The organism is Jiangella asiatica (genome assembly GCF_004349065.1).
GTDB classification, from domain to species: domain Bacteria; phylum Actinomycetota; class Actinomycetes; order Jiangellales; family Jiangellaceae; genus Jiangella; species Jiangella asiatica.
This window is the reverse complement of sequence record NZ_SMKZ01000014.1, coordinates 1-57,671: the sequence shown is the minus strand read 5'-3', so window position 1 is coordinate 57,671 and position 57,671 is coordinate 1. Positions and strand designations below refer to the sequence as shown.

General features: G+C 71.1%; 56 protein-coding genes (1 of these 56 running past the window's edge). 37 read left to right on the top strand and 19 right to left on the bottom strand.

Annotated features, from left to right (window positions below; translation table 11 throughout):
• Both E1269_RS11800 and E1269_RS11795 read right to left on the bottom strand, forming a co-directional pair.
• Nucleotides 1-2,110, bottom strand: the 5' portion of a protein-coding gene (locus tag E1269_RS11800; RefSeq protein WP_131894619.1) for a HelD family protein. 50 nt of this gene lie to the left of the window's left edge; the window shows 2,110 of its 2,160 coding nt (coding positions 1-2,110); it begins with the start codon at nt 2,108-2,110; its stop codon lies beyond the left edge, outside the window.
• Nucleotides 2,111-2,257: 147 nt separating this feature from the next.
• Nucleotides 2,258-3,913 (bottom strand): DNA repair helicase XPB, encoded by a 1,656-nt coding sequence (locus tag E1269_RS11795; RefSeq protein ID WP_420810622.1) that lies wholly within the window; start codon nt 3,911-3,913, stop codon nt 2,258-2,260.
• Between the two features lie 19 nt (nt 3,914-3,932).
• On the opposite strand from E1269_RS11795, the gene E1269_RS11790 reads away from it, so the two are divergent.
• Together E1269_RS11790 and E1269_RS11785 are read left to right on the top strand one after the other, a co-directional pair.
• Entirely contained in the window at nt 3,933-4,448 is a 516-nt protein-coding gene (locus E1269_RS11790) for a GNAT family N-acetyltransferase (RefSeq protein WP_203433387.1), read from the top strand.
• Nucleotides 4,449-4,651: 203 nt separating this feature from the next.
• Entirely contained in the window at nt 4,652-6,304 is a 1,653-nt protein-coding gene (locus E1269_RS11785; RefSeq protein WP_162606369.1) for an LCP family glycopolymer transferase, read from the top strand.
• Between the two features lie 171 nt (nt 6,305-6,475).
• Here E1269_RS11785 and E1269_RS11780 read toward each other — a convergent pair whose 3' ends face one another.
• The 4 genes from E1269_RS11780 to E1269_RS11765 form a co-directional block, all read right to left on the bottom strand.
• Nucleotides 6,476-7,330 (bottom strand): DeoR/GlpR family DNA-binding transcription regulator, encoded by an 855-nt coding sequence (locus E1269_RS11780; protein ID WP_239000868.1) that lies wholly within the window; start codon nt 7,328-7,330, stop codon nt 6,476-6,478.
• A 16-nt stretch (nt 7,331-7,346) separates the two neighbouring features.
• Nucleotides 7,347-8,150: a carbohydrate ABC transporter permease gene (locus E1269_RS11775; protein ID WP_131894774.1), complete on the bottom strand. Its 804-nt coding sequence runs from the start codon at nt 8,148-8,150 to the stop codon at nt 7,347-7,349.
• Between the two features lie 161 nt (nt 8,151-8,311).
• Entirely contained in the window at nt 8,312-9,250 is a 939-nt protein-coding gene (locus E1269_RS11770; RefSeq protein ID WP_131894613.1) for a carbohydrate ABC transporter permease, read from the bottom strand.
• Nucleotides 9,247-10,500 (bottom strand): extracellular solute-binding protein, encoded by a 1,254-nt coding sequence (locus tag E1269_RS11765; protein ID WP_203433383.1) that lies wholly within the window; start codon nt 10,498-10,500, stop codon nt 9,247-9,249. The genes E1269_RS11770 and E1269_RS11765 overlap by 4 nt, the downstream gene beginning before the upstream one ends.
• A 262-nt stretch (nt 10,501-10,762) precedes the next feature.
• Here E1269_RS11765 and E1269_RS11760 point away from each other — a divergent pair, with 262 nt between their 5' ends.
• From E1269_RS11760 to E1269_RS33785, 7 genes are all read left to right on the top strand, one after another.
• Nucleotides 10,763-11,656: an SIS domain-containing protein gene (locus tag E1269_RS11760; protein WP_131894611.1), complete on the top strand. Its 894-nt coding sequence runs from the start codon at nt 10,763-10,765 to the stop codon at nt 11,654-11,656.
• Between the two features lies 1 nt (nt 11,657).
• Nucleotides 11,658-12,578, top strand: a complete 921-nt coding sequence (locus E1269_RS11755; protein ID WP_131894609.1) for an ROK family protein — start codon at nt 11,658-11,660, stop codon at nt 12,576-12,578.
• On the top strand, nt 12,575-13,504 hold the full coding sequence (locus E1269_RS11750; RefSeq protein WP_131894607.1) for a 1-phosphofructokinase family hexose kinase: 930 nt from the start codon (nt 12,575-12,577) through the stop codon (nt 13,502-13,504). Before E1269_RS11755 ends, E1269_RS11750 begins: the two co-directional genes overlap by 4 nt.
• The gene (locus E1269_RS11745) at nt 13,501-14,343 is read left to right on the top strand and encodes a class II fructose-bisphosphate aldolase (RefSeq protein WP_131894605.1); all 843 of its coding nucleotides are present in this window, start codon (nt 13,501-13,503) and stop codon (nt 14,341-14,343) included. The genes E1269_RS11750 and E1269_RS11745 overlap by 4 nt, the downstream gene beginning before the upstream one ends.
• Nucleotides 14,344-14,560: 217 nt before the next feature.
• Nucleotides 14,561-16,006, top strand: coding sequence for a Gfo/Idh/MocA family protein (locus E1269_RS11740; protein WP_203433381.1), 1,446 nt, complete (start codon nt 14,561-14,563; stop codon nt 16,004-16,006).
• A 53-nt stretch (nt 16,007-16,059) separates the two neighbouring features.
• Nucleotides 16,060-17,085, top strand: a complete 1,026-nt coding sequence (locus tag E1269_RS11735) for an LLM class F420-dependent oxidoreductase (protein WP_131894770.1) — start codon at nt 16,060-16,062, stop codon at nt 17,083-17,085.
• Nucleotides 17,086-17,226: 141 nt separating this feature from the next.
• Complete coding sequence (locus tag E1269_RS33785; RefSeq protein ID WP_275264385.1) at nt 17,227-17,355, top strand: NPCBM/NEW2 domain-containing protein; 129 nt, start codon at nt 17,227-17,229, stop codon at nt 17,353-17,355.
• Here the strand turns inward: E1269_RS33785 and E1269_RS11730 are convergent.
• Together E1269_RS11730 and E1269_RS34215 are read right to left on the bottom strand one after the other, a co-directional pair.
• A complete protein-coding gene (locus E1269_RS11730) occupies nt 17,342-17,755 on the bottom strand; it encodes a type II toxin-antitoxin system VapC family toxin (protein ID WP_131894601.1) in 414 nt (137 codons plus the stop codon). The genes E1269_RS33785 and E1269_RS11730 overlap by 14 nt on opposite strands.
• A complete protein-coding gene (locus tag E1269_RS34215) occupies nt 17,752-17,850 on the bottom strand; it encodes a hypothetical protein (protein WP_420810626.1) in 99 nt (32 codons plus the stop codon). The genes E1269_RS11730 and E1269_RS34215 overlap by 4 nt, the downstream gene beginning before the upstream one ends.
• A 105-nt stretch (nt 17,851-17,955) precedes the next feature.
• On the opposite strand from E1269_RS34215, the gene E1269_RS34210 reads away from it, so the two are divergent.
• The 4 genes from E1269_RS34210 (at nt 17,956) to E1269_RS32215 (ending at nt 19,568) form a co-directional block, all read left to right on the top strand.
• Nucleotides 17,956-18,360: a cytidine deaminase family protein gene (locus E1269_RS34210; RefSeq protein WP_131894768.1), complete on the top strand. Its 405-nt coding sequence runs from the start codon at nt 17,956-17,958 to the stop codon at nt 18,358-18,360.
• 309 nt (nt 18,361-18,669) lie between these two features.
• Nucleotides 18,670-19,008, top strand: a complete 339-nt coding sequence (locus E1269_RS11720) for a DUF4229 domain-containing protein (RefSeq protein ID WP_131894599.1) — start codon at nt 18,670-18,672, stop codon at nt 19,006-19,008.
• Between the two features lie 48 nt (nt 19,009-19,056).
• The gene (locus E1269_RS11715; RefSeq protein WP_131894597.1) at nt 19,057-19,290 is read left to right on the top strand and encodes a hypothetical protein; all 234 of its coding nucleotides are present in this window, start codon (nt 19,057-19,059) and stop codon (nt 19,288-19,290) included.
• Nucleotides 19,291-19,394: 104 nt separating this feature from the next.
• The gene (locus E1269_RS32215; protein ID WP_162606368.1) at nt 19,395-19,568 is read left to right on the top strand and encodes a hypothetical protein; all 174 of its coding nucleotides are present in this window, start codon (nt 19,395-19,397) and stop codon (nt 19,566-19,568) included.
• Between the two features lie 41 nt (nt 19,569-19,609).
• Here the strand turns inward: E1269_RS32215 and E1269_RS11710 are convergent, their stop codons facing one another.
• From E1269_RS11710 to E1269_RS11670, 9 genes are read right to left on the bottom strand one after another with little or no spacing between them, the layout of a single operon-like run.
• Nucleotides 19,610-20,485, bottom strand: coding sequence for a 1,4-dihydroxy-2-naphthoate polyprenyltransferase (locus tag E1269_RS11710; RefSeq protein ID WP_131894595.1), 876 nt, complete (start codon nt 20,483-20,485; stop codon nt 19,610-19,612).
• Nucleotides 20,485-21,714 carry an o-succinylbenzoate--CoA ligase gene (menE, locus tag E1269_RS11705; RefSeq protein ID WP_131894593.1) on the bottom strand — a complete coding sequence of 410 codons (1,230 nt, stop codon included), beginning with the start codon at nt 21,712-21,714 and terminating at the stop codon, nt 20,485-20,487. Before menE ends, E1269_RS11710 begins: the two co-directional genes overlap by 1 nt.
• A gap of 29 nt (nt 21,715-21,743) precedes the next feature.
• Complete coding sequence (locus tag E1269_RS11700; RefSeq protein WP_131894591.1) at nt 21,744-22,091, bottom strand: type II toxin-antitoxin system PemK/MazF family toxin; 348 nt, start codon at nt 22,089-22,091, stop codon at nt 21,744-21,746.
• 1 nt (nt 22,092) lies between these two features.
• Nucleotides 22,093-22,314 (bottom strand): ribbon-helix-helix domain-containing protein, encoded by a 222-nt coding sequence (locus E1269_RS11695; protein WP_131894589.1) that lies wholly within the window; start codon nt 22,312-22,314, stop codon nt 22,093-22,095.
• A 48-nt stretch (nt 22,315-22,362) separates the two neighbouring features.
• Entirely contained in the window at nt 22,363-23,292 is a 930-nt protein-coding gene (locus E1269_RS11690; protein ID WP_420810621.1) for a 1,4-dihydroxy-2-naphthoyl-CoA synthase, read from the bottom strand.
• Nucleotides 23,293-23,311: 19 nt separating this feature from the next.
• Entirely contained in the window at nt 23,312-24,274 is a 963-nt protein-coding gene (locus E1269_RS11685) for a dihydrodipicolinate synthase family protein (RefSeq protein WP_131894585.1), read from the bottom strand.
• A 6-nt stretch (nt 24,275-24,280) separates the two neighbouring features.
• The gene (locus E1269_RS11680) at nt 24,281-25,039 is read right to left on the bottom strand and encodes a creatininase family protein (RefSeq protein WP_131894583.1); all 759 of its coding nucleotides are present in this window, start codon (nt 25,037-25,039) and stop codon (nt 24,281-24,283) included.
• A 7-nt stretch (nt 25,040-25,046) separates the two neighbouring features.
• On the bottom strand, nt 25,047-26,195 hold the full coding sequence (locus E1269_RS11675; protein WP_131894581.1) for a mandelate racemase/muconate lactonizing enzyme family protein: 1,149 nt from the start codon (nt 26,193-26,195) through the stop codon (nt 25,047-25,049).
• Nucleotides 26,192-27,061, bottom strand: a complete 870-nt coding sequence (locus tag E1269_RS11670; protein WP_162606367.1) for an SDR family NAD(P)-dependent oxidoreductase — start codon at nt 27,059-27,061, stop codon at nt 26,192-26,194. Before E1269_RS11670 ends, E1269_RS11675 begins: the two co-directional genes overlap by 4 nt.
• Before the next feature lie 227 nt (nt 27,062-27,288).
• On the opposite strand from E1269_RS11670, the gene E1269_RS11665 reads away from it, so the two are divergent.
• Genes E1269_RS11665 through E1269_RS11645 form a run of 5 tightly spaced genes read left to right on the top strand, consistent with a single transcriptional unit; the run spans nt 27,289 to nt 32,503 of the window.
• Nucleotides 27,289-28,593, top strand: a complete 1,305-nt coding sequence (locus tag E1269_RS11665) for an ABC transporter substrate-binding protein (protein WP_131894577.1) — start codon at nt 27,289-27,291, stop codon at nt 28,591-28,593.
• Entirely contained in the window at nt 28,593-29,543 is a 951-nt protein-coding gene (locus E1269_RS11660) for a carbohydrate ABC transporter permease (protein ID WP_131894575.1), read from the top strand. Before E1269_RS11665 ends, E1269_RS11660 begins: the two co-directional genes overlap by 1 nt.
• Entirely contained in the window at nt 29,533-30,471 is a 939-nt protein-coding gene (locus E1269_RS11655) for a carbohydrate ABC transporter permease (protein WP_162606366.1), read from the top strand. The genes E1269_RS11660 and E1269_RS11655 overlap by 11 nt, the downstream gene beginning before the upstream one ends.
• Before the next feature lie 46 nt (nt 30,472-30,517).
• Nucleotides 30,518-31,306 (top strand): IclR family transcriptional regulator, encoded by a 789-nt coding sequence (locus tag E1269_RS11650; RefSeq protein ID WP_162606365.1) that lies wholly within the window; start codon nt 30,518-30,520, stop codon nt 31,304-31,306.
• Nucleotides 31,307-31,366: 60 nt separating this feature from the next.
• A complete protein-coding gene (locus tag E1269_RS11645) occupies nt 31,367-32,503 on the top strand; it encodes a hypothetical protein (RefSeq protein ID WP_131894569.1) in 1,137 nt (378 codons plus the stop codon).
• Between the two features lie 213 nt (nt 32,504-32,716).
• Here the strand turns inward: E1269_RS11645 and E1269_RS11640 are convergent, their stop codons facing one another.
• The gene (locus E1269_RS11640; protein WP_162606364.1) at nt 32,717-33,970 is read right to left on the bottom strand and encodes an MFS transporter; all 1,254 of its coding nucleotides are present in this window, start codon (nt 33,968-33,970) and stop codon (nt 32,717-32,719) included.
• A 79-nt stretch (nt 33,971-34,049) separates the two neighbouring features.
• On the opposite strand from E1269_RS11640, the gene E1269_RS11635 reads away from it, so the two are divergent.
• Complete coding sequence (locus E1269_RS11635) at nt 34,050-34,631, top strand: CGNR zinc finger domain-containing protein (protein WP_162606363.1); 582 nt, start codon at nt 34,050-34,052, stop codon at nt 34,629-34,631.
• Nucleotides 34,628-36,295: a 2-succinyl-5-enolpyruvyl-6-hydroxy-3-cyclohexene-1-carboxylic-acid synthase gene (menD, locus tag E1269_RS11630; RefSeq protein WP_131894563.1), complete on the top strand. Its 1,668-nt coding sequence runs from the start codon at nt 34,628-34,630 to the stop codon at nt 36,293-36,295. The genes E1269_RS11635 and menD overlap by 4 nt, the downstream gene beginning before the upstream one ends.
• Nucleotides 36,296-36,450: 155 nt before the next feature.
• Here menD and E1269_RS11625 read toward each other — a convergent pair whose 3' ends face one another.
• A complete protein-coding gene (locus E1269_RS11625; RefSeq protein ID WP_203433377.1) occupies nt 36,451-37,707 on the bottom strand; it encodes an isochorismate synthase in 1,257 nt (418 codons plus the stop codon).
• Between the two features lie 60 nt (nt 37,708-37,767).
• On the opposite strand from E1269_RS11625, the gene E1269_RS11620 reads away from it, so the two are divergent.
• From E1269_RS11620 to E1269_RS11540, 17 genes are all read left to right on the top strand, one after another.
• Entirely contained in the window at nt 37,768-38,460 is a 693-nt protein-coding gene (locus tag E1269_RS11620) for a demethylmenaquinone methyltransferase (RefSeq protein WP_131894561.1), read from the top strand.
• A gap of 268 nt (nt 38,461-38,728) precedes the next feature.
• Entirely contained in the window at nt 38,729-40,060 is a 1,332-nt protein-coding gene (locus E1269_RS11615; RefSeq protein ID WP_239000866.1) for a geranylgeranyl reductase family protein, read from the top strand.
• Nucleotides 40,061-40,160: 100 nt separating this feature from the next.
• The gene (locus E1269_RS11610) at nt 40,161-40,520 is read left to right on the top strand and encodes an NADH-quinone oxidoreductase subunit A (RefSeq protein ID WP_131894559.1); all 360 of its coding nucleotides are present in this window, start codon (nt 40,161-40,163) and stop codon (nt 40,518-40,520) included.
• A 12-nt stretch (nt 40,521-40,532) separates the two neighbouring features.
• Nucleotides 40,533-41,087 carry a NuoB/complex I 20 kDa subunit family protein gene (locus E1269_RS11605; RefSeq protein WP_131894557.1) on the top strand — a complete coding sequence of 185 codons (555 nt, stop codon included), beginning with the start codon at nt 40,533-40,535 and terminating at the stop codon, nt 41,085-41,087.
• A 236-nt stretch (nt 41,088-41,323) separates the two neighbouring features.
• Nucleotides 41,324-42,025, top strand: coding sequence for an NADH-quinone oxidoreductase subunit C (locus tag E1269_RS11600; RefSeq protein ID WP_420810625.1), 702 nt, complete (start codon nt 41,324-41,326; stop codon nt 42,023-42,025).
• A complete protein-coding gene (gene nuoD, locus E1269_RS11595) occupies nt 42,025-43,392 on the top strand; it encodes an NADH dehydrogenase (quinone) subunit D (RefSeq protein ID WP_131894555.1) in 1,368 nt (455 codons plus the stop codon). The genes E1269_RS11600 and nuoD overlap by 1 nt, the downstream gene beginning before the upstream one ends.
• A gap of 89 nt (nt 43,393-43,481) precedes the next feature.
• Nucleotides 43,482-44,168, top strand: coding sequence for an NADH-quinone oxidoreductase subunit NuoE (nuoE, locus tag E1269_RS11590; RefSeq protein WP_203433412.1), 687 nt, complete (start codon nt 43,482-43,484; stop codon nt 44,166-44,168).
• Nucleotides 44,165-45,541 carry an NADH-quinone oxidoreductase subunit NuoF gene (gene nuoF / locus E1269_RS11585; protein ID WP_131894551.1) on the top strand — a complete coding sequence of 459 codons (1,377 nt, stop codon included), beginning with the start codon at nt 44,165-44,167 and terminating at the stop codon, nt 45,539-45,541. The genes nuoE and nuoF overlap by 4 nt, the downstream gene beginning before the upstream one ends.
• 88 nt (nt 45,542-45,629) lie before the next feature.
• Nucleotides 45,630-48,170 (top strand): NADH-quinone oxidoreductase subunit G, encoded by a 2,541-nt coding sequence (locus tag E1269_RS11580; protein WP_131894549.1) that lies wholly within the window; start codon nt 45,630-45,632, stop codon nt 48,168-48,170.
• 36 nt (nt 48,171-48,206) lie between these two features.
• Nucleotides 48,207-49,538 (top strand): NADH-quinone oxidoreductase subunit NuoH, encoded by a 1,332-nt coding sequence (gene nuoH, locus E1269_RS11575; protein ID WP_203433373.1) that lies wholly within the window; start codon nt 48,207-48,209, stop codon nt 49,536-49,538.
• Nucleotides 49,507-50,070, top strand: coding sequence for an NADH-quinone oxidoreductase subunit NuoI (gene nuoI / locus E1269_RS11570; protein WP_131894547.1), 564 nt, complete (start codon nt 49,507-49,509; stop codon nt 50,068-50,070). The genes nuoH and nuoI overlap by 32 nt, the downstream gene beginning before the upstream one ends.
• Nucleotides 50,070-50,942, top strand: coding sequence for an NADH-quinone oxidoreductase subunit J (locus E1269_RS11565; protein ID WP_131894545.1), 873 nt, complete (start codon nt 50,070-50,072; stop codon nt 50,940-50,942). Before nuoI ends, E1269_RS11565 begins: the two co-directional genes overlap by 1 nt.
• Nucleotides 50,939-51,238, top strand: a complete 300-nt coding sequence (gene nuoK, locus E1269_RS11560; protein WP_131894543.1) for an NADH-quinone oxidoreductase subunit NuoK — start codon at nt 50,939-50,941, stop codon at nt 51,236-51,238. Before E1269_RS11565 ends, nuoK begins: the two co-directional genes overlap by 4 nt.
• A 114-nt stretch (nt 51,239-51,352) precedes the next feature.
• Nucleotides 51,353-53,215 carry an NADH-quinone oxidoreductase subunit L gene (nuoL, locus tag E1269_RS11555; protein WP_420810624.1) on the top strand — a complete coding sequence of 621 codons (1,863 nt, stop codon included), beginning with the start codon at nt 51,353-51,355 and terminating at the stop codon, nt 53,213-53,215.
• Between the two features lie 11 nt (nt 53,216-53,226).
• Nucleotides 53,227-54,753: an NADH-quinone oxidoreductase subunit M gene (locus tag E1269_RS11550; protein ID WP_239000862.1), complete on the top strand. Its 1,527-nt coding sequence runs from the start codon at nt 53,227-53,229 to the stop codon at nt 54,751-54,753.
• Entirely contained in the window at nt 54,750-56,276 is a 1,527-nt protein-coding gene (gene nuoN / locus E1269_RS11545) for an NADH-quinone oxidoreductase subunit NuoN (protein ID WP_131894539.1), read from the top strand. Before E1269_RS11550 ends, nuoN begins: the two co-directional genes overlap by 4 nt.
• A 149-nt stretch (nt 56,277-56,425) precedes the next feature.
• Nucleotides 56,426-57,391, top strand: coding sequence for a polyprenyl synthetase family protein (locus tag E1269_RS11540; RefSeq protein ID WP_131894756.1), 966 nt, complete (start codon nt 56,426-56,428; stop codon nt 57,389-57,391).
• The last annotated feature ends 280 nt before the right edge of the window (nt 57,392-57,671 follow it).

Genomic DNA, 57,671 nt, shown 5'->3' with positions numbered 1-57,671 from the left:
AAGCGTCGTCGTGCACCACGGTGAGCGAGGAGGCCGCCCGGGTCAGCACCACGTAGAGGCGGCGCAGCCCGCTCGGCTCGGCCGCGACGATCCGGGCCGGCTCGATGACGATCACGTGGTCGTACTCCAAGCCCTTGGCGAGCGTTGCGGGCACGACGGTGACGCGGGCGTCGTCGGCGAGCCGTCCGTGCTCGACCCCGGCCGCCGTCAGTGCCGCGGCGGCCTGGTCGGCCATGTCGTCGGCCGCTATGACGCCGATCGAGCCGATCCTCGTGGCCACGTCGGCGGCCGCATCGGCCACCGCCGCGAGCAGGTCGCCGTCTGCGGCCACCACGTCCAGCCGCCCCGGGTTGGAGCGCACCGCCTCCGGCGGCTCGATGCCCGGCGCGATGAACGGCAGCAGTCGTGCGGCGAAGTCGACCACCGCGGCGGGTACCCGGTAGCCCTTGCGCAACACTTCCAGGTGGGCGTCTTCGCGGCCGAGATGACGCAGCGCGTCCGGCCACGACGGCGTCGCCCACGGCGTCGTGCCCTGGGCGATGTCGCCGAGGACGGTGAGCGAGCCGGTGCCGGCCCGGCGGGCGACCGCGCGCAGCTCCATCGGCGAGAGGTCCTGCGCCTCGTCGAGTACGACGTGTCCGACGCCCGGCACCCGCTCCAGCGCGGCAGCGGCCTCGTCGACGAGGACGGCATCGGCCGGCGACCAGGGCGCCGACTTCGGGCCGCGAGCCGGCTTGGACCACAGCAGCCGGGCCTGCTCGTCGGCGTCGAGGATCCCGGCTGCGGCGACGGCGAGCAGCTCCGGCTCGCTGAGCAGCCGCAGCACCAGCTTCACCGGGTCCAGCGCCGGCCACAGTTCGTCCACGTACGCCTTCACCGGCCGGGACCGGGCCACCGCGTTCTGGACACGGTCGTCGGTGATCTCGCCGGCGGCCTCCATCCGCAGCAGGATGCGGTGCGCCAGCCGCTGCCCGAGCAGGGACCGCGCCGTCGTGTACCCGTCGCCGCGCCCGCGCAGCACCGCGATCGCCTCGACCACCTCGTGCACCGGGACCCGCCAGCGCCGGGTGCCGCGCGTGACGTACAGCGTCTCGGCCGGCTCGCCGACGTGCGACCACACCGCCCGCCGGATCACCTCGGCCATCCGCTCGTCGCCCTTGAGCGCCGCGACCTGGGGGGTGTCCGTGACCCGCGGTGGCACCCCCGTACCGTCGACCAGCTCGGCGACTGTCACCTGGCGCACGTCCACCTCGCCGAGCGTCGGCAGCACCTGGGCGATGTAGTGCAGGAACGCCTGGTTCGGGCCGATGACCAGCACGCCGGTGCGGGCCAGCCGGTCGCGGTAGGTGTGCAGCAGGTACGCGGCGCGGTGGAGCCCGACCGCTGTCTTTCCGGTGCCCGGTGCGCCCTGCACGCACACGGTCCGCTCCAGGCTCGTGCGCACCACCTCGTCCTGCTCGGGCTGGATCGTGGCGACGATGTCGCGCATCGGCCCGACGCGGGGCCGCTCGATCTCCTCGGTCAGGATGCGGCTGGTGATGTCCGCCTCTCTGGTGTCGAGCAGGTGCTCGTCTTCGTACGAGGTGAGCTCACCCTCGGCGAACCCGTACCGCCGGCGCAGCACCACGCCGTGCGGGTCGTTGCGGGTGGCCCGGTAGAACGCACGGGACACGTCGGCCCGCCAGTCGACCACCATCGGGTCGCCGTTGCCGTCCATGACGTGCCGCCGGCCGATGTGGAACGACTCGTGGGTCTCCTCGCGGCCGTGGCCCGGTTCGACGCGGTCGATGCGGCCGAAGAACAGCGGCAGCGACGGATCGTCCTCCAGCGCCTTCGCGCGGCGGTAGAGCGCGGCCTTCAGGTACTCGGTGGAGACGTGGTCGCCGCCCTGCGCGTTGAGCGACAAGGTGTGCTCGCGCATCGCGCGCAGGTCCGCGCGGGCGCGGAGCAGGTGCTCTCGCTCGGCCAGGAGTGTGGGATCGGTCGCGGACACGGGGGACGGCCTCCTCGGGCTCGGCGGAAGATGGGGCGTTTCCGACGGCCCGGTGACCCGGTCCGGTCGCGAAGGGCACAAGACCTTAGTGCAGATCCCCGCCGCGCGCCACCACATGAGTCTCCTCTGCTGCTTCCGTGGCTGCGCGCGGCCCCGGAATGATCACGTTCAGCACGAGATCTCGTGTCACACCATGCTCGCAATCATGGTGAGGCTCGGGCAGGGCTCGTGATGACGGGGCCGGCCGGCCAGTCTGACGGGGGGTCAGGTGTCGCGCAGGACGTCTTCGGCGTCGGCGATCTCGTACGCGTAGCCCTGCTCGGCGAGGAACCGCTGCCGGTGCTGGGCGAAGTCCTGGTCGACGGTGTCGCGGACGATGACGGAGTAGAACCGGGCCGTGCGACCGTCGGCCTTGGGACGCAGGATGCGACCAAGGCGTTGCGCCTCCTCCTGGCGCGAGCCGAAGGTCCCGGACACCTGGATGGCGACGCTTGCCTCGGGCAGGTCGATGGAGAAGTTGGCGACCTTGCTGACGACCAGCGTGGTGAGCTCGCCGGAGCGGAACGCTTCGAACAGTCGCTGCCGCTCGCGGACCGTGGTCTCGCCCTTGACGACCGGCGCGTCGAGGCGCTCGCCGAGCTCGTCGAGCTGGTCGATGTACTGACCGATGATCAGGGTCGGCTCGCCGGCATGCCGCTTCGCCAGGCCCTCCACGACGCGGGTCTTGGCGTCGGTGCAGGAGGCGAGGCGGTAGCGCTCGTCCGGCTCGGCGGTGGCGTAGGCGAGCCGCTCGCCGTCGGAGAGGGTGACCCGCACCTCGACGCAGTCGGCCGGCGCGATGTAGCCCTGGTTCTCGATCTCCTTCCAGGGCGCGTCATAACGTTTGGGGCCGATGAGGGTGAAGACGTCGTCCTCGCGGCCGTCCTCGCGCACCAGCGTGGCGGTGAGCCCGAGCCGGCGGCGCGCCTGCAGGTTGGCCGTCATCCGGAAGATCGGAGCGGGCAGCAGGTGCACCTCGTCGTAGACGATGAGGCCCCAGTCGCGCGCGTCGAGGAGCTCGAGGTGGGTGTAGACGCCCTTCCGCCGGGTGGTGAGCACTTGGTAGGTGGCGATGGTGACCGGGCGGATCTCCTTCTTGGCGCCGGAGTACTCGCCGATCTCGTCCTCGGTGAGGCTGGTGCGGCGCACCAGCTCGTCGCGCCACTGGCGGGCGGCGACGGTGTTCGTGACCAGGATCAGCGTGGTCGCCTGTGCGCGGGCCATCGCGGCCGCGCCGACGAGGGTCTTGCCCGCGCCGCACGGCAGCACCACCACGCCGGAGCCGCCGTGCCAGAAGCCGTCGGCGGCGTCGCGCTGGTAGGGGCGCAGTGCCCAGGTGGTCTCGTCCAGCGCGATCGAGTGCGCCTCGCCGTTGACGTAGCCGGCCAGGTCCTCGGCCGGCCAGCCGAGCTTGACCAGAGCCTGCTTGAGGTTGCCCCGCTCCGAGGGATGTACGACGACGGTGTCCTCGGAGACGCGGGCGCCAACGAGCGGCGTCACGCGCTTGGAGCGCAGCACCTCCTCGAGCACCGCGCGGTCGCTGGTGACGAGGACCAGCCCGTGCACCGGGTGGGCCTCCAGCCGCAGCCGGCCATACCGCGCCATTGTCTCGGCGACGTCGACCAGCAGCGCGTGCGGTACCGGATAGCGGGAGTAGGTGAGCAGCGTGTCGACCACCTGCTCGGCGTCGTGGCCGGCGGCGCGGGCGTTCCACAGCCCCAGCGGGGTGAGCCGGTAGGTGTGGACGTGCTCGGGCGCGCGTTCGAGCTCGGCGAAGGGCGCGATGGCACGCCGGCAGTCGCCGGACTGAGGGTGCTCGACCTCGAGGAGGAGGGTCTTGTCGCTCTGGACGATCAGCGGGCCGTCGTTCACGTTCACCATTGTCCCGTACGGTCGGGGGGTGAGCGAAACCGTCGAACGAGTCGACCACGTCGACGACGACCTGCGGGCCTGGATGCTGAGCTGTTGGGTCGACGTCACCAATGCCGGCGGGGCGGTGGGGTTCGTCGCACCCGTCGACGCCGACGACGTCAGGCCCACGCTCGACGAGGCGCTGGCGGGCATGGCGGCCGGCACGACGACAACAGCTCTACTGCGCGTCGACGGCGAGCGGGCCGGCTTCGCCTTCATCGTCGGCACCGACAATCAGCTCTTCCGGCACTGGGCGACGGTGCTGCGGCTGCAGGTCCACCCCCGGTTCCAGGGACGAGGCGCCGGGCGGGTGCTCCTGGAGGGCGTGAGCGACCTCGCCCGCGCCGACGGCCTGGAGTTGCTCCACCTCACCTACCGCGACGGGTTGGGGCTCGGCCGGTTCTACGAGGCCGCCGGCTACCAGGAAGTGGGCCGGCTGCCGGGTATGATCCGGGTCGCGCCGGGCGACGACCGCGACTCGGTGCTCATGGTCCGCAAGGTGTAGCGGGCGGCCGGGTCTCGGGCCGGGGCGGCTGAGTTACGTTTGTCCCGGTCGGGCAGAATGACCAGGCGACGATCGGCTCGACGACCACCAGGACGGCCGGCAGCACCACCCGCCGGGCGGCCACGTGACGTAAGGAGGCGCACGCGCGCGAGGGTGACTCCGGCCCCACGACGCGGGTAGCGGCAGTGATGATCGGCGAGGAGATGGACGATCCGGGAGGTCGTCGGCGAGGCGGGCGCGGACGCCCGGCGCCGTCGTCCGCTGGCTCCTACGACCCCGCCCGCCGGGGCTCCGGCGCTCTGCGGCCCGGCGAGTACCGCCGGTTCCTCCGTCAGGTCAGCGTCGGCTCGCTCGTCCCCGGACTGAGTCTCATCTCGGCCGGCCGCAAGGTCCTCGGCTGGTTCGTCCTGATCCTCTTCCTGGCCGCGATCGCCGGCGCCGTCGTGCTCCTGATGCGCACCGACGCGACCAGCGCCGCCCGCATGGGCACCGATCCGGACACGCTGACACTGATGGCGCGCGGGCTGCTGGCCCTGGCCGTCATCTGGCTGGTGATCGCCGTCGTCGGTCTCTACCTGCTCCAGCCGGAAGGGCTGCGGGCACCGCAGCGGCTGCTGTCGGCGGTCCTGGTCATCACTCTCGTCTCGCTGATGGTGGTGCCGATCAGCTTCGGCAGCCGGTACGCGTTCCGCCAGCTGGAGTTCATCGACAACGTCTTCGCCGACGACGACCAGCACAGCCTGACCATCCCGGACGACGCCACCGAGGGCGACCCGTGGGCCGGCCAGGACCGAGTCAACGTCCTCATCCTCGGCTCGGACAGCGGGCCGGGCCGCGACGAGACCCGCACCGACACCGTCATGGTGGCCAGCATCGACACGCGGACCGGTGACACCGCACTGTTCTCGCTGCCGCGCAACCTGCTGAACGTGCCGATGCCCGAGGGCACCCCGCTGCACGAGGCCTACCCCGACGGGTTCAGCGGCCCGGAGGAGGACGCCTACTACTGGCTCTCGGCGATGTACCGGTTCGTCCCACACGAGTTCCCGGAGTTCTTCGAGGGCATCGCCGACCCCGGTGCCGAAACGATGAAGCTGGTGGTCGGCGAGGCGCTGGGGCTGGACATCTCCTACTACGTGATGGTCAACCTGCGCGGCTTCCAGTACCTGGTCGACGCGCTGGGCGGGGTGGAGCTGGACGTGCCGTACCGGATCCCGATCGGCACCAAGGAGGTCAGCGGCGGCTGCACCGAGGCCAGCGGCTGGATCGAGCCCGGGGAGAACCAGCACCTCGACGGCTACCACGCGCTGTGGTTCGCCCGCGCGCGCTGCGGCCCCGGGCCGGTGTCCGACGACTACGAGCGGATGCGCCGGCAGCGCTGCGTCATCGGCGCCATCGCCGCCCAGGCCGACCCGTTCAACCTGCTCACCCGGTACCAAGAGCTGGCGACCGCGGCCGAGGAGACGATGTCGACGGACATCCCGGCCAGCCGACTCTCCGACTTCGCCGAGCTGGCGCTCGAGGTGCAGGAGACCGGCATCCGCAGCCTCCCGTTCACCGACGACATCATCGAGTACCACGAACCAAACTACGATCTCATCCGCGAGTTCGTCCAGGAGTCGCTCGAGCCGCCCCGGGAGACGCCGGCCCCCAGTGAGACGTCGTCGCCGGACCCGACCGACCCGGACGAGCCGAGCGATACGGCCGACCCGACGGAGTCCCCGGCCGATGAGGACCCGACCGAGCCGCCCACGGAGGACCCGACCGAGCCGTCCGACGGCGAGTCCGGGACCCCGGGTGCCGAGGAGACGCCCGACGAGTCCGACGGTGCCCAGTCCATCGCCGAGGTCTGCTGACGGGAACGACATCACCGGGACTTCTCTGGTGCCCCATCAGGGATGCAAGCGTGGTGACGCACCAGCGGTCCTCTGATGTGCCGGATCGTTGATGATCAACGGGTCCGCCGCGGCCGGACGATCTGCGGCGACCGGCTGGCCAGGCGGCGAACCGGCGATCCGCGGCCGGGGTCAGACGACGTGGACGTCGACGCCGGCGGAGCGGAGGGCGGCGAGGTCGTCCTTTGCGGCGCCCGGGTCGGTGACGAGCACGTTCACCTGGTCGACGTCGCAGATGCGGGCGAACGCGCGGCGCCCGATCTTGTCGCCGGTGCCGACGACGACCACCCGGCTGGCGCGCTGCACCATGAGCGCGTTGATGCCGGCCTCGCCCACGTGCCGGCACGACGCGCCGCCGCTGGCCGTGAGCCCGTCGATGCCGAGGATCAGCATGTCCAGCCAGAGCTCGTTGAGCACGAGCGTCGCCAGCGGCCCGGTCATCTCGTACGACTGCGGCCGCGCCACGCCGCCCAGCGAGACCGTGCGGATGTGCGGCCGCAGCACCATCTCGGTGGCGATGTTGAGGGCGTTGGTGACCACGGTGAGCGCTGGGTCGCCCGAGTGCGGCCCGTGCTCGATGCGCGCGGCCAGACGGCGAGCCGTCGCCGACGTCGTCGTGCCGCCGTTGAAGCCGACCACCATGCCGGGCTCGACCATGTCGGCGGCCGCGGCGGCGATGCGCTCCTTGGGGTCGTGCCCGGACGACGCACGGTAACGGGCCGGCAGGTCGTAGGCGACCGACGTGGCGAGGACGCCGCCGTGGGTGCGGGTGACGAGTTGCTGGCGCGCCAGCTCGGTGAAGTCGCGCCGGACGGTGGCCTCGGAGACGGCGAGCGCGGCGGCGGTCTCGGTGACGCTGAGGCGGCCGCGTTCTGCCAGCAGGTCGAGCATCTGGCGCCAGCGGCCGGCGCGGTCCGGCGTCTGCCCGTCGGCGCCCTCGCCCGAAGCACCCTCGTCGCCGGGATCGGTGAGCGGCTGTTCCGTCACGTCGGCCCCCACCTCCTCACTTGACGGCGCCCGCCGTGAGCCCTGCCACCAGGCGCTTCTCGATGAGCGCGAACAGGATCACGACGGGGACGATGCCGACGATCGACACCCCGAACACATACTGCCAGGCCGACTCGTACTGGCCGACGAACTTCGTCAGGGCGACGGACAGCGGCTGGTTCTCCGCGGTCGTCAGGATGACGAGGCTGGCGGCGAACTCGTTCCAGCAGGCGACGAACGTGAAGATGATGGCGGTGACGACGCCCGGCCACACCAGCGGCATGGTCACCCGGCGCAGGATCTGCAGCCGCGACGCGCCGTCCAGGGCCGCGGCCTCGTCCAGCTCGCGCGGGATGGCGGCGAAGAAGCTGTGCATGATCCACACCGCGAACGAGAGGTTGAACGCGCTGTTGACCAGGATCATCGCCAGCCAGGTGTCATTGATGCCGAGGGTGACGAACTGCCGGAACAGCCCGGCCGCCAGCACCGTCGGCTGCAGCATCTGCGTCACCAGCACCAGTAGCAGGAACACCAGCCGGCCCGGGAACCGGAACCGCGCGGTGTAGTACGCGGCCGGCGCGGCCACGGCCAGCACCAGCAGCGTCGCGCACACCGAGATGACGATGGTGGACACCAGGTTGTACGGCAGCGGCGTCTCGGGCGTGGACCACATGTCCACGTAGTTCGACGGCAGCCACTCCTGCGGCAGGTACGTCGGAGGCACCTGCAGGATCTCGGCTCGCGACTTGAACGACCCGATCAGCATGACCAGGTACGGCAGCACGAAGACCAGGGCGATGACGCCGCCCGCGACGGCCATCAGCACGCGGCGCCGGCCCCGGGAACCACGGGCGGGCCGTCCCCCGTCGACCTGAAGGACGGCCGGGTCGGCGGACGGAGAGGTGGTGGTGGCGGCCACGGCTGGTTTCCTTCCCCTTTGTGGGACTCGCTCGCGCCTGGGACCTCGCGGTCGGCGCTGGGCTAGTCCTCCCTCATGGGCCGGACGACCCGCAGGTAGACGAGGATGACGGCGAGCACGATCAGGAAGTTGACGACGCTCAGCGCGCTGGCTGTGTCGATCTGCCGGTCGGCGCGGATGAACTTGAAGATCAGCGTGGTGGTGGTGTCGGCGTTGTAGCCGGGGATCGAGCCGGTGATCACCTGCAGGATCGGCAGCGAGTTGAACACGTTGATGATGTTGATGATGGTGGCGACGGCCAGGGCCGGGCGCAGCAGCGGCAGGATGATGCGCCGGTAGGTGGCCCACGACCCGGCGCCGTCCATCTGGGCCGCCTCACGCACGTCGGTCGGGATCGTCTGCAGCCCCGCCAGCAGCGTGTACGTGGTGAACGGCAGCGACACGAACACCGCGATACCCATGGCGGTGAGGAACGCCGGCACCGCGTTGCGGGTGAAGCCGTACGGCCGGTCCAGCAGCCCGATGTCGACGAAGAACGCGTTGATGATGCCGTAGAACGGGTCCAGCCCGTAGTAGACGACCGTGGTGGTCATGACGACGCTGGCCGCCCACGGGATGATGATGGCGAGCCGGACCAGCCGGCGGCCGGGGAAGGCCTTGTCCAGGAACTGCGCCAGCCCCAGCGAGATGAGCACCGTCACGACGACGACACCGACCACCCACACCACGGTGTTGGTCAGCACCCGCGACAGCGCCGTGAATTCCAGCAGCCGGGTGTAGTTGTCCAGACCGGCCGGGCCGTTGTCGACGCCGAACTGGCTCAGGTCGCGGAACGACGTCCACGCCATGTACCCGGCCGGGAAGAACACCACCCCGGCGATGAGCACCAGGGTGGGGCCGAGCCAGGGCAGCGCCCGGCCCAGCGTCCCCCAGCGTGAGGAACCGCCCCGCGGCCGGCGAGAGTGCCGGCGCACGGGGCGGGTCTCGGTCTGTGTCGTCATGCGTTGTCGGCGCTGGCCTGGATCTGCTGCAGAACCGACGCGGCGTCCTGGGTCTGGATCTGCCCGACCAGGCTCTGCAGCGCGCCCTGGGTGGCGGCCCAGGCCTCGTTGGTGCTCGGGTAGAACTGCGCCTCCGGCAGCACCTCGAGGAAGTCGGCGAACCGCTCGGCGTTGGCGGTGCCCTCGGCGCCGGACATCGTGGTGGGCAGGAAGCCCTCGGTGTCCACGAAGCTGAGGTAGACGTCGGTGCTGAAGAAGTGGTCGAGGAAGGCGCGGATGGCCTCCTGCTTGTCGTCGTCGTTGCGGAAGGCCATCAGGTGGTCCGCGACGCCGAGCGTGACCGGCGAGCCGTCCTGCGTCGGCACCGGTGCGATGCCGTAGTTGAGCTCGGGGTTGCGCTCCTCGATCTGCCCGATCGTGGGCGGCAGGCCGACCGCCATCGCGATCTGGCCCTGGACGAAGACGTCCAGCATCGGGGTCCGGTCGGTGGCGCCCGGGTCGGGCTGGGTGGCGCCCGCGTCGATCATGGTCTTCATGAACTCGACCGCGGCCAGGTTCTCCGGGGTGTCGACGGTGATGGTGTCGCCGGCGGTCCACGAGCCGCCGCCGCCGAAGGTCCAGATGGACGTCTCGGCCTGGGCCTCCTCGCTGCCCAGCGGCATGCCGTAGCCGAAGACGCCGGTGCCCAGTTCGCTGACGGCGGTGGCGGCGGCCAGCAGGTCGTCCCACGTGGCCGGCGGCTCGGTGATGCCGGCCTGGGTGAGCACGTCCTGGTTGTAGAACAGCGCCCGGGCCGAAGCGATCATGGGCAGGCCGTAGACCGTGCCGTCCAGCGAGGCGTTCTCGATGAACGACTCCTGGAAGTCGTCCATGGTCTCGGAGGAGACGACGTCTTCGGCCGGGTAGAGCAGGTCGTCCTTGGCGAAGCCGCTGAACGCGTCGATGTTGAGGATGTCAGGCGCCTCACCGGCCTGCACCTTGGTGCGGATGACGTCGTTGATGTTGTCCCACGACTGCACTTCGAGGTTGACGGTGATGTCGGGGTTATCCTCCTCGAAGGAGGCGATGATCTCTTCCCACAGCGCGGTCGTGCCGTCGCTGTACTGCGGGACCAGCAGGTCTAGGCTGGTCGAGCCGCCCTCACCGCCGTCACCGCCGTCGCCACCGTCGTCGTCGCCGCCGAACCCGCAGGCGGTGAGCGTCAGGCCCATCGCCACGCTTGCCGCCGCCAAGGACACCAGTCGTCTCACGTCCGCCTCCTGGGTGGTTCGATGACCGCGATGATTGTTTATACGCGTTTCGCACGCGTTTCGCGCACAATCTGTCGAGTGCGGGTATCCATGTTTGTCGTAGTGACAGAGCCGTGTCAATGGCTCGTGACCCGAATGCAATCATGGCGGTCTGTGACAGGGTCCTGACTGACTCTGCTCGTTTAGTGGTCAGTTCGATCGATATGATGCAGGGGCGCGAGCCTGATGTGGGCTCTACAGTGGACGAGGAGACGATCACCCGATGAGCGAACATGTCAGGGCGGAGATCGCCAGCCAACCGGCCTGCTGGGGCCGCGTGGCCGACATCCTGGAGCCGGCCGGCCGGGTGCTCCCCGCGGCGGGCGAGCGGGTCGCCGTCGTCGGCTGCGGCACGTCCTGGTTCATGGCGATGGCCTACGCGGCGCTGCGTGAGGCGGCCGGGGCCGGCGAGACCGACGCGTTCGCCGCATCCGAGGCGCCGGTGGGGCGCGGGTACGACGCGGTCGTCGCCATCACGCGTTCGGGTACCACGACGGAGATCCTCGACCTGCTGGCAGCCATCGACACGGCCGGCCACGGCTCCCGGACGGTGGCCATCACCGCCGTGCCGGACTCCCCGGTCGTGCGGGCGGTCGACGAGTCGGTCGTCCTGGACTTCGCCGACGAGGAGTCGGTGGTGCAGTCCCGCTGTGCGACGACGACACTCGCGCTGCTGCGCGCCCACCTGGGGCACGACCTCGAGCCGATCGTCGCCGATGCGGAGAAGGCGCTGGCCGAGCCGCTGGACGGCTGGGTCGCCGCCGAGCAGGTCAGCTTCGTCGGCCGCGGCTGGACGATCGGCCTGGCGCACGAGGCGGCGCTGAAGCTGCGCGAGGCGGCGCAGTTCTGGGCCGAGGCGTATCCCGCCATGGACTACCGCCACGGCCCCATCGCGATCGCCGAGCCCGGCCGGCTGGTGTGGTCGTTCGGCGCGCCGCCGGCCGGGCTGGCCGCCGACGTCGCGGCCACCGGCGCGGGCTTCGTCACCAGCGACCTGGACCCGATGGCCCACCTCGTCGTGGCGCAGCGGCTGGCGGTCGCCATAGCGCAGGAGCGCGGGCTCGACGCGGACCGGCCGCGGCACCTCACCCGGTCGGTCGTCCTCCCGGCCGGTTGAGATGGGCCCGGTCGACGCGAGTCCCCCGGTTGTCGCCGTCGACGTCGGCGGCACGTCCATCAAAGCCGGTGTGGTGAGCGCGGACGGAGCAGTTAGCCGGCTGGTGCGGGCGACGACACCGCCGGCCGGCGCGGACGGCAAGCCCGTGGTCGACGCCGTCGTGGCGGTCTTGGACGGGCTGGTCGCCGGTCACCCGGCGCGGCGCGCGGCGGCCGTCGGCGTGGTCGTCCCGGGCATCGTCGACGAGCGGGCCGGGGTCGCGGTCGGCGCGGAGAACCTCGGCTGGCAGAACGTGCCGCTGCGCGACCTGCTCTCCGACCGGCTGGGCTGCCCGGTCGTCCTGGGGCACGACGTGCGCGCAGGCGGACTGGCCGAGCACCGCACCGGGGCCTGCCGCGGCGCACGCAACGCCGCGTTCGTGCCGGTCGGCACCGGCATCGCGGCCGCGCTCGTCCTCGACGGCCGGCTCTTCGCCGGCGACGGCTACGCCGGCGAGATCGGTCACGTCGACGTCGGCGGCGACCTGCCGTGCGCCTGTGGCGGCCGCGGCTGCCTGGAGACGGTGGCGTCGGCGGCGGCGGTCGCCCGCCGGTACACGGCCGCGTCCGGCACGCGGGTGGACGGCAGCCGCGACGTCGCGGCGCGGGTCCGCGCGGGAGATCCGGCCGCCGTCGCCGTCTGGGACGAGGCGCTCGATGCGCTGTCCCGCGGGCTGGCGATGCTGACCGGCATCGTCGCACCAGAGGTGATCGCCGTCGGCGGCGGTTTCGCCGAGTCTGCCGACCTGGTGATCGCGCCGTTGGGCGAGCGGCTGGCGGACCGGCTGACGTTCCACCGCGTGCCCCGGGTCGTCCCAGCCGAGTTGGGCGACCGTGCCGGCTGCGTCGGCGCCGGGCTGCTGGCGTGGGAGCTGCTCTCGTGAACCACGTCGTCTGCGTGACCCCGAACCCCGCCGCCGACGTCACCTACGAGGTCGCGGCGCTGATGCCGGGAGCCACGCACCGGGTGCGCCGGGTGCTGCGGCGGCCCGGCGGCAAGGGCGTCAACGTCGCGCGGGTGCTGCGCGCCCTGGACGTGCCGGCGACGGTCGTCGTGCCCGTCGGCGGCCCCACCGGCGAGTGGCTCGTCGACGCGCTGCGGGCGGAGCACGACACCGGCTTCCGGGTGCTCGCGGTCCCCGTCGCCGCCGAGACGCGCCGCACGGTCACCGTCGTCGACGGGTCGGGAACCGCCACCGCGCTCAACGAGCCGGGCCGGCCGCTGACCGAGGCGGAGTGGGCGGGCTTCCTCGCCGCTACGGCCGACGCGCTGATCGGAGCCGCCGCCATGACCGTCTCCGGCAGCCTGCCCGTCGGCGCGCCGGCTGACCTGCCGGCGCGGCTGGTCGCGCTGGCCCGCGACGCCGGTGTCCCCGCCGTGGTCGACACCTCGGGCCCGCCGCTGCTCGCCGCCGTCGAGGCCGGCCCGGACGTCGTCAAGCCGAACGCCGAGGAACTGGCCGAGATCGCGGCCGGCGACGACGCGCTGGTGGCGGCTCGCCGACTGGTGGCCCTCGGTGCCCGGCGGGTCGTGGTGTCACGCGGCGCCGACGGCCTGCTGGGCGTGGACGCCGACGGCGGGTGGCACGTACCCGCGGTGCCCGGCGTCGCCGGCAACCCGACCGGCGCCGGCGACGCCGCCGTCGCCGCCCTCGCGCACGCCCTGGTCGCCGGTACGGCGTGGCCGTACGCGCTGGTCGACGCGGCCGCGCTCGGCGCCGCGGCGGTGCTGGCCGACGTCGCCGGCGAGGTCGATCTCGCCGCGTACCACCGATTCCTGCCCACCCTGTCCGCGGAGCGCATCGCATGACCCTGACACCGATCACCGAGTTGCTGGACTACGCGCTGGCCCGCGACGGCGGCGTCGGCGCGTTCAACGTGATCCTGCTCGAGCACGCCGAGGCGCTGGTCGCCGGCGCGGAATTGGCGCAGGCGCCCGTGGTACTGCAGATCAGCCAGAACTGTGTGCGCTACCACCGCGCGCTGGAGCCGATCGCGCTGGCCACGCTGGCCGTCGCCCGCGCCGCCCGGGTGCCGGTCTGCGTCCACCTCGACCACGCCGAGGACGCCGACCTGGTGGACGAGGCGGTCGAGCTCGGCATCACCAGCGTCATGTTCGACGCCTCGAAGCTTGACTACGACGACAACGTCGCAACCACCCGAGCCGTCGTCGAGCACTGCCACGCCCGCGGGGTGGCGGTGGAGGCGGAACTGGGCGAGGTCGGCGGCAAGGACGGCGTGCACGCCCCCGGCGCGCGCACCATCCCGGCCGAGGCGGCCGCGTTCGCCGCCGCGACCGGGGTCGACTCGCTGGCCGTCGCGGTCGGCACGTCGCACGCGATGCGCACCCGCGACGCCGTCGTCGACCACGCGCTCATCGCTGACCTGCGCGCCGCCGTGCCGGTCCCGCTGGTGCTGCACGGCTCGTCCGGGGTGCCCGACGCCGAGCTGACGAAGGCGGTCGCGAACGGCATCACGAAGGTCAACATCGCCACGCACCTCAACGGTGTCTTCACCGCCGAGATCCGCCGCCGGCTGGACGAGGACACCGCGCTCACCGATCCGCGCCGCTACGTCGCGGCCGGCCGGGACGCCGTCGCTCACGAGACGGCGCGGCTGCTTGGGGTGCTGCGGGCCGCATCCGGTTGACATCGGCTGGTCGGGATGCGCCATGGCTGTCGGCTCGACGTCGGACTGTTCACGAGCGTCGTCAACGTGGTCAGCGGCGCCGTCGGGCTCGCCGAGCCCGACGGATTCCGAATTGACCAGATTTCAACCGATCAAACCCTTGCAGGCCGGAACTCTAGTGCTCGATAATGCTCGTTATCCGATCAAAAGGTGCAGGTTCGATCGAGGAGTGATTCGGGTGTCCCGTCCGAACAGGTATCGACCGTCCCGCCGTGACGTCATCAGGTCGGGAGCCGCCTTCGGCGCGGCCGGCATCGCCGGTGCCGCCGCCACCACGACCGCCGCCGCGGACATCCACCGTGAGCCCCCGCGTATCCCCGGGCGCGAGAAGTCGATGGCCGAAGTGCCCTTCGAAGGGTTCGACGAGGTCCGCGTCGGCCTCATCGGGCTCGGCGAGCGCGGCGGCGGCCAGGACGTCCGCTGGGGCGCCGTGTCCAAGATCAGCGCCGTCGCCGACATCCGGCCGGAGCGGGTCAGCCGCACCATCGGCAGGATCATGGCCCAGGGCTTTCAGGACGTGGAGCCGGTGGGGTACTCCGACGGCGAGGAGGACTTCCGCAACCTCCTCGCCCGCGACGATATCGACCTGGTCTACATCGCCACCCCGTGGGAGTGGCACTATCCGCAGGCGAAGGCCGCCATGGAAGCCGGCAAGCACGTCGCCGTCGAGCTGCCCATCTCGCCGTACCTGGACGAGATCTGGGACCTCGTGCGCACCTCCGAGCGCACCGGCAAGCACTGCATGCTGCTGGAGAACGTCAACTACTTCCGGCCCGAGCTGCGCATGTTCAACATGGCCAAGGCTGGCTTGTTCGGCGAGCTGCAGCACGCCTCCGGCGGCTACGTGCACGACCTGCGGTGGCCGTACCTGTTCGGCGGCGCCTACCACCCCGAGTACTGGCGGCGGCGCTGGCAGACCCGGATGAACGCACTGCACTACCCCATGCACGGCCTGGGCCCGGTCTCGGCGACCATGGGCATCAACCGCGGCGACCGGTTCGACGAGCTGGTCGCGGTGGCCACACCGCCGATGAACCTCGCGCTGTTCCGCTCCGAGGACCCTCGGGTCGGGCCGGACCACTCCTCCTGGGACGACGACGAGTACATCTCCGGCGACCGCCACACCGCCCTGATCAAGACGGCGAACGGCCTGATGATCCGGGTCGAGCACGACGTCAACTCGCCGCACCCCTACAGCCGCGAGACCACGCTCACCGGCACCCGCGGCACCGTCGAGCTCGACAATGCCCGCATCTACCTGGAGTCACTGGGCCACACCAACCACTCCTGGCGCACCGGCGGCGAGTACAACGCCATCCTGGCCGAGCACGACCACTGGCTCTGGCCGGCCCTGGAGGACCTGGCCGACCAGTACGGCGGCCACGGCGGCGGCGACTTCATCGCCATCTTCCGCCTCGTGCAGTTGATGCGACTGGGCATGACACCTGACATCGATGTCTACGACTCCGCGGCCTGGTGTTCGATCATCCCACTGAGCCACGAGTCGATGAAGCTGGGACGCATGCAGGCGGTCAAGGTGCCCGACTTCACCCGTGGCTACTGGGAGGACCCCCGCCCGACGTTCGACCGCGAGCGTCCCGACGACCCCTGGCTCGACGGCTGAGGTCCGCGGGTGCACTCGGGCGGGCATAAGTTGGGGCCATGACTTCTTCCCCCATGCGTTTCGGGCTCTTCGTACCGCAGGGCTGGCGGCTCGACCTCGTCGACATCGCTCCCGGAGATCAGTGGGAGGCGATGCTCCGAGTGGCCGAGCACGCCGATCGCGGCGGGGCGTTCGAGTCCATCTGGGTCTACGACCACTTCCACACGACCCCGACGCCTACCGACGAGGCGACCCACGAGGCGTGGTCGCTGATGGCGGCGCTCGGCGCGGCCACCGAGCGCATCCGGCTCGGGCAGATGTGCACGTGCACGGCGTACCGAAACCCGGCGTACCTGGCGAAGGTCGCCGCGACGGTGGACAGCATCTCCGGCGGCCGGCTCGAGATGGGCATCGGCGCGGGCTGGTACGAGCACGAGTGGCGGGCCTACGGGTACGGCTTCCCGTCCGCGGGCGTGCGGCTGGGCATGCTCGACGAGGCCGTCCAGATCATGCGCCAGGCCTGGACGCACGGTGTGTCGACGCTCGACGGTGAGCACTACCAGGTCGACGGCGCCATCTGCCGGCCGCTGCCCCTGCAGGACGGGGGCATCCCGCTGTGGATCGCCGGCGGCGGAGAGAAGGTGACCCTGCGCATCGCGGCCAAGAACGCCCGCGGCCAGGACGACGACGGTCTGAGCGCCCACACGAAGTACACGAACTTCGGTGGCATCGCGGACATCTTCCGGCGCAAGTCGGAGGTGCTGAAGCGGCACTGCGACGACCTCGGCACCGACTTCGACTCGATCACCCGCACGGCCGACTACAACGTGATCGTCGGGCGAACCCAGGCCGAGGTCGACGACCAGCTGGCCCGGCTCGACGAGCGCAACGCCCGGTTCCTGACCCCGAAGAAGGCCGCGAACTCCCGCAAGGCGTTCACCGACGGCCCGACGGTCGGGACGGTGGACCAGGTGATCGAGTCGCTGCTCGAGCTCAAGGGCCTCGGCATGACGTACGCCATCTGCTACTTCCCGTTCGCCGCGTACGACATCGGCACCGTGGAGCTGTTCGAGAAGGAGGTCATCCCTGCTCTGAGCTGAGCCGAGAAGCGAGCAGCCGGCGGGGGTGTGGGCACGGGCGCGCCCTCGCCGTACCTCGTGATCGATCAACGATCGCCGACGCCACGAGGATTCTGCGTGCTCCACCATGCTTGCGGGCCTGGTGAGGCGCGAGATCGCCTGGTGTGGCCTCGGATCATTGATGCGAGCTACGTCGACCTCGTCGTCGACGGTGCCGGCGGCGGCGTCAGCGGCGACCACGCCGACTGGGCCAGCGCCCGCCGCACCATGATGGCCCTCAGTCTGGGCTGAGCACGTCGACGTCGGTCCGGGCGAAGTCATTGCCGACGCAGAGGATCGGGAGGCTCGACTCGACCGCGAGCGCGTAGGTGAAGCAGTCTGCGTAGTTCAACGCCGCGGGATGACGACCCTTGCCGAAACGTCGCCATCCCTCCAGTGCTCGCTCCGCCACCCCAGGCTCCACCGGCACGACGTCGATCTCAGCGTCTCGGGTGAACCGCATGGCGGTCCCGGTGCCTACCGGGCCGAGGCGTGACTCGATGACGATGCCCAGCTCGACGTAGCTCGCGGCCGATATGTACCGCCGGTCGGCGAGCGCCAACGTCCTCACCAGCCACTCGGCCCCGTCCTCGCCGGTGAGGACGGCGATCGCTGCGGACGTGTCGACGACGAGTGCTCGCCCGTCCGTCACCTGGGCAGGCCGTCGTCGTCGTAGCCGAGGATCTCGTCGGCGGGTCGCGGATCGAGCACGCGGTGTTCCCGCACGTCGGCCTGGAGCGCCCGCAGGCGGCGCGTGATGCGCGCGGTGGAGCCGCCGCGCTGCCGCTCCAGCCGCTAGAAGGGGCCGGCAGTGGTCACTGCTGGGGAACCGGTCGCTGGTACGGTGCGCCGATGACGACGAACGGCGAGCTCATCGAGGCGGCCGCGGCGTCCCTGCGGCCCCGGACGGTGGCCGGACGGCTCATCGGGGACGTGGCGTCGACGCTGGTCACGGAGGCCGGCAACCGGTACGACGGCGTCTGCATCGACACGCCGTGCGGCACCGGGTTCTGCGCCGAGCATGCCGCGATCGCGGCCATGGTGACCGCCGGCGAAAGCCGGATCATGAAGATCGTCGCGGTCTGGCGCGACGACGACGGGCGGCTGTCCGTGCTGCCGCCCTGTGGCCGTTGTCGGGAGTTCATCAGGCAGATGGACCCCGGGAACGTGAACACCGAGGTTGTGGTGAACCGAGAGCGCTCTCTGCCGCTGCGCGAGCTGCTGCCGATGCACGAGTGGCCGGCGCCGCTGGACTGAGTGGGTGTTGCCGCCACGGTGTTCGCGGCCGGCGACGGGGGTGGAGGGAAGTATTGGCGCGGGTCCGGGATGGACAGGACGGGGACGGCTCCAATGTCCGGCGCGGCTGGCTGTGAACCCCGATGCCAACTCTTTCGGAGAAGTCACGTCCCGGACCCGCCAATCGACCTTACGACACTCCGGCGCGCGCCGGTACCGATTTGGCGGAATTGCTAGGAACCGGGCGCCTTCTTGGCTCCTGGGAGAGGGCCGTTCGCTGCCGGGAGGGCGCCGTTCGGCCAGGACCGGCGGACGTAGACTGACCCTGTTATGGCACTTCTCCGGTACACGCTGCTGCGCGCCCTTGTCTTCGTGGTCGTCGGTGCGCTGCTGTGGCTGGTGGGGCTGCGCGGCTTCGTCCTCGTCGCCGGAGCCCTCTTCGTCTCCGGCATGATCAGCATCTTCGCCCTGCGCGACAGCCGCGACAAGGTGTCGATGGCCTGGGATCGGCGGCTGAGCACCATCAAGGAGCGCACCGCGGCCGAGGACGCCTGGGACGACGAGCAGCGCGCCCAGGCCGCCGACGCCCGCCCCGCGGACGCCCGTCCCGCCGACACCGGTCCCGCCGAGGCCGGCTCCGAGACCGAGCAGCGGCGACACGCCGGTTGAGGGACCTGCCACCGGCGTACAACCAGCCCGATTGGGTAGCTACCGGCCATGACCGAAGAGGACCGCCGCACGAAGCAGGAACCGACGCCAGGCGAGGATCCGCGCGAGATCGACCGCGAACGCACCACCGACGCCGCCCTCGACGAGCAGGACGCCCAGGAGGGCATTGTCCATCCGCAGCCGCCCACGGGAACCATGGGTACCAGCGCGGACGCGCCGGGCCGGGATCTCGGTGACCTCGATGACGCCCCTGACGTCCCGTCCGCGCGACACGAGAGCTGACCGCGGGCAAAAAATCTTGAGATGGCCGCGTCATGATCGCGGCCATCACCTGTCTTGTGGGTCAGACGGGGCTGAGAGGCGCCGTCCTCACACAGGAGGTTCTCATGGTGAATGACGAATACGAGCGGCACGTGGACAGCGCCAAGCGGGCCAAGCGGGGCCGGCACCGCGGCGAGGCGTTGTCGCTGTTCCAGGACCTGCGCGCGGCCATCGTCGCTCGGATTCCCAGCGAGGACCGGGGCTACACCGGCCCGCGACGCGCCCGGCGGCACGCCTGAGCGCGGACATGACCCGCACCGAGGGCCTTGTCACGACGAGGTCAGCTGACGGCCAGACCCACCGTCAGCAGCACCGCGAAGGCCAGCTCGGTCATGCTGGTCCGGCGTAGGACCGGGATCAGTGCTTTGCCCCTTGCCTTGGCGACGACGGGGCGGGCGGTCGCGGCGGCCAGTGGGGCGCACAGCAGTGTCAGTGCGCTCCACGGCTGCCCGGCCGCGGCCAGGGCCGCCACGATGGCGAACGGCACCGCCATCAGCAGCACGTAGAGCATGCGGCTGCGCCGTTCGCCGAGGATCACCGCGAGCGTGCGCTTGCCGCTGACGGCGTCGGTGTGCACGTCGCGGATGTTGTTGACCAGCAGCAGCGCACAGGCCAGGCAGCCGACGGCCACCGCCGAGACCACCGAGGTGACGGTGAGCCGGCCGGCCTGCACGTAGGTGGTGCCGGCGACCGCCACGAGCCCGAAGAAGAGGAACACCGAGATCTCGCCGAAGCCGCGGTAGCCGTACGGGCTGCGGCCACCGGTGTAGTACCAGGCCGCCCCGATGGCCAGTGCGCCGACGGCGAACAGCCACCAGTGCCCAGACCACGCGATGAGCACCGTGCCGAACACCCCGGCGGCGAGGAAGCTCCACAGCGCCGCGGCCTTCACCGCCGATGGCTCGGCCGACCCGGAACCGATCAGCCGGAACGGGCCGACGCGGTTCTCGTCGGTGCCGCGGATGCCGTCGGAGTAGTCGTTGGCGTAGTTGACGCCGATCTGCAGCGCCAGCGCGACCGCCAGCGCAAGCAGCGCCCGGCCGAGGTGTGCGGCGTCGGCGGCAGCCGCGGCGCCCGTCCCGACCAGGACCGGTGCCACCGCTGCCGGCAGGGTGCGCGGGCGGGCGCCCTCGACCCACTGGGCCAGTGTCGCCATCAGCGCCCCTCCCCGGGCTCGGCGATGCCCGGCCGCGCGGTCAGGCCCAGCCGTGAAGCCAGGCCGCGGCGGTCGGTCTTGCCGCCGGGCAGGGTGGGCAACGCGTCGAGCACGACCAGCTCCTTCGGTGCGTAGGCGACGGGAGAGCTCCGGCGCACATGCGCTCGGATCGAATCCAGGTCCGGTGGCCGGTCCGCGGACACTGGCACGACAGCGACGACGATGCGCTCGCCCCACCGCTCGTCGGCGGCCGCGACGGCGAGCGCCTCAGCCACGTCCGGGTGCGAGGAGACCACCGCGTCGACGGCGGCCAGTGGGACGTTGACTCCGCCGGAGACGGCGACCTCGTCGGCCCGGCCGGCCACCTCCAGTGCCCCGTCCGTCCGCAAGGACCCGAGGTCGGACGTAGTGAACCAGCCGTCCCCGAACGCCGCCGCGAGGTCGGGCCGGAGACGGTAGCCGCTGGCCAGGACGGGACCGGCGAGCCGGATCCGGCCGTCGTCGGCAATGGTCACCCGGACGCCGTCGAGTGGGACGCCGTCGTAGACGCAACCGCCGCAGGTCTCGGTCATGCCATAGGTGGTGACCACCTGGACACCCGCGGCACGCGCCCGCACGAGGACGTCGTCGCCGGCCCGGGCGCCCCCGACGAGGACGGCGTCGTAGCCGGCCAGCGCCTCGGCCGGGGCGCCGCCGGCGTCGAGCAGCGCGGTCAGCTGGCGCGGGACCAGCGACGTGTACCGCCGGGAGGCGCCGGCGAACAGCTGCACGCTGGCCGCGGCGAACAGCTCCGGGTCGAAACCCTCGGTGAGGTCGACGGCGACCGGCTCGGTGCCGGCGATCACGGAGCGGGCCAGCACCATGAGCCCGCCGATGTGGGTGGCGGGCAGCGCCAGCAGCCAGCGGCCCGGACCGCCCAGCCGGTCGTGCGTGGCCATCGCGGACGTGCGGACCGCGGCCGCGCCGAGCAGGGCGCCCTTGGGCCGGCCGGTCGAACCCGATGTCGGCACCACCAGTGCTACACCGTTTTCGACCGGCCGTGTGGGTCGGAGCTCGGCCAGCAGCGCGTCGCGGACCGCGGCCGGTGACGCCGGCAGTGGAAGCAGGGGCGGGCCGCCGGTCAGCGCCGCGGCGACCGCGGGCAGCAGCCGCGGTACCACGGCCGGGCGGAGCGGAACCTCGACCGTGCCCAGGGTGGCCGGGCCGGTGGTCGAGGGATTCGTCTGCATCGCACGCTCAGCTTAGATGTTCGGCCCGACTACAGGTTCAGGTGGAGCCGCAGGGCCGCGTCGACCTCGGCGAGCAGGGCGGGCGGCAGGGTGCCGACCCGCTCGCCGAGGCGGTGCGCGGAGATGGTGCGGACCTGATCGGCCTGGACCTTGGAGTCCCGCGGCAGGCCGGCCGCACCGGCGGGGACGAGGACCTGGAACGAGCGGACCCGCCGGATGTTGCTGGTGAGCGGCGCGACGGTGACCACTCCCTGCCGAAGCCGCTCGGTGGTGCGGTTCAGCGCGTCGTTGCTGACGATGACGGCCGGGCGGGTCTTGTTGGCCTCCGAACCCGTGACCGGCTCGAGGTTGACCCAGTAGACGTCGCCGCGCCGCACGTCACACCCCGTCGGCGGCGGTGGTCTCCCACGGCGAGGCGTCGTCGCTCTCGAGCCACTCGGCGGTGGCGTCGGCGTACTCGCTCTCGAGCTCGGACTCCCGGAGCAGCTGGAGCGCGCGGTGGAACACCGCGGAGCGGGACCGGACGTTCTCGGCCCGCGCGTAGCGGTCGACGAACTCGATGTCCTCCGCGGGAAGGCTGACGCTCACCTTGGTGACCATGGCCTGATCCTACGCGCAGTAGGACAATCGATACTACCCGTGGTCCGATCAGTAGTACCACGGGAAGCGCGACCAGTCAGGGTTGCGCTTCTCCAGGAACGCGTCACGGCCCTCGACGGCCTCGTCGGTCATGTAGGCCAGCCTGGTCGCCTCGCCGGCGAACACCTGCTGGCCGACCATGCCGTCGTCGATCGCGTTGAACGCGTACTTCAGCATCCGCTGGGCGGTGGGGCTCTTGCCGTTGACGCGCGCGGCCCAGTCCAGCGCGACGTTCTCCAGGTCGGCGTGCGGCACGACGGCGTTGACCATGCCCATGCGGTGGGCGTCGGCGGCGCTGTACTCGTCGCCGAGGAAGAAGATCTCGCGGGCGAACTTCTGCCCGACCTGCCGGGCCAGGTAGGCCGAGCCGTAGCCGCCGTCGAACGAGCCGACGTCGGCGTCGGTCTGCTTGAACCTGGCGTGCTCCGCGCTGGCCAGGGTCAGGTCGCAGACCACGTGGAGGCTGTGCCCGCCGCCGGCCGCCCAGCCCGGTACGACCGCGATGACCACCTTCGGCATGAACCGGATCAGCCGCTGTACCTCGAGGATGTGCAGCCGGCCGGCGCGGGCGGGGTCGACGGTGGTGGCGGTGTCACCTTCGATACCGATCGTGTACTGGTATCCGGTTCGTCCCCTGATGCGCTGGTCGCCGCCGGAGCAGAACGCCCAGCCGCCGTCCTTCGGCGACGGGCCGTTGCCGGTGAGCAGCACGCAGCCGACGTCGGAGGTCATGCGGGCATGGTCGAGCGCGCGATACAGCTCGTCGACGGTGTGCGGCCGGAACGCGTTGCGGACCTCCGGCCGGTCGAAGGCAATGCGCACGGTGCCTTGGTCGCGCCCGTCGGCGACGTGCCGGTGGTAGGTGATGTCGGTGAGCTCGATGCCATCGACGGGGCGCCAGCGGCCCGGATCGAACGGTGTGGTCGTCACGGTGATCACGCTAGTGCTGTGCCGGCCGTCACTTGTTGTCAGGGGTACCTGTTCTGCCAACGGGTGTTGGCAGCAGGTCGTGGAACTCCTCGAGGAAGCGATCAACCATGGCTGTCTCGTGGGCGTCGAGCGGGCGTCCGGGCGCCCGGCACACGTCGTGATCGATGAGGCCGCGGCGCTGTGAGATCGTCTTCTCCGCCTGGACGATGAGCTCCACGCCCTGCATCCAGTACGCGAGGTACGGGAGCATCCGCCCGTGCAGGCCGAGCGCCTCGTCGACCCGGCCGGACTCCCAGAGGTCCCAGACCCGTACGTACAGCTCGACGAAGGAGCAGCCGGGCTGAACGCCGGCGGCGCCGCGGCGCAGCGCGTCCGGGAGCTGGACGCCCGCGTAGCCGACCAGGCACGACAGCGATGGCTCGCCGTCGAGCAGGGCGCTCACCACCGGGCCCGGCGGCACCGCCTCCACCTTGACCAGCCGCAGGTTCTGGTGTGCCCGCGCCAGGCCGCGGATCGCCTCCGGGCTCAGCACGGTGCCGGTCTGCGCCGGCGCGTACTGCAGGATCGCGGTGGTCCCGGCGACGGCGTCGAGGACGGCCTCGACGTGGGCAAGCACCTTGTTACCCGGCGGGGAAAGGAACGACGGCGGCAGGATGTTGACCGCGTCGGCCCCGGCATCGACGGCGGACCTGGCCCGCCGGACGGCGATCGTCGTGGCGTGGTCGGGCACCGACACGATCGCCGCGACGTCGAGCCCGGACGTGCGCTCCAGCAGGATCCGGGCCAGCAGGTCCCGTTCGGCGTCGTCGAGCTTGTGAAACTCCGAGGCGAAGCCGGGGAACATCACCGCGGTGACGCCGGTGCCGAGCACGTGGTCGACGACCCGGGCGAAGCCGGCCTGGTCCACGTCGCCCGCCGGCGTGAACGGCACCTCGAGCACCGGGCACACCCCGCGGAACCGGTCGTCGTCGCCGCTGCCTGCCGCCGTCATCGCTCGTCACCCCTCCCGCAGCGAGCGGACGAGGGCGACCAGCCGCGCCGACACGACTTCGCTGATCCGCCGGCCCTTCTCCGCGGTGGCCGCGCGGGGGTCGCCGAACACGCCGGTCGGCGACACGTCGGCGAACCGCCGGTAGACGACGGCCGGCGCGCCGCGCAGCATGTCCGAGACGTCCCAGCTGAACGCACTGGTGTTCTGGCGGGCCGGGATGGCATCGGTGTCGACAAGCGATGCGGCGATCTCCAGCAGCAGCGAGGTCTCCAGCTCGCAGGCGTGGCCGACCCCGCCCGGTCCGGTGGTGCTCAGCTCGAGCAGCGCCTCGGCGGCGACCTGCCACCACGTGGTGCGGACGATGGTGCGGTCGGGCCAGCGGTGCCCGATGCGCTCCAGCGCCACCTGGCCGATGCCCTCGTTGCCGCCGTGCGCGTTGAGGATGAGCAGGTTGGACATGCCCACCTCCAGCGCGGAGTCGGCGGTCTCCACGATCTGGTTCAGCAGCGTCTCGTGGCTGAGGGACAGCGTGCCCGGAAAGTCGTCGTGGTGGCGGGAGTATCCGACGGAGATGGTCGGCAGGATCAGCACGTCGTCGCCCAGCCGGCGGTCGAGCTCCCGGCAGAAGTGATCGACGATCATGCGGTCGGTCGCCAGCGGCAGGTGCGGCCCGTGCTGCTCGATCGCTCCCATCGGCAGCACTACCGGCAGCGACCGTTCGATGGTCCCGAGCCGGGTGGAGGTCAGGTGTTCCCAGTAGGTCATGGGTTCCTCATCGCGCCACGTACTCCCTTTCAGCGGTGCGGAACTCCGCGCGCGCTTCCTCGTCGAGGCTCACGCCGAGGCCCGGTCCGTCCGGCAGGTGGGCGTACGGAGGCTCGATGCGCAGCGGCTCGCGCAGCAGGTCGTGGCAGCGGATCAGCCGGCCGAAGACGTCGCTGGGCTGCGTGCACGTTCGGGCGGCGGCGCAGGAGTGCAGGTAGGCGGCCTCCGCGATGCCGAGGTCGACCTGCGAGCCGTGCCACGTCGTCAGGTTGAACACGTCGGCCACGTGGTCGAGGCGGCGGAAGTCGTTCAGCCCCGCGGTGAGGTTCAGCATGTCCGCGCTGCCCCGGCGCAGGACGGCGACCAGCTCGCTGCCCCGGTCGGCGAACTGCGGGTAGGCCAGCGACAGGTGCCGGGCCAGCGGGATCGGAACCGCGCGGCGCAGCTCGACCCAGTCGTCCACCGCCCAGTGCGGCAGCGGGTCCTCCAGGCAGCCGACGTTGCCGACCTCGGCAAGTGACAGGCCGAGTGCGCGGGCGTCGGCGAGCCGTTCGAAGCGACCGTTCGGGTCGAGCACCACCGACATCCCCGGCGCCCGCTCGGCGATCGCCTGGCACCACGCCACGACGTCGTCGTCGAGGGAGCACTTGAGCTTCACGTTCGTGAACCCGGCTGCGGCGAACGGCGCGACGATGTCGCCGATCTCGTCGACGGTGCGGTGGCTGGACCACGCGCTGACGGGGATCCGGTCGCGGACCGGCCCGCCGAGCAGGTCGACGACGCGCAGGCCGGCCGAGCGCGCGTAGGCGTCCCACAGCGCCATCTCGAAGCCGTCGAACTCGTGGGTTCGCGCCACGGGCGGCTCCTGCAGGCTCATCGCCCGCACGTCCTGGCCCACGAGCGCGGCGGCGACGGCGTCGACGACCTCCCAGTCGTGCGCCCGGTACAGCTCGCCGAGCCCGACCGTCCCGTCGCGCAGCTCCAGCTCGAGGATCACCTTGGGCATCCGGTCGAACTGCACGGACCAGCTGCTCGCGCCCCTCCACGGCTTGTTGTGCAGCGGGCGGTTCAACGACGGCGAGTCCACCGCGCCCGGGAGCGCCGGGACGACCACCTCGGTCGCGCGGATCCGTTCGATCCGGCTGGGTCTGGTCACGACGTGCGGTTCCCCTCCGCCGCCCGCGCACGCCGCCGCCGGTCGGCATGGATGCGGGTGGCCATGTCGGCGTTGTAGAGCAGGGCGGTGAGCCCCGCGTCGACGGTGAGCACCTGGCCGGTGATGCACCGGCTGCGGTCGGAGAGCAGGAAGACAGCGGCCCAGCCGAGGTCGATGGGCTCGATGACGCGGTGCAGCGCCTGCTCGGTCGTGGTGTGCGCGTCGATCCACGAGGTGTCGTGCACCGGATGGTCCGGCGGTGCCAGGTCGCGGTCGGCCGGCACGTACCCGGGGGCGACGGCGTTGCACCGCACTCCGGCCGGGCCGAGATCCACCGCGAAGCCGCGGGTCAGACCCTCCACCCCGGCCTTGGCGGCCGCGTAGACGCCGTACCCGCCGATCGTCCTGGCCGCGTGGACCGACGAGACGTTGACGACGGCGCCCGTGCCGCCGCGCGCCAGGACGGCCCGGGCGAACTCGCGGCTGACCAGCCACACGCCGCGGAAGTCGGTGCCGACCACGTGGTCGAACTGGTCGTCGGTGACGTCGGTCAGGTGTGCGACGAGCCCGATGCCGGCGTTGTTGACCAGACCGGTCAGCGGCCCGGCGAGCTCGGTGGCCGCGGCGAACATCCGCTCGACCTCGGCCGGGCGCGACACGTCGCCGGCCACGCCGACGGCGCCGGGGTAGCGCGCGACGGTGGCACGCACCTCGTCGTCGGTCGGGCCGTTGACGACCAGCCGCGCGCCGGCCGCGTGGATCGCGTCGCACAGCCCGGAGGCGATGGCCGGGCCCGTCGCGCCGGTGACGAGCACCGTCTGGCCGGCCAGCTCACCGCCAGGTGGCGGAGCTTCGCGTTCGATCACGGGCGCCCTCGATCCGTCAGAGTCCATCTCGTCCCACTGAGTAGGACAGCGCCCCACTCTAGCGTGGCGCTGGCTGGCGTCAATGGCGTAGCGGCGGGGTGAACAGGGCGAAAACAGCGGAAAGACCCCGTTGACAGTGCTCGTCCGGAGCCCATAGCGTGCGGTGCTGAACAGAAACTGGTCTACTGTCCCATTCTTCAGGACACGACGAAGGGAACCCAGTTCCTATGCGATACCGACTGCGTCGCGAGGGCCGGGTTGCGCTCGCGTTCACCCTGATGATGGTCACCGCCGCGGCTGCGTGCGGCTCGGAGGACTCCGCGTCCGGGTCCTCCGACGAGCTGACCTACTGGTCGATGTGGCAGGAGAAGGAGCCGCAGGCCCAGGTGCTGGCCGAGGCGATCGAGGCGTTCGAGGCGGATACCGGCATCACGGTCAACGTCGAGTGGCAGGGCCGCGACAACATCACGAAGCTGCTCGCGGCGCTGCGCGGCGGCGACGTTCCGGACCTCATCGACCAGCAGTACTTCACGATCAGCAACGCCATCGTGGGGAACGAACAGTTCACGCCGCTCGGCGACGTGTACGACATGGAGATCCCGGAGGAGGACCTCACCGTCGCCGAGGCCATCACCGACAAGTACGACATGTTCACCACCACCGACGACGGTGAGCACTTCCTGGTGCCGTACGAGGTGATCGGCTACACGATCTGGTACGACGCCGCGGCGCTGCCGGCGGTCGCGGCGAGCCCGCCGGCGACGTGGGACGACTTCGCGGCGCTGCTGGCCGAGGCCAAGTCCGCCGGGCGCAGCGGCATCGCGCTGGACGGCGACATCGCCGGGTACGCGGAGTACTGGACCGCCACGGCGCTGGTCCGGGCGCTCGGGCCGGGCGGCTACAACGAGCTGGTTTCCGACGAAGAGGCCGCCGGCTGGGACACCCCGCAGGTGCGGGACGCGCTCTCGGCGATTGAGGAGCTCGCCGGCGGGGGGTACTTCATCCCCGGCTACGACAGCAGCAAGTTCCCCGCCATCCAGACCCAGTGGGCCCAGGGCGACGCCGACTTCCTGTACATGGGCAGCTGGGCGCCGACCGAGACCGGCGAGTTCGCCGCGCCGGAGTTCGAGTACCGGTCGTTCAACTTCCCGACGCTGGGCACGGACGACTCGCTGCCGGCCAGCGTCATCGGGTTCGCGATCCCCGAGCCGGCCGACAACGCCGACGCCGCCTCGGAGTTCATCGCCTACTTCCTCAACAAGGACCGGCTGTCGCTGATCTCCACCGAGGCCGCGAACCTCACCCCGCGCGCCGACGTCGAGGTGCCGCCGCAGCTGGCCGACGTCAACGAGCTGCTGCAGAGCAAGAGCCTCAGCAAGATCACCGACGGAGTGCTCGGCGACCACTCCGACTTCGACACCAAGATCTTCCAGCCTTTGAACCTCGAGCTGATGACCGGGAAGATCTCGGTGGACGAGTTCATCGAACGGATCGCGTCGGAGCAACGGGACTACTGGGAGAGCCAGGGCTGATGGCCCTCGCAGCCCTGAGCGGGACGGCCACCCGCCGGCGCGACCACGCCGGCGGGATGTCCGCGTTCGAGCGCTCGCGCCGGCGGCTGTACCTGCCCTTCGTCGTCCCCGCGCTGCTGCTCCACCTGGTTTTCGTCATCGGGCCGACGGCCGCGGCGCTGTGGATCAGCTTCCACCGGTGGGACGGCGTGTCGCCGATGGAGTGGACCGGGCTGGACAACTACACGGCGCTGCTCGAGGACTCGACCTTCCGGACCGCGCTGGTGAACACGCTCGTGATCCTGGTCGTGGCCGGGCTGGCGATCTTCGTCATCAGTTTCGTGCTCACCATGATCGTGCGCGAGCTGCGATGGAAGTCGTTCGTCCGCTCGGTGCTGTTCTTCCCGCACATCGTGTCAGCCATCGTGCTGTCGATCGTCTGGGGGTTCATCTTCCAGCACAACGGCGTGGTCAACACGATCCTGGACCGGCTGTTCGGCGCCGAGCCGATCCCGTGGCTGAACGCCGACAACCTCTTCGTGATGATCCTGATCGGCACGGTCTGGCTCTCGACCGGCCTGTACGTCACGATCATCATGGCCGGGGTCGACCGCATCCCGCAGTACTTCTACGACGACGCCCAGCTGGCCGGTGCGAGCGCCTTCCAACGCCTCCGGCACGTCACGCTGCCGCTGTCCTGGGACGTGATCTCCGTCGCCGCCATCTTCTGGACCATCAGCTCACTCAAGATCTTCGAGTTCATCTACGCCTTCGGCGGCACGACCAACGACCTGCCGCCGCCGGGAGTGTGGAACTCGGCGCTGTTCGTGTACGGCGAGTCCTTCGGCGGCCGCAGCCCGTCCTACCTGTTCGGGTACGCGTCGGCATCGGCGATCCTCATGCTGGGGCTGTTCGCCTTCCTCGTCGTCGGCCTGCGACGCCTGATGCGGAGGGATCCCATTGAGTTCTGAGGCGGGCACGCTGACGACGGAGCGCGGCGCGGGACGGGGCGGGCCCCGCTCCGGTCGCGGCGCCGGGACCGGCCAGGTGCCCCGTCGCCGCCGCACCGGACGGCCGGAGCCGGGCCGCGTCGTCGGCCGTGTGCTGGTGTGGTCGTTCGTCGCGTTCAACGTCCTGATCTTCCTGTTCCTGATCACGTCGTCGGTCAAGTCGACGCCGGACATCTTCGACGCGCCGTGGGGGCTCCCGACCTCGCTGCACCTGGAGAACTGGTCCAACGCCTGGAACGAGAGCGGGTTCGCCAGGGCCACGGTGAACACCGTCGCGCTGGCCGTGGCGGGGTCGGTGAGCACGCTGGTCGTGTCGGCACCGGCCGCCTACGTGCTCAGCCGGGTGCGGCACCGCTCGGCCGGCCCGCTGAGCCTGTTCTTCGCGCTCGGGCTGGGCATCCCGGCGCAGGTCACCGTCATCCCGCTGTTCGAGATGATGTCCAACGTCGGGCTGGTCAACAGCCTCTTCGGGCTCTACGTGCTCTACACCGCCACCCATGTGCCGTTCACGGTGTTCCTCCTGACCGGCTTCATGCGATCGTTGCCGGGCGAGATCGAGGAGGCCGCGGCCATCGACGGAGCCTCGGCGCTGCGGTCCTTCGCGCAAGTCATGCTGCCGCTGGCCCGCTCGGGCTTGGTGACGGTGCTGATCCTCAACGCCATCTCGATGTGGAACGAGACCCTCCTGGGCATCGTGTTCCTGCAGAGCGTGGACAAGTACACGCTGTCGCTGGCGGTGCTCAACTTCCTGTCGAGCATGCAGTTCTCCGGCGCCGACTACGGCGGCCTGTTCGCCGGCGTGTGCATCCTCGTCCTGCCGATGCTCCTGCTGTACGTCTGGCTGGGCCGCCGCATCGTCGAGGGCATCACGCTGGGCGCAGGCAAGTGACGGGGCCCGGTGCGATACTCATGGCACCGTGCGGGGAAGGGGTAGCGTGAACGAGTCGGTGCGCAAAGCCGCCGACGTGCTTTCGGCCCTCGCCGACGCCGGCCGTGACATGAGCGCCCGCGAGATCAGCGTGCTCACCGACGTCCCCAAGAGCACGGCGCAGCGGCTCCTGCAGTCCCTCGAGGACAGCGGCCTGGTCCGGCAGGACTCCGACACCCGCCGGTACGGCCTCGGGCCGCGCACGCTGACGCTGGGCATGGCCTACCTGGAGCGCATCGACGTGCGGGCGCAGGCCATGCCGTACATGGTGCGGCTGCGCGACGAGCTCGACGAGACCATCGCGCTCGCGGTGCGGGCGGGGTCGGCGCGCATCTACGTCGAGCAGCTCGAGGCGCGGTCCGGGCTGAAGGTCAAGGCCGAGCTCGGCCGGCCGTACCCCCTGTGGGCCGGCGCGTCCGGGCGCATCCTGCTGGCCGGGCTGTCCCGCGACGACGTCATCCGGTTCGCCGCCGACGTCGGTGAGGCGGCGTTCACGCACGTCGACCCGCCCACACTGAACGGCCTGCTCGCGCGCCTGGAGCGCACCCGAGAGCAGGGATACGAGTGGGCGTTCGAAGAGACCATGCGAGGCGTGCACACCGTGGCGGCTCCGATCCGCGTGTCCCTGTCCGAGATGGCGGTGATCAGCGTCTCCGGGCCGTCCACCCGGTTCAACGAGAGCCTGATGGAGGCCGCGACCGGTCCGCTGATGGAGGCCGCCCGCGAGATCTCGTCGTCGATGGGACACCCCCACCCGCCGCGCGGGTGGAACGAACGGCACGCCTCGACCGTCTGACTGGACATGAGACCGCGGGGTCGTCGGCGGCGCACGCCTGTGATCATGGAAGATAGGAACATGAAGTACCGCGTGACTGCCGGGGCCGGGGTGGTGGCCCTCGCCGGTGCCGCCGTGTTCGCCATCGTTGGGGCCACCGATGGCGACGACACGTCGACCGAGTCCGGCGGGTCCACGGACGCTGGCGTCCAGGTGGCGGCATCGCCGGTCGAGGAGCAGGTCGCGGGCCCCATCGACGCCGAGCCCGACGCCGACCCCGCCGCAGGCCCGCTGACCCTCAGTGCTCCGGCGGAGGCACGCCCGGGCAGCTCGGTCACCTTCGGCGTGCGGTGGACTACGCCCGACGGCGACCCCGTCAGCGGCGAGGTCGACCTGCAGCGCATCGAGGGCAACGCGTGGACGACGGTCACGACGGTGCCGGTCGAGAGCGGCACCGGCGGCGTCGACGTCGAGGTCCCGTCGTCGGGCATCTACCGGCTCGCGTACGGCGGCGGACCCGAGCTCGAAGCCGTCACGTCCACCGAGCTGGTGGTCACCGCCGGCGAGCCAATGGTGTCCCGCCTCACCGCCACCGCCGAGAGCGACGGCGAGGGCTCGGTCGGCGTCACCGCGGCATGGACCACCGACGGCGGCGTCCCGATCGTCGGCGGGCTGGAGCTGCAGCAGGCCGACGGCGAGGAGTGGGTGCCGCTGGCCACCGCGGTCACCGGCCCCGAAGGCACCGCGGTCGCCGAGGCCGCGGCCGAGGAGACCACGCGGTTCCGCTTCAGCTACGCCGGCGGCAGCCGGTTCGGCGCGGTGGTCAGCGAGGATGCCCTCGCGCTCGGCGAGGACGTGCGCACCATTCCGGTCGAGCTGTGCGACGACGACGTCGACATCGACAACCTCGCCAACGGCGTCGGCTGCCACTACACGCCGGTCACGTCCGGCAACTTCGTGGTCGCCCACGACTACCTGGGCAACTCCTGGTGGAACTCCATCCCGGTGAGCAGCTACGTGGAGCTGGAAGGCGAGTTCGCCGGGCTGTACGAGGTGGTCGACCGCGTCATCGCCCAGGGCCGCGGCTCCGCGCTCGGCTCGGCGTCCAACTGGACCTGCGGCGACTCCTGCGACGTCGTCCTGCAGACCTGCCAGGGCAGCAACACCGGCTTCACCTGGCTGCGCCGGGTCGCCGAGGACGAAGCACCCGCGACCTGACGGCGGCGTCGCTGGTCGGTGCTCTTCCACCCCGGATCCGTGGGTGCGCGGGACCCTGAAATGATCACGTTCAGCACGAAATCTCGTGTCACACCATGCCTGCAACCCTCGTGATGCACACGAAGTCCTCGTGAGGGCTCGGCCAGTCGCCGAGGCCGGGTTCCGGGCGCACCACGCACCACGCGGCGCGCCGCGCGACCAGCGGGGCCGCGCTCAGCCAGCGGGCGCCGCGCCCCGAGCGTCGTCGATTGACGCCAGCCGCCGGACCGGCGAGAACGCCACCCATAGGGTCGCCAGCGCCATGCCGGTCCCACCCGACACCATGGTGGTTCGGCTGTCGGTGAGCCCTGCGACGCCGCCGCCGAGTGCCGCACCGAGCGGGATGGCGCCCCACGAGATCAGCCGGTAGGCGGCATTGACCCGGCCGCGCAGCCGCTCGGGCAGTGCCGCCTGGCGCACCGTCACGGCGTGCACGTTGGCGATGCCGATGCCCACGCCCATGACGACGAAGACCGCGCCGAGCAGGACGAGCGACGCCACCGGGTCGGTGCCGGTGAACACCACGAGCACCGGCGCGGTGTTGCCCAGGACGAGCGCGATCAGCAGCACCCGGCCGTAGCCGAACCGGCCGGTGACGCGCGAGCCGAACCAGGCGCCCAGGAACGAGCCGATCCCGCCGGCGGTGAAGACGATGCCGATCTGCGCGGGCCCGAGCCCCAGCTCACGCACGGCGAAGAGCATCAGCCCGAGGACGAAGATCTCGTTGAAGAAGTTGAACGTGGTGGCCTCGCCGAGCAGCGCCCGGATGTAGCGGTGGCGCAGCGCCTCGCGCAGCCCGGCGGTGATCTCGGACCACGACGGCCGGGCGGACGCGACCGGCCGAGCCGCCTCCTCGACGCGGATGCCGCGCAGGCTCAGCGCCGAGACCAGGTAGCCGGTCGCGTTGATGGCGACGGCGAACGGCGCCGAGACCGCCTGGACGATGACGCCGCCGAAGCCGCGGCCGCCGATCTCGTTGGCCGATTGCGCAGCCGCCAGTTTGCCGTTCGCGTCCACGAGCTGGCGGTGCGTCACGATCTCGGGGAGGAAGGCGAAGTCGGCGACCTGATACAGCACGGTCAGCACCCCGGCGGCGAACATCACGACGTAGAGCAGCTCCATGCCGGCGACGCCCGCCCAGACCGTGATCGGGATGATCATCATCAGCGCGAACCGGCCCACGTCCGCGCCGATCATGAGAGGCAGCCGCCGGCGCCGGTCGACCAGCACCCCGAGCGGCAGCGTCGCGAGCAGGAACGGCAGGAACTGTGCCGTCCGCACCGCGCCCAGCTCGCCCGGTGTCGCGGCCAGGGCGACGATCGCCAGCAGAGGGACCGCCAGTTCCGCGACCTCCGAGCCGAACGTCGACACCGCCGACCCCAGCCACAGCCGGCGGAAGTTCCGGTTGGGCCACGCCCGGGTGCTCACGGCTGGGTCGGTAACCGCTGTCATGGCGTTACAGGTTATTCATAACCAGTGAATGGCCGCAAGGGGTTATGATCGGAGAGTGTCCGGAACCAGCGCACTGGCGCCCGGCCGGCTCGAGACCGTGCGCAGCTTCGTCAACACGCGCGACATCGAGGCGGCCACCGACGCCCTGTCCACGCCGATCGACCTGGTCCGGTGGCTGGGTGACGCCGGCCTGTCGGCGGGCGGGGAGGCTGGTGCGTCCGACGCCGAGGCCGGCCCGGCCGACCTGGACCGTGCCGTCGGGGTGCGCGAGGCGCTGCGGGCGGCGCTCGGCGCCAACCACGACGGCGGACCCGTCCCCGACGACGCACTCGCCGTCCTCAACGCCGCCGCCCGGCGGGCCCGGCTGGTCGCGACGCTGACAGCGCACGACGGCTGGCGCCCGGTTCCGTCCGCCGACGGCGTCGACGGTGCGCTGGGCGCGCTGTTGAGCCTGGTTGACGAGGCCATGGTGGCGGGCACGTGGTCCCGGCTCAAGGTCTGTGTCAACGACACCTGCCAGTGGGCGTTCTACGACCACTCGCGCGCCCGATCGGGCAAGTGGTGCTCGATGCGGGTGTGCGGCAACCGTGCCAAGCAGCAGGCCTGGCGCGGGCGCAGGGCAGAATCGACGGCGTGAACCCATCCACGGCGGTGGCCCGGGCCATCGTGGCCGAGCTGGTCCGGCGCGGCGTCCGGCACGCCGTTCTGGCGCCCGGCTCCCGCAGTGCCCCGCTCTCGCACGCGCTGGCCGACGCGGCCAGCCGCGGCGAGCTGCGGCTGCACGTCCGCATCGACGAGCGGGTGGCCGCGTTCACCGCGATCGGCCTGGCCCGGGTGGCCGGCCCTGTCCCCGTCGTGACGACCTCCGGCACGGCCACGGCGAACCTGCACCCGGCGGTCCTGGAGGCCGCACACGCCGGGGTGCCGCTGGTGCTGCTCACCGCGGACCGGCCGCACGAGATGCGCGGCACCGGCGCCAACCAGACCACCGACCAGGTACGGCTGTTCGGCGCCGCGGTCCGCTTCTTCGCCGACGTCCCGGCACCTTCCGGCCGCCCCGGTGAGGACGCCGACCTGCGCAACCTGCTCAGCCGCGCGCTGGCCGCCGCCGACGGCGTCCGGTCCGGCGCGCCCGGGCCGGTCCACCTCAACCTGGCCTTCCGCGAGCCGCTGGTCCCCGACGACGACGGCGCGGCGCCGGTGCCGGCGGACACGACCGGGTCGGTCCGGGTCGCCGTCGTGGACGAGGTCGCGCCGGTCCCGCTCGACGACAGGCCGCGCACCGTCGTCGTCGCCGGTGACCGTGCCGGGGCCGCCGCCCGGGAGCTCGCCGAGGCCGCCGGACTCCCGCTGCTGGCCGAGCCGTCGTCGGGCGCGCGGTCCGGCGACCACGCCGTTGGACCGTACCGGCTCCTGCTCGAGCGCCCGGAGCTCGGCGGCCGCATCGAGCGGGCTGTCGTCTACGGACATCCCACGCTGTCGCGGCAGGTCACCGGCTTACTGGAACGCTCCGGCGTCGAGGTCGTCGTCGTGGCCGGCCGCGCCCCCGAATGGCCCGACGCCGGCCGGCGCGCCGCGCGCGTCGTCTCCGCCGTCCGCGCCGGCGGCCTGAGCCGGCACACCGACTGGCTGGCCGCCTGGCAGCAGGCCGGCAAGGCCGCCCAGCAGGCCGTCGACGACGTCCTCGCCACCGGCCCGCTGAGCGGCCCTGCCGTCGCCGCGGCCGTCTGGTCGGCCCGGCAGCCGGGGGAGTACGTGGTGGCCGGCTCCTCCAACCCGATCCGCGACCTCGACCTGGCTGGCGCCCCCTCGCCGACGGCCCCGTCCGACGACGGCGCCGTGCTGGCCAATCGCGGGCTGGCGGGCATCGACGGCACCCTCTCGACCGCTACCGGCGTCGCACTGGCCGCCGGCCGCCCGGCCCGGGCCCTGGTCGGCGACCTCACCTTCCTGCACGACGCGGGCGGCCTGCTGATCGGCCCGCTGGAGGAGGCGCCCGACCTGCAGGTGGTCGTCGTCAACGACGGCGGCGGCGGCATCTTCGCGTTGCTGGAGCATGGCGAGCCCGCCCACGCGAGCCGCTTCGAGCGTGTCTTCGGCACCCCGCACGGCGCCGACCTGGGCGCGCTGTGCGCCGGCTACGGCGTGATGCATCGCCTCGTCACGGAGCCGAGCGACCTGCGAACGGTGCTCGCCTCGCCGGTCTCCGGGCGTGGCGTCATCGAGGTCCCGATCGAGCGAGCCTCCCTGCGCGACCTGCACGCGCGGCTCCGGGCCGCCGTGGCCGCGGCGCTGGGCTGACGCTCAGTCGCCGTGGCACCACGGCTCCCAGGTGAGCTGGGAAGGCGCTTTTGGGACATGATCGACGGAGTGGTGTCAAGCGGGACGGCCCGGCGCGGGGTCCGACGGAGCGACCGGCAGACGACGGCGCGGGGTCAGAGGCAGGCGGCGCCGGGTCAGACTGAGAGGGCGTCGCGCATAGGGACGAGTTTGGCGGCGCTCTCGGCCAGTTCCGCCTCCGGATCGGAGCCGGCGACGATGCCGCAGCCGGCGAACAGGCGCATGCGGGCGGCGTTGTCGGGGTCGATTTCGGCGCAACGAAGCGCGATGCCCCATTCGCCGTCGCCGTCGGCGTCGAGCCAGCCGACGGGGCCGGCGTAGCGGGCCCGGTCGAGGCCCTCGATCTCGCGGATCAGTTCGCCGGCGTCCTTGGTGGGGGTGCCGCCGACGGCCGCGGACGGGTGCAGGGCGGCGGCCAGCGCCAGCGAGGAGGCGTCGTCGTCGGTGACGCCGGCGAGGTCGGTGGCCAGGTGCATGACATTGGGCAGGTGCAGCACGAACGGCGTCTCGGGCACGTTCATGCTGGAGCAGAACGGCGCCAGCGCGTCGGCGACGGAGCGGACGGCGTACTCGTGCTCCTCGAGGTCTTTGCTGGAGCGGGCCAGGGACGCGGCAAGGGCGAGGTCGCGGGCGTCGTCGCCGGTGCGGCGGATGGTGCCGGCCAGGACGCGTGAGGTGATCAGGCCGCGCTCGCGCCGTACCAGCAGTTCGGGGGTCGCGCCGATCAGGCCGTCGACGCTGAAGGTCCAGCAACGCGGGTAGCGCTCGGCCAGCCGCTGGATGGGCCAGCGGCGGTCGATCGGCTCGGTGCCCTCGGCGACCAGGTCGCGCGCCAGCACCACCTTCTCGAGCTCGCCGGCGTTGATGCGCCGCACGCCCTCGGCGACGATGCTCTCCCACTCGGTGCCGGTGCGTGAGCCGTCGGAGAACGTGATGTCGCGCGGGCGGCGGGCCTGGCTCACCGCGGGCAGGTCGGCCAGTCCGGGCAGGTTGCCCGACACGCTCACCGTCGTGACCCACCACCGGCCGGCCCGGTGCCCGACGACCATCTCCGGCAGAACCAGCGACGACGCCCCAGGCACGTCGTCGAAGGCGAACGAACCGAACGCCACGGGGCCGGTGCCCGGCAGCCGTACCTCGTCGCGGACCACGGCGGTGGCGACCATGCGCCGCCACCAGCGGTCGGCCGCGACGAAACGGTTGGCGCCGACGGTGTCGAACCGGGCCGCCTCGCCCCAGCCGACGACGCCCTCACCGCGTCGCACCCACGTCATCGGTGCGCCGTCCTCGGGCAACAGCTCGAGCAGCGGGCCGGGATCGGCGACCTCCGTCGTGCGCACGACCATGGGCGCGAGTGCGGGCACAGTGGTCACGAACACCAAGCGTACGGCCGTCGCGGCAGGCAGTCGCGTCGCGGTCTACAGTTGTTGGTCGTGACTCGCGCCTCCCTGGACAAACAGCCGCACGAGGTGGCGGCGATGTTCGACGACATCGCCGAGCGGTACGACCTCACCAACGACGTCCTCTCGCTGGGCCAGGACCGTGCCTGGCGACGGGCGGTCGTCCAGGCGGTCGCCGTGGCGCCCGGTGAGCGCGTGCTCGACCTCGCCGGCGGTACCGGCACGTCCAGCGCGCCGTTCCGTGAGCGCGGCGCGCACGTCGTGCCGTGCGACTTCTCGCTGGGAATGCTGCGCGCGGGCCGGCGGGTCAACCCGGAGCTGCCGTTCGTGGCCGGCGACGCCGCCCAGCTGCCGTTCGCCGACGACGCGTTCGACGCGGTGACCATGTCGTTCGGGCTGCGCAACGTCCACGATCCCGACGCCGCACTGCGCGAGATGCTGCGCGTCACCCGGCCCGGCGGCCGCGTCGTCGTCTGCGAGTTCAGCCATCCCACCTGGGCGCCGTTCCGCACCGTCTACGTCGAGTACCTGATGCGCGCGCTGCCGGTGGTAGCGCGCTGGGTCGCTAGCAGCCCGGACGCCTACGTCTACCTGGCCGAGTCCATCCGCGCCTGGCCCGACCAGCGCGGCCTGGCGGCGCGGATGCGGCGGGCAGGCTGGTCCGACGTGCGCTGGCGCGACCTCAGCGGTGGTGTCGTCGCGCTGCACCACGCCGTCAAGCCCTGAGGCGGCGCCGGCTCGACGTCGGGGGCGCACCCGAGTCGTACGTCTCGCGGGACCTGGCCGGTGAGAACGTGCTCGGGGCCGCCCTGAGAGGACCGGAATTACGCAACGATGTTGGTTCATAAATCTGCAGGTCAGAGCCGGTGACCCCGGTCGAATCCCGTAGGGAGCAACCCCTACACTTGGGTGCGAGTGTGCGCTCGTGAACGGATTCACGAGCCCGCGCACCGCGAACAGGACAGGGAAGCACCACGTCACCGAGGACCCTTCGATGAGCCAGCGCAATGGTCGCGCGCGACCGGGCGCCACGAGCCGGATGGCCGGCGAAGCCGACGTCATCGTCGTCGGCGCTGGGCCGGCCGGCTCCACGACGGCTTACTACCTGGCCCGGGCGGGCCTCGACGTCCTGCTGCTGGAGAAGGCCTCCTTCCCGCGCGACAAGGTCTGTGGCGACGGTCTCACCCCGCGGGCGGTGCGGCAGCTGGTCCGGATGGGCATCGACACCAGCCAGCCTGGCTGGATCCGCAACAAGGGGCTGCGCATCATCGGCGGCGGGATGCGACTGCACCTGCCCTGGCCGGACCTGGCCAGCTACCCCGACTACGGCCTCGTGCGCACCCGCACCGACTTCGATGAGCTGCTGGCCCGGCACGCCGCCGGCGCCGGTGCCCGGCTGCACGAGCGCATCAACGTCACCGGGCCGGTCCTGGACGAGCGCACCGGCGACATCGTCGGCGTCACCGCGAAGCCGCTGGACGAGCGCGGCCGCGCGGCCGGGGAGGCGGTCACCTACCGCGCACCGCTGGTGGTCGCCGCCGACGGCACGTCCTCGCGGCTGTCCACGGCCATGGGCATCCACAAGCGGGACGACCGGCCGATGGCCGTCGCCGTCCGCACGTACTACAAGACGCCGCGGCACGACGACGACTGGATGGAGTCGTGGCTGGAGCTGTGGGCCGATTCTGATGCCGGACGCGGCGGCAAGATCCTCCTGCCCGGCTACGGCTGGATCTTCGGCACCGGCAACGGCACCAGCAACGTCGGGCTCGGCATCACCAACACGTCGAAGGCGTTCGGACGGGTCGACTACAAGGACATGCTGCGCCGCTGGGCCGCGCAGACGCCGCCGGAGTGGGGCTTCACCGACGAGAACCAGATCGGCGACATCCGCAGCGCGGCGTTGCCGATGGGATTCAACCGCCAGCCCCACTACAGTCGTGGCCTGCTCCTGGTCGGCGACGCCGGTGGGATGGTCAACCCGTTCAATGGCGAGGGCATCGACTACGCGATGGAGGCGGCCAACCTCGCGGCCACCGTCATCGCCGACGCGCTGTCCCGGGACGCCGCCGGCCGGGAACGGGCGCTGCGGAGCTATCCTGCGGCGCTGAAACACGAACACGGTGGCTACTTCACGCTCGGCCGCATCTTCGTCAGATTGATCGGTGACCCACGGATCATGAGAATCGCCCGCAACCACGGCCTGCCTCGGCCGCGGCTCATGAAGTTCACGCTGAAGCTGCTGGCCAACCTGACCGACCACCGCGACGGTGACGCCTACGACCGCGTCATCAACGCCCTGACCCGACTGGCTCCGGCCGCATGACCGCGGTCGGCAGGGGCTCGCGGCCGACCGCGAGGTCCCGAGAAGAGACGATGGAGGCGAGCGTGACCGAGCACGGCGCAGCGAGAGGACGTGATGCCGCGTGAACGCCTACGCACCGATCCTCGGGCTCATCGCGATCGCGGCGGTGTTCGCCATCGGCTCCATCGTGTTCTCGTCGGTGGCCGGCCCGAAGCGGTTCAACCGGGTCCGCCTGGACTCCTACGAATGCGGCATCGAGCCGACGCCGCAGCCGGTCGGCGGCGGGCGGTTCCCGGTCAAGTACTACCTGACCGCGATGACCTTCATCATCTTCGACATCGAGATCATCTTCCTGTACCCGTGGGCGGTGCGGTTCGACCACCTCGGTGTCTGGGGCTTCTTCACGATGCTCACATTCATCTTCCTGATCACCGTGCCGTTCGTCTACGAGTGGCGGCGCGGCGGGCTCGACTGGGACTAGCGGAGGCGAATCATGGGTGTTGAAGAGAAGCTCCCGTCCGGCGTGCTGCTCAGCACGGTCGAGGGCCTGCTGGGGTACATGCGCAAAGGCTCGGTGTGGCCGGCGACGTTCGGCCTGGCCTGCTGCGCCATTGAGATGATGGCCTTCGGCGGTCCGCGACACGACTCCGCGCGGTTCGGCATGGAGGTCTTCCGTGCCTCGCCGCGCCAGGCCGACCTGATGATCGTGGCAGGCCGCGTCAGCCAGAAGATGGCACCGGTGCTGCGGCAAATCTACGACCAGATGGCCAGCCCGAAGTGGGTGCTGTCCATGGGCGTCTGCGCGAGCTCCGGCGGCATGTTCAACAACTACGCGATCGTGCAGGGCGTCGACCACGTCGTCCCCGTCGACGTGTACCTGCCCGGCTGCCCGCCGCGTCCGGAGATGCTCATCGACGCCATCCTCAAGCTGCACGAGCAGATCCAGCAGAGCAAGCTCGGTGCCCACAAGGTCGCCGCGGATGCGCAGGCCGAGCAGCGGGCTTTGGAGGCACCGGCGACGCACGAGATGAAGGGCCTGCTCCGGTGAGCGAGAACGACGACCCGCAGAGCGGCACGCAGCGTCCCGACGAGGTCGAGGAGGCCTCGCGGACGCGCGCCGAGACCAGCCCGATCGAGCAGCCCGGCAAGGCGGCCGAGCCCGGCGGCGGCCCGGACGAGCCGTCGAAGGAAGAGGTCACCACCGGCGGCACGCCCGGCGACGGCGAAGCCGACGAGGCGACGGCCGGAGCCGACGGCGACGAGGCCGAAGCGGAGGACGAGTCCCTGCCGGCTGAGCCGGAGGGCCCGGTTCTGCCGCCGGAGCACCCGTCCCGGCGCGGCATGTTCGGCGCCTACGGCGGCTCCGGCGACACCTCCGGGTACGGCCGGCTGGTCGTCCGCGACACCAGCCCGGTGCGCGGCGGATCGACACCGCGCCCCTGGGCCGACGAGCTGGAGCAACTCGGCGACGACGTCAGCGCGGCGCTTCAGGAGGCCGGCAGCAGCGACGACGAGGCGTTCGAGAAGGTCGTGGTGCACGGCGGCCAGGTGACGTTCTTCGTCCGGCGCGAGCGGCTGGCCAAGGTCGCCCGGATGTTCCGCGACGACCCCGCGTTGCGGTTCGAGATGTGCATGGGCGTCAACGGCGTGCACTACCCCGAGGAGACCGGCCGCGAGCTGCACGCCGTCTACCAGCTGCTGTCCATCACCCACAACCGCCGAGTCAACCTCGAGGTGGTCTGTCCCGACAGCGACCCGCACATCCCGTCGATCGTCAGCACCTACCCGTCGGTCAACTGGCACGAGCGGGAGACCTACGACTTCTTCGGCATCCTCTTCGACGGCCACCCGGCGCTGACCCGCATCCAGATGCCGGACGACTGGCCGGGGCACCCGCAACGCAAGGACTACCCGCTCGGCGGGATCCCGGTGGAGTACAAGGGCGCGACCATCGAGCCGCCGGACGAGCGGAGGGCGTACAACTGATGAGCAACTACCAGGACGTCACCTTCACCCCTGCTACGGACGACGACACTGCTGATCCTTATGCCGGGGTCCGCGAGACCACGGAGGGTCCGGTCTACACCGTCACCGGGCAGGACTGGGACGACGTGGCCGCCGCCGCGGCGGCCGGCGAGGAGCGCATCGTCGTCAACATGGGCCCGCAGCACCCGTCCACGCACGGTGTGCTCCGGCTCATCCTGGAGCTCGACGGCGAGACGGTCACCGAGGCCCGCTGCGGCATCGGTTACCTGCACACCGGCATCGAGAAGAACCTGGAGTACCGGACGTGGACCCAGGGGGTCACGTTCGTGACCCGCATGGACTACCTCTCCCCGTTCTTCAACGAGGCCGCCTACGTGCTGGGCGTCGAGAAGCTGCTGGGCGTCACCGACGAGATCCCGGACCGGGCCAACGTCATCCGGGTCATGATGATGGAGCTCAACCGCATCTCCTCGCACCTGGTGTGCATCGCCACCGGCGGCATGGAGATGGGCGCGCTCACCGTCATGACCAACGGCTTCCGAGAGCGCGAGCGCACCCTCGACCTGTTCGAGCTGATCAGCGGCCTGCGCATGAACAGCGCGTACATCCGTCCCGGGGGTGTCGCGCAGGACCTCCCGCCCGGCGCGGTCGAGAGCGTCCGCGAGTACCTGCGCTGGATGTGGGACCACATCGGCGAGTACGAGGCGTTCTGCAACGAGAACCCGATCTTCAAGGGCCGCACGGTCGGCGTCGGCTACCTCGACCTGGCCGGCTGCATGGCGCTGGGCCTCACCGGCCCGGTGCTACGCTCCACGGGCCTGCCGTGGGACCTGCGCAAGTCGCAGCCGTACTGCGGCTACGAGACCTACGACTTCGACGTGCCGACGTGGGACACCTGTGACTCCTACGCCCGGTTCCGCATCCGGGTCGAGGAGATGAAGGAGTCGCTGAAGATCGTCGAGCAGTGCCTGGACCGCCTGGAGCCGGGCCCGGTCATGATCGGCGACAAGAAGATCGCCTGGCCGGCCCAGCTGGCCATCGGCAGCGACGGCATGGGCAACTCTCTCGACCACATCCGGCACATCATGGGTGAGTCGATGGAGGCGCTGATCCATCACTTCAAGCTGGTCACCGAGGGATTCCGGGTCCCCGCCGGCGAGGTGTACCTGCCGATCGAGTCGCCGCGCGGCGAGCTCGGGGCGCACGTCGTGTCCGACGGCGGCACCCGGCCGTGGCGGACGCACTTCCGCGACCCGTCGTTCAACAACCTGCAGGCCGTGCCCGCGATGTGCGAGGGATCGATGGTCGCCGACGTCATCGTCGCCGTCGCGAGCATCGACCCGGTGATGGGTGGATGTGACAGATGAGCGGCGAAAGGACGAGTGAGCGCAGTGGCCGGCCCGACGGAGGGGGGCCGTCCGCGCAGCGAACGAGGACTGGAGTGCGACCAGCAGAGATGACCAACGTGGAGTCGAAGCTCGACGACAAGGCCCGGGCGGAGATGCTCGAGATCGTCGCGCGCTATCCGGAGCCGCGCTCGGCACTGCTGCCGATGCTGCACCTGGTGCAAGCGTACGAGGGCTACGTGACGCCGGCCGGTATCGAGCTGTGCGCCGAGGTCCTCGGCATCACCGAAGCCGAGGTGGCGGCGGTCGCCACCTTCTACACGATGTACAAGCGCCGCCCGGTCGGTGAGTACCACGTGGGCGTGTGCACCAACACGCTGTGTGCCGTCATGGGCGGCGACGCCATCTGGGACGACCTGTCCGAGCACCTCGGCGTGGGGCACGACGAGACCACCGAGGACGGCCAGGTGTCGCTCGAGCGCGTCGAGTGCAACGCGGCCTGCGACTTCGCGCCGGTCCTCATGGTGAACTGGGAGTTCGTCGACAACCAGACGCCGCAGTCCGCGCGCGAGCTGGTCGACAAGCTGCGCGCCGGCGAGACCGTCACCTCCACCCGCGGCCCGCGCATCTGCACGTGGCGGCAGGCCGAGCGGGTGCTGGCCGGGTTTCCCGACGAGCTGGCCACCGAGGGCGTCGCCGCGGGTCCCGCGTCGCTGGTGGGCCTCGAGCTGGCGCACGAGAACGGCTGGACGGCGCCTGAGGGCGGCCAGCGTGAGATCGGAGGCGGCAGCAAGTGACCGACCAGCCCACCACAGGCCGAGCGGGGGCCTCGGCCGAGAAGCGTGCCTCGGCCCTCACCCCCGTCCTCACCGCCCGCTGGGACCAGGCCGACGCCTTCACCCGCCGCAACTACGAGAAGGCCGACGGGTACAAGGCGCTGCGCCGCGCGTTGCAGCGCAAGCCCGAGGACATCGTCGAGATCGTCAAGGACTCCGGGCTGCGCGGCCGCGGCGGCGCCGGCTTTCCGACCGGAATGAAGTGGAGCTTCATCCCGGCTCAGGACCCTGCCTCGCCCAAGCCGGTTTATCTGGTGGTGAACGCCGACGAGTCCGAGCCGGGCACCTGCAAGGACATCCCGCTGATGCTGGCTGATCCGCACGTGCTGGTCGAGGGCGTGATCATCACGTCGTACGCCATCGGCGCCAAGCACGCGTTCATCTACGTGCGCGGCGAGGTTCTGCACGTGCTGCGCCGGGTGATAAACGCCGTCGCCGAGGCCTATGAGGCCGGCTACCTGGGCCAGAACATCCTGGGCTCCGGGTTCGACCTGGACGTCGTGGTGCACGCCGGCGCCGGCGCATACATCTGCGGCGAGGAGACCGCGCTGCTGGACTCTCTGGAAGGCCGGCGCGGCCAGCCGCGGCTCAAGCCGCCGTTCCCGGCGGTGGCCGGGCTGTACGCGTCGCCGACGGTCATCAACAACGTCGAGACCATCGCGTCGGTGCCGTCCATCGTCGCCGGCGGCGCCGACTGGTTCCGCAGCATGGGCAGCGAGAAGTCGCCCGGCTACGGCATCTTCTCCCTGTCCGGGCACGTCACCCGGCCGGGCCAGTACGAGGCCCCGCTGGGCATCACGCTGCGCGAGCTGCTGGAGATGGCCGGCGGCATCCGGGCCGGTCACGAGCTGAAGTTCTGGACGCCCGGCGGATCGTCCACGCCGATGCTCACCGCGGAGCACCTCGACGTCCCGCTGGACTTCGAGGGCATGGCGGGCGTGGGCAGCCTGCTCGGCACCCGGGCACTGCAGATCTTCGATGAGACGACGTGCGTGGTGCGGGCCACCGGCCGGTGGGTCGACTTCTACAAGCACGAGTCGTGCGGCAAGTGCACGCCCTGCCGCGAGGGCTTCTGGTGGATGGTCCAGATCTTCGACCGGCTGGAGAAGGGCGAGGGCACCGAGGCCGACCTGGACAAGCTGCTGGACCTCAGCGATAACATCGCTGGCCGCTCGTTCTGCGCGTTGGCCGACGGCGGTGTCGCCCCGGTGGTCTCGTCGATCGAGCACTTCCGCGACGAGTACATCGCCCACTTCGAGCACGGCGGCTGCCCGTTCGACCCGGCCGCCTCGACGCTGTTCGCTCAGGAGCAGAAGGTGAGTGCCACCCGATGACCGGAGCGACGAGCGCGCGAGTGAGCGGAGTGGTCGGCGGAGCTTGCGGAGCCGCCCGCGAAGCGAACGAGAAAGCGAGTGCGACCAGATGACCGTGACCACCAACTCCACGACCGACGCCGTGGAGCCGCAGCCGAAGATGGTGAGCGTCACCATCGACGGCTTCGAGGTCAGCGTCCCCGAAGGCACGCTGGTCATCCGTGCGGCCGAGCTGATCGGCATCCAGATCCCGCGGTTCTGCGACCACCCGCTGCTGGAGCCGGTGGGTGCCTGCCGGCAGTGCATGGTCGAGGTGCCCGACATGGGCAACGGCCGCGGCATGCCCAAGCCCCAGGCGTCGTGCACGCTCACCGTCATGCCGGGCATGGTGATCAACACCCAGTTCTCCTCGCCGGTCGCCGACAAGGCGCAGCAGGGGATCATGGAGTTCCTCCTGATCAACCACCCGCTGGACTGCCCGGTCTGCGACAAGGGCGGCGAGTGCCCGCTGCAGAACCAGGCCATGAGCAACGGCCGCGGCGACTCCCGGTACGAGGGGAAGAAGCGCACGTTCCCCAAGCCGATCAGCATCTCCGCCCAGGTGCTGCTGGACCGCGAGCGCTGCGTACTGTGCGCCCGGTGCACGCGGTTCTCCCAGGAGATCGCCGGCGACCCGTTCATCGAGCTGCTCGAGCGCGGCTCGCTGCAGCAGGTCGGCATCTACGAGAAGGAGCCGTTCGAGAGCTACTTCTCCGGCAACACCATCCAGATCTGCCCGGTCGGCGCGCTGACCAGCGCCGCGTACCGGTTCCGCTCCCGCCCGTTCGACCTGGTGTCGGTCCCGTCCGTGGCCGAGCACGACGCCTGCGGCAGCGCCATCCGCGTCGACTACCGTCGCGGTGCGGTCATGCGCCGGCTGTCCGGCGACGACCCCGAGGTCAACGAGGAGTGGATCACCGACAAGGACCGCTTCGCGTTCCGGTGGTCCACGCTCGAGGATCGCATCACCCACCCGCTGGTGCGCGACGAGGAGTCCGGTGAGCTGGTCACCGCGTCCTGGCCGGAGGCGCTCACGCTGGCCGCGCAGGGTCTGGCCCGCGCCCGCGACACCGCCGGCGTCGGCGTGCTCACGGGCGGCCGGCTGACGCTGGAGGACGCGTACGCGTACGCCAAGTTCGCCCGGACCGTGCTCGACACCAACGACATCGACTTCCGCGCCCGGTCGCACTCGGCCGAGGAGGCCGGGTTCCTCGGGTCGATCGCCGGCAGCGGTCTGGGTGTCACGTTCACCGATGTCGAGGCCGCACCGGCCGTGCTCCTCGTGGGGCTGGAGCCGGAGGAGGAGGCCGGCGCGCTGTTCCTGCGGCTGCGCAAGGCCAACCGCAAGAACCACACCGCGGTCCACTCGATCGCGCCGTTCGCCAGCCGCGGCCTGAGCAAGCTGAAGGGCACGCTGCTGCCGGCCGCGCCGGGCACCGAGCCGGAGATCCTCAACGCCGTCACGCTCGGCGACGACCGCGTCGCGTACCTCGGCGACGCGCTGCGGCGAAAGGGCGCGGTCATCCTGGTCGGCTCCCGGCTGGCCAGCATCCCCGGTGCGCTGTCCGCGGCGGTCCGGGTCGCCACCGTCACCGGCGCCAGGCTGGCCTGGGTGCCGCGGCGGGCCGGCGAGCGCGGGGCCCTGGACGCCGGCGCGCTACCCACGCTGCTGCCCGGCGGCCGGCCGGTGTCGGACCCGGAGGCGAGGGTCGACGTCGCCGCGGCGTGGTCCGTCGCCAGCGTGCCGTCGCTGCCCGGACGCGACACCACCGGCATCCTGGCCGCACTCACCAGCGGCGTGTTGGACGGCGTCGTCGTCGCCGGCGTCGAGCTGGCCGACCTGCCCGACCCGGCCGCGGCCCGCCGCGCGCTCGAGGCCGCGGGCTTCGTCGTCAGCCTCGAGGTGCGCAGCAGCGAGGTCACCGAGCTCGCCGACATCGTGCTGCCGGTGGCGCCGCCGGTCGAGAAGGCCGGCACGTTCGTGAACTGGGAGGGCCGGGCCCGGCCGTTCCCCGCCGTGCTCGCCGAGACCTCGTCGCTGAGCGACGCGGCGGTGCTCGACGCCGTCGCCGATGAGCTGGACGTCCGGCTCGGGCTGCGCGACGTCGACACCGTCCGGGCCGAGATCGCCGAGCTGGGCGCCTGGGACGGCACCCGTCCGGAGCCGACCGACACCCCGCCCGCCGGCCCGCCGCGGCCCGGTGAGCGCGAGGCGGTACTGGCCACCTGGAAGCTCATGCTCGACGGCGGCCGTGGCCAGGACGGCGAGCCCCACCTGGCCGAGACCGCGCACGCCGCGCAGGCCCGGATCTCCGCCGACACCGCCGCCGAGGTGGGCGTCGCCGACGGCGACTGGCTCACGCTGCGAACCCGCAAGGGGTCCATCTCGCTGTCGGTCCACGTCACCGAGATGCCCGACCGAGTCGTCTGGGTGCCGGAGAACTCACCGGGCTCGGCGGTGCACGCTTCGCTCGGCGTCGATGCCGGCGCCGTCGTCACCCTCGCCGGCGGAGGCGCCCAGGAGAGTCATGCGAGCAGCGGCCGTGAGGCGGGGCCGGAGGCCCCCCGAGCGGCCGGTCGTGGCATGGATGTGACTGGAGAGAGTGAGTGATCCTCGCATGACTCGACTTCCGGATGTGATGGCATCGTGATCACCATCGTTGCGGAGAACACGACCGACGAGATCGCCGGTTTCGGCGGCGACCCGTGGTGGATCATCGCGATCAAGTGTCTGGCGATCTTCGTGATCTGCGTGGTGCTGACGCTGTTCAACATCGTCTTCGAGCGCAAGGTCGTGGCGCGGATGCAGCACCGCGTCGGCCCGAACCGCACCGGGCCGTTCGGCGCGCTGCAGAGCCTGGCCGACGGCGTGAAGCTGATGTTCAAGGAGGACATCATCCCGAAGGCGGCCGACAAGGTCGTCTACATCCTCGCGCCGATCATCGCGGTGATCCCGTCGTTCCTGATCCTCGCGGTCATCCCGATGGGTCCGGAGGTCTCCATCTTCGGCGAGACCACCCGGCTGCAGCTGACCGACCTGCCGGTGGCGGTGCTGTTCACGCTGGCCATCGCCTCCGTCGGCGTGTACGGCCTGATGCTGGCCGGCTGGTCCAGCGGATCCACGTACCCGCTGCTCGGCGGGCTGCGCTCCACCGCCCAGGTCATCTCCTACGAGCTGGTCATGGGGCTGTCGTTCGTCGGCGTGTTCCTGTTCGCCGGCACCATGTCCACGTCGGGCATTGTCGAGGAGCAGGAGCGGCTCTGGTTCGGGATCATCCTGCTGCCGTCGTTCGTCATCTACCTGATCTCGATGATCGGTGAGACCAACCGGGCCCCGTTCGACCTGCCCGAGGCCGAGGGCGAGCTGGTGGCCGGCTGGGGCACCGAGTACTCGTCGATCAAGTACGCGATGTTCTTCCTCGCCGAGTACATCAACATGGTCAACGTGTCGGCCATCGCCACGACGCTCTTCCTGGGCGGCTGGCGGGCACCGTGGCCGCTCTCGGCGGTCAACGACGGCATGTTCAACACTGGCTGGTGGCCGCTGCTCTGGTTCTTCGGCAAGGTCATCCTGCTGATCTTCGTCTTCGTCTGGCTGCGCGGCACGCTGCCGCGGCTGCGCTACGACCAGTTCATGCACTTCTGCTGGAAGCGGCTGCTGCCGATCTCGCTGGTGTGGATCGTCCTGGTGGCCGCCATGCGGCTGGCGTTCAACGAGGGCATCGAGCGCAACGACATCCTGCTCTACGGCGGCATCGCGGTCGCGGTGCTGCTGGTCGCGAGCCTGCTCATCCCGGAGAAGAAGCAGCCCGAGGAGCCGGAGGTGGTCGAGCAGGCCGAGTTCGACGCCTACGCGTCCGGCCCGCACCCGGTGCCGCCGCTGCCGGGGCAGCGTTTCACCGCCGCGCCACGCATCCCGGCAACCAGCACAGCATCCTCAACCAGCGATGACAGTCCCGAGGAGGGCAGTCGTGCCTAAGTTCCTCGACCCGGTCGCGGGTTTCGGGGTCACGTTCCGCAACGTGTTCCGCAAACCTGTCACCGAGCAGTACCCGGAGCAGCCGCATCCGGTGGCGCCACGCTTCCACGGGCGCCACCAGCTGAACCGGCATCCCGACGGGCTGGAGAAGTGTGTCGGGTGCGAACTGTGCGCCTGGGCCTGCCCGGCCGACGCCATCTACGTCGAGGGTGCCTCCAACTCCGACGAGCCAGGCGGCGGGGGCAGGTTCTCCCCGGGCGAGCGGTACGGCCGCGTCTATCAGATCAACTACCTGCGCTGCATCCTGTGCGGGCTGTGCATCGAGGCGTGCCCGACCCGGGCGCTCACCATGACCAACGAGTACGAACTGGCCGACCACACCCGCGAGAGCCTGATCTACGAGAAGAAGGACCTGCTGGCTCCGCTGCTCCCGGGCATGGAGGAGCCGCCGCACCCGATGCGCCTGGGCGACGACGAGCGCGCCTACTATCTCGGCGCCGGCTTCGGCCGAGGCGCCGCCGAGGAGGCCTGATGGGTGAGGAAGTGCTGTTCTGGGTGATGTCGCCGTTCGCGGTGCTCGGCGCGCTAGGCCTTGTGTTCGCGCGCAAGGCCGTGCACGGTGCGCTGTCGCTCGCCGTCACCATGATCACGCTGGCGGTGTTCTACATCGCCCAGGAGGCGCCGTTCCTCGGTGTGGTCCAGGTGGTCGTGTACACCGGCGCGATCATGATGCTGTTCCTCTTCGTGATCATGCTGGTCGGTGTCGAGTCCTCCGACTCCCGCGTCGAGACGATCCGCGGTCAGCGCGGCTCGGCGGCGCTGGCGGTGCTCGGCGTCGTCCTGCTGCTGACGACGGTCACCGTCCGGGCGACGCTGCCGGACGAGCCGACCGGGATGGCGCAGGCGACCCCGGACGGCAACGTCGCGGGCATCGCCGACCTGATCTTCGGCACCTACGTCTGGGCGTTCGAGGTGGTCGCGGCCCTGCTCATCACCGCCGCCGTCGGCGCCATGACGCTGACCCACCGCGAGCGCATCTTCCACCGGCCGAGCCAGCGCGACCAGGCCATCAGGCGGTTCCGCGAGGGACGGCCCGAGGACGCGGCCGGGCTGCCGGTGCCGGGCGTGTACGCGCGCCACAACGCCGTCGACACCCCGGCGCTGCTGCCCGACGGCACGCCCAGCGAGGCGTCGATCAACCGGGTCCTGGTGGCCCGCGGCGCCGCCCGCTCGAGCGAGGAGTTCAGCCACCGGCCGACGCCGGGCGACATCGAGGCGGGGACGAGCGAGACACTCTCCTCCGCCGAGGGCGCGGATCAACCCGAGGGCGAGACCGACGAGCCGGCTGCCGCCGCGCCGGAGCTGGGCGGCGACGACGACGCCACCGGAGGTGAGCGCGCATGAGCCCGACCCCGTACCTGGTGCTGTCGGTCATCTTGTTCTCGATCGGCGCGGCCGGCGTGCTGACCCGTCGCAACGCGCTGGTGGCGTTCATGTGCGTCGAGCTGATGCTCAACGCCGGCAACCTCGCGTTCGTCACCTTCGCCCGCATGCACGGCAACCTCGACGGCCAGATGGTGGCGTTCTTCGTCATGGTCGTGGCCGCGGCGGAGGTGGTCGTCGGGTTGGCGATCATCGTGACGATCTTCCGGACTCGCAGGTCCGCGTCAGTCGACGACGCCAGCCTGCTGAAGCTGTGACGGGCGAGTGAGGGACACGTGACTTCCACATTCACCACGCTGGCGACCGCGGTCGCCGCGGAGGCCGAACACGGCGGCGGCCAGGCCGCCGTCGAGGCCACCGGCGTCTTCTCCCTGACCTGGCTGCTCATCGCGTTCCCGCTGCTGGGTGCTGCGGTGCTGCTGCTGGGCGGGCGCCGCACCGACAAGGTCGGCCACCTGATCGGCTGCGGAGCGTCCATCGCCTCGTTCGTCATGGGTGTGGTGCTGTTCGCAGCCATGCTCGGCGAGGGCGCGACGGAGCGCGCGTTCACCGTCCAGCTGTGGGAGTACTTCAACGCCGGCGGCTACCAGGTCGACGTGAGCCTGCTCCTGGACCAGCTCTCCATGGCGTTCGTGCTGCTGATCACCGGCGTGGGCTCGCTGATCCACGTCTACTCGATCGGCTACATGGAGCACGACGAGCGGCGGCGCCGGTTCTTCGGATACCTCAACCTCTTCGTCGCCGCAATGCTGCTGCTGGTCCTGGCGTCGGACTACCTGATCATGTTCATCGGCTGGGAGGGCGTCGGCCTGGCGTCGTACCTGCTGATCGGCTTCTGGCAGCACAAGCCCTCGGCCGCCGTGGCGGCGAAGAAGGCGTTCGTGGTCAACCGGGTCGGCGACATGGGCATGGTGCTGGCCATCTCCTCGATGCTCGCCGTCTTCGGCTCGTCGGCCTTCGAGGTGGTCTTCGCCTCCGCCGACGGCGCCTCGACCGGCTGGGTCACCGCTATCGGCCTGTTCCTGCTGCTGGGTGCCTGCGGTAAGTCCGCGCAGTTCCCGCTGCAGTCCTGGCTGCTGGACGCCATGGAAGGCCCGACCCCGGTGTCGGCGCTGATCCACGCGGCCACCATGGTGACCGCCGGCGTCTACTTGATCGTCCGGTCCGCGGCCATCTACGACCTCGCGCCGGACGCGCGGACCGCCGTCGTGGTCGTCGGCGCCATCACGCTGCTCATGGGTGCGATCATCGGTTGCGCCAAGGACGACATCAAGAAGGCCCTGGCCGGCTCGACCATGAGCCAGATCGGCTACATGACGCTGGCGGCGGGGCTCGGCCCGGCCGGCTACGCCTTCGCCATCTTCCACCTGCTCACGCACGGCTTCTTCAAGGCCAACCTGTTCCTCGGCGCCGGCTCGGTGATGCACGGCATGCACGACGAGGTGAGCATGCGGCGCTATGGCGGGCTGCGGATCATGATGCCGGTCACGTTCGTCACGTTCGCGATGGGCTACCTGGCCATCATCGGCATCCCGCCGTTCGCCGGATACTTCTCCAAGGACAAGATCATCGAGGCGGCGTTCGCCGACAACTGGATCGTCGGCATCTGCACCCTGCTCGGTGCCGGAATCACCGCGTTCTACATGACGCGGCTGATGCTGATGACGTTCTTCGGCAACCGGCGCTGGCAGCAGAGCGAACCGCCGCACGAGTCACCGTCGGTCATGACCGTCCCGCTGATCATCCTCGCGGTGTTGTCCGTCGTCGGCGGGTTCGGCCTGCTGTACCTCGGTGCCGACATCGTCGACTGGCTCGCGCCGGTGACCGGCGAGGAGCACCACGACCTGCCGATGCCGCTGGCGCTGCTCATCACCATCACGCTCGTCACCGTGCTCGCCGGCGTCGCGGTCGCCTGGGCGACGTACGGGCGCCGGACGGTCCGCGCGGACGTGCCGGCGGGCAACGCGCTCACCGTCGCCGCCCGCAACGACCTCTACGGCGACGCCTTCAACGAGGCGGTGTTCATGCGTCCGGGCCAGTACCTGACCCGCTCGCTGGTCTACATCGAGAACCGCGGGGTCGACGGTGCCGTCGTCGGCACGGCCACCGCCGTCGGCGGGTTGTCCACCCGGCTGCGGCGCTGGCAGACCGGGTTCGTCCGTTCCTATGCCGTGACGATGCTCGGCGGCGTCGGCGTCGTCGTGCTGGCCATGCTGTTGGTGAGGCTGCCGTGACCTTTCCCTGGTTGACCACGCTCATCGCGCTGCCCGCGCTGGGCGCGCTGCTGACCGCCCTGGTGCCGTCCGGGCGCGGGACGCTCGCCAAGCAGGTCGCGATAGGCGCCGCGCTGGTGACATTGGTCGTCGGCGCGCTCATCAGCCTCCAGTACCTGTTCGACATCGACATGGGTGTCGAGGCCGAGACCTACGAGTGGATTCCGGAGTTCGGTGCCTCCTGGGCGCTGGACGTAGACGGCATCAGCCTTGCCCTCATCGCACTGACGGTCCTCGCCACGCCGATCGTCGCCCTGGCGATGTGGCGCGAGGCGGAGGACGAGACGCGCGACCCCAAGGCGTTCTTCGCGCTGCTGCTGTCGGTGGAGGCGCTGACGCTGACCGCGTTCGCCTCGCGCGACCTGCTGCTGTTCTACATCGTCTTCGAGGCGATGCTGATCCCGCTCTACTTCATGATCGGCATGTACGGCGGGCCGCAGCGCCGGTACGCGGCGGTGAAGTTCCTGCTGTACAACCTGGTCGGCGGGCTGCTGATGCTGGCCGCGGTCATCGGGCTTTACGTGCAGTCGGTCGACGCCGGCGCGCCGTCGTTCTTCGTCCCCGACCTGGTGGCGCTGGACATCGACACCGACACCCAGCGGTGGCTGTTCCTCGGGTTCATGATCGCCTTTGCGATCAAGGCGCCGCTGTGGCCGTTCCACACCTGGTTGCCCGACGCGGCGGCCGAGGCGACGCCGTCGAACGCGGCGTTCCTGTCCGGCGTGGTCGACAAGGTCGGCACCTACGGCATGATCGCGCTGGTGCTGCCGCTGTTCCCGGACGCGTCCCGCGAGTTCGCGCCGGCCATCGTCGTGCTCGCGGTCGTCAGCATCATCTACGGCGCGCTGTTGGCCATCGGCCAGACCGACATGAAGCGGCTGATCGGCTACACGTCGATCTCGCACTTCGGTTTCATCGTGCTGGGCATCTTTGCGCTGACCGGCGAGGCCGCCTCGGGCGCCACGCTCTACATGGTCAACCACGGCCTCTCGACCATCGCGCTGTTCGTCATCGTCGGCTTCATGATCGCCCGACGGGGCTCGCGTCAGGTCGGCGACTTCGGCGGCGTGCAGAAGCCGGCACCGAAGCTGGCCGGCGTGTTCCTGTTCGCCGGCCTGTCCGGCCTGGCGCTGCCGCCGCTGTCGACGTTCCTGTCGGAGTTCCTGGTCATCTCCGGGACGTTCCTGCGGTACCGGCCGGCGGCGATCGTCGCCACGCTGGGCATCGTGCTGGCCGCGCTGTACATTCTCTGGCTCTACCAGCGGACCATGACCGGACCCGTCCGGCCCGACGTCGAAGGCATGGCCGACCTGCGCACCCGTGAGGCCGTCGTCGTGGCGCCACTGTTCGCCCTGATCCTGCTGGTGGGCTTCTTCCCGAAGCCGCTGGTCGACGTCATCGACGAGGCGGTCGAGCCGACCATCGTCGAGGTCGACGTCGAACGGCCCGAACCCCTGGCACCTGTCGCTGAACCCGTCGAGGAAGGGACTGGCCGGTGAACGCGCCGACCCTGGAGTACGTCGAGCTCGCGCCGCTCATCACGGTCTTCGGCGCCGCCGTCGTCGGTGTGCTGATCGAGGCGTTCGTGCCGCGGCGGCTGCGTCACCTCGTGCAGGTGGCGCTGACGCTGCTCGCGCTGCTGGCCGCGCTGGTCCAGATCATCCTGCTGGCCGGCACCGAGCTGGTCGGCGCGGTCGGCGCCGTCGCCGTCGACGGTCCCGCGCTGTTCCTGCAGGGCACCATCCTCGTCCTGGCGATCATCAGCGTCGGCTTCTTCGCCGAGCGGCGGCTCGAGGGCGGCGGCGACGCGTTCGCGCCGGCGGCGTCGTCCCTGCCGGGCAGCGAGGAGGAGCGGGTCCTGGTTCGGCAGGGCATGCTGCAGACCGAGGTCTACCCGCTGGCGCTGTTCGCCGTCGGTGGCATGATGCTGTTCCCGGCCGCCAACGACCTGCTCATGCTGTTCATCGCCCTCGAGGTGATGTCGCTGCCGCTGTACCTGCTGTGCGGCATGGCCCGGCGGCGCCGGCTGCTCTCGCAGGAGGCGGCGCTCAAGTACTTCCTGCTCGGCGCGTTCTCCTCCGCGATCTTCCTGTTCGGCATGGCGTTCGTCTACGGCTACGCCGGCACGCTGCGCTTCGGCGAGATCTCCGAGGCGCTGACCGCCAACCTCGGCCAGGACGGCATCCTGCTCGCCGGCGTCGGCCTGATGGCCGTCGGTCTGCTGTTCAAGGTCGGCGCGGTGCCGTTCCACTCCTGGACGCCCGACGTCTACCAGGGCGCGCCCACCGCGATCACCGGGTTCATGGCCGCGTGCACCAAGCTCGCCGCGTTCGGCGCCATGGTCCGGCTGTTCTACGTCGCGTTCGGCGGCCTGCGCACCGACTGGCAGCCGATGCTCTGGGCGGTGGCCATCGCCACGATGCTGGTGGGCGCCGTCGTCGCGCTGACCCAGACCGACATCAAGCGGATGCTGGCGTACTCGTCCATCGCGCACGCCGGCTTCGTGCTGACCGCGCTGGTGGCGGCCGACTCCAGCGCCACCGCCGCGATCCTTTTCTACTTGGCCACCTACGGCATCGCGACCCTCGGCGCGTTCGCCGTCGTCACGCTGGTCCGCGACTCCGGCGGCGAGGCGACGCACTTGGCCAAGTGGGCCGGGCTGGGCAAGCGGTCGCCGTTGCTCGCGGCGACGTTCGCACTGTTCCTGCTCGCGTTCGCCGGCATCCCGCTCACCAGCGGCTTCGTCGGCAAACTGTCGGTGTTCACGGCGGCGCTCGACGGTGGCGCGGCGCCGCTGGTCATCGTCGGCGTGATCGCCAGCGCGGTGGCGGCGTTCTTCTACGTCCGGGTCATCGTGCTGATGTTCTTCTCCGACCCGGCGCCGGAGGGGCCGACCGTCGCCGTGCCGAGCCTGTGGACCGCCGTCGGCATCACGCTGGGCGCGGCCGCGACGCTGCTCCTGGGCGTCGTGCCCGGTCCGTTGCTGGACCTGGCGCAGCAGGCGTCGGTGTTCGTTCGTTAGAGTGGACTCTCTTGCCGGGTCACCTGGAGGGTCGACGGGGCCACCAGCTCCCGGTGGGTGTCAGGATCTTTCGACGACCCGACACTTGGTGAGACGTGCCGGTGGTGAGGGGAGGGCCGGGTTTGAGCAGCGGTCTGGGCATACCGTCCATGGACGCCGCGCTGGAGGCGTCCATCAGCGCAAGTCTCGACGACGTCGAGGCGCGGCTGCTGGCGGCGGTCAAGTCCGACGACGCCATGCTCAGCGAGAGCTCCCGGCATCTCACCCAGGCCGGCGGCAAGCGGTTCCGGCCGCTGCTCACGCTGCTGGCCGCGGGGTTCGGCGACATCGACGCGCCCAAGGTCGTGCCGGCCGCCGTCGTCGTCGAGCTCACCCACGTCGGCACGCTGTACCACGACGACGTGATGGACGAGGCGCAGGTGCGCCGCGGCGGCCCCAGCGCCAACGCGCGGTGGGACAACAACGTCGCCATCCTCACCGGCGACTTCCTGTTCGCGTGCGCCTCGGACCTGCTGGCCGACCTCGGCCCGGAGTCCGTGCGCATCCAGGCCAGGACGTTCCAGCGGCTGGTGCACGGCCAGCTGCACGAGGCCATCGGCCAGCGCGAGGGCGAGGATCCGGTGGCGCACTACCTGTCGGTGCTCTCGGACAAGACGGCGTCGCTGATCGCCGCGTCCACCCGGCTCGGCTCGCTGCACGCCGGCGTCGACCCGTCCCAGGTCGAGGTCCTCGGGCAGTTCGGCGAGCGCATCGGCATGGCCTTCCAGCTCGCCGACGACCTCCTCGACATCGTCGGCTCCGAGCGGCTGTCCGGCAAGACCCCCGGCACCGACCTGCGTGAAGGCGTTGCGACGCTGCCGGTGCTGTACGCGCGCCGATCCGCCCGGCCCGGTGACGAGCGGCTGCTGTCCCTGCTCTCCGGCCCGGTGGTCGACGACGCCGACCACGCCGAGGCGCTGCGCCTGCTGCGCGAGCACCCGGCGATGGCCGAGGCCGAGTCCGACGTTCGCCGCTGGGCCGACGACGCCCGCTCCACCTTGTCCGGGCTGCCCGCCGTCCCAGCCCGCGACGCCCTCCACGCCCTCTGCGACACCGTCGTCACCCGCATGTCGTAGCCACCCCAGGGCGGGGGAAATGACCACGTTCAGCACGAAAACTCGTGTCACACCATGCCTGTGATCCTGGTGACGCGCGGGTAATCCTGGTGATGCTTGCGGCGGATGGGCCGCCGGCGCCTCTCGTCGTGATGGCGTGCTGACTGGGCGACAGGGCGGTGCGCACATTCATTCGGCCGATGCGCTCATCACGAGGATCACCTGCGCATCACGAGGCTTGTGAGCATGGTGTGACACGAGATTTCGTGCTGAACGTGATCATTCCCAGGCGGGGCAGCTG

Coding starts and splice junctions, on each gene's coding strand:
- E1269_RS11795 (WP_420810622.1), bottom strand. CDS start 3,913: ATGGTGAACGTGAACGACGGCCCGCTGATCGTCCAGAGCGACAAGACC.
- E1269_RS11785 (WP_162606369.1), top strand. CDS start 4,652: ATGGACGATCCGGGAGGTCGTCGGCGAGGCGGGCGCGGACGCCCGGCG.
- E1269_RS11775 (WP_131894774.1), bottom strand. CDS start 8,150: ATGGCCGTCGCGGGCGGCGTCATCGCCCTGGTCTTCGTGCTGCCGTAC.
- E1269_RS11770 (WP_131894613.1), bottom strand. CDS start 9,250: ATGACGACACAGACCGAGACCCGCCCCGTGCGCCGGCACTCTCGCCGG.
- E1269_RS11760 (WP_131894611.1), top strand. CDS start 10,763: ATGAGCGAACATGTCAGGGCGGAGATCGCCAGCCAACCGGCCTGCTGG.
- E1269_RS11755 (WP_131894609.1), top strand. CDS start 11,658: ATGGGCCCGGTCGACGCGAGTCCCCCGGTTGTCGCCGTCGACGTCGGC.
- E1269_RS11745 (WP_131894605.1), top strand. CDS start 13,501: ATGACCCTGACACCGATCACCGAGTTGCTGGACTACGCGCTGGCCCGC.
- E1269_RS11735 (WP_131894770.1), top strand. CDS start 16,060: ATGCGTTTCGGGCTCTTCGTACCGCAGGGCTGGCGGCTCGACCTCGTC.
- E1269_RS34210 (WP_131894768.1), top strand. CDS start 17,956: ATGACGACGAACGGCGAGCTCATCGAGGCGGCCGCGGCGTCCCTGCGG.
- E1269_RS11720 (WP_131894599.1), top strand. CDS start 18,670: ATGGCACTTCTCCGGTACACGCTGCTGCGCGCCCTTGTCTTCGTGGTC.
- E1269_RS11715 (WP_131894597.1), top strand. CDS start 19,057: ATGACCGAAGAGGACCGCCGCACGAAGCAGGAACCGACGCCAGGCGAG.
- E1269_RS32215 (WP_162606368.1), top strand. CDS start 19,395: ATGGTGAATGACGAATACGAGCGGCACGTGGACAGCGCCAAGCGGGCC.
- E1269_RS11710 (WP_131894595.1), bottom strand. CDS start 20,485: ATGGCGACACTGGCCCAGTGGGTCGAGGGCGCCCGCCCGCGCACCCTG.
- menE (WP_131894593.1), bottom strand. CDS start 21,714: ATGCAGACGAATCCCTCGACCACCGGCCCGGCCACCCTGGGCACGGTC.
- E1269_RS11695 (WP_131894589.1), bottom strand. CDS start 22,314: ATGGTCACCAAGGTGAGCGTCAGCCTTCCCGCGGAGGACATCGAGTTC.
- E1269_RS11685 (WP_131894585.1), bottom strand. CDS start 24,274: ATGACGGCGGCAGGCAGCGGCGACGACGACCGGTTCCGCGGGGTGTGC.
- E1269_RS11680 (WP_131894583.1), bottom strand. CDS start 25,039: ATGACCTACTGGGAACACCTGACCTCCACCCGGCTCGGGACCATCGAA.
- E1269_RS11665 (WP_131894577.1), top strand. CDS start 27,289: ATGCGATACCGACTGCGTCGCGAGGGCCGGGTTGCGCTCGCGTTCACC.
- E1269_RS11660 (WP_131894575.1), top strand. CDS start 28,593: ATGGCCCTCGCAGCCCTGAGCGGGACGGCCACCCGCCGGCGCGACCAC.
- E1269_RS11645 (WP_131894569.1), top strand. CDS start 31,367: ATGAAGTACCGCGTGACTGCCGGGGCCGGGGTGGTGGCCCTCGCCGGT.
- E1269_RS11615 (WP_239000866.1), top strand. CDS start 38,729: ATGAGCCAGCGCAATGGTCGCGCGCGACCGGGCGCCACGAGCCGGATG.
- E1269_RS11605 (WP_131894557.1), top strand. CDS start 40,533: ATGGGTGTTGAAGAGAAGCTCCCGTCCGGCGTGCTGCTCAGCACGGTC.
- nuoD (WP_131894555.1), top strand. CDS start 42,025: ATGAGCAACTACCAGGACGTCACCTTCACCCCTGCTACGGACGACGAC.
- nuoE (WP_203433412.1), top strand. CDS start 43,482: ATGACCAACGTGGAGTCGAAGCTCGACGACAAGGCCCGGGCGGAGATG.
- E1269_RS11580 (WP_131894549.1), top strand. CDS start 45,630: ATGACCGTGACCACCAACTCCACGACCGACGCCGTGGAGCCGCAGCCG.
- nuoI (WP_131894547.1), top strand. CDS start 49,507: ATGACAGTCCCGAGGAGGGCAGTCGTGCCTAAGTTCCTCGACCCGGTC.
- E1269_RS11565 (WP_131894545.1), top strand. CDS start 50,070: ATGGGTGAGGAAGTGCTGTTCTGGGTGATGTCGCCGTTCGCGGTGCTC.
- nuoK (WP_131894543.1), top strand. CDS start 50,939: ATGAGCCCGACCCCGTACCTGGTGCTGTCGGTCATCTTGTTCTCGATC.
- E1269_RS11540 (WP_131894756.1), top strand. CDS start 56,426: ATGGACGCCGCGCTGGAGGCGTCCATCAGCGCAAGTCTCGACGACGTC.